At 58.7% G+C, this 57,671-nt stretch carries 52 protein-coding genes and 1 rRNA gene (2 of these 53 running past the window's edge); 25 read left to right on the top strand and 28 right to left on the bottom strand.

Annotated features, from left to right (window positions below):
* A 16S ribosomal RNA gene (locus QFW87_RS26610) occupies positions 1-586 on the bottom strand (it extends 953 nt beyond the left edge of the window).
* A gap of 552 nt (positions 587-1,138) precedes the next feature.
* The gene (gene tyrS / locus QFW87_RS26615; RefSeq protein ID WP_283189241.1) at positions 1,139-2,338 is read right to left on the bottom strand and encodes a tyrosine--tRNA ligase; all 1,200 of its coding nucleotides are present in this window, start codon (positions 2,336-2,338) and stop codon (positions 1,139-1,141) included.
* Between the two features lie 212 nt (positions 2,339-2,550).
* Between tyrS and QFW87_RS26620 the strand changes: the two genes are divergently transcribed.
* Together QFW87_RS26620 and QFW87_RS26625 are read left to right on the top strand one after the other, a co-directional pair.
* The gene (locus tag QFW87_RS26620) at positions 2,551-3,987 is read left to right on the top strand and encodes a peptidoglycan DD-metalloendopeptidase family protein (protein ID WP_283181879.1); all 1,437 of its coding nucleotides are present in this window, start codon (positions 2,551-2,553) and stop codon (positions 3,985-3,987) included.
* Positions 3,988-3,990: 3 nt separating this feature from the next.
* Positions 3,991-5,082, top strand: coding sequence for an anhydro-N-acetylmuramic acid kinase (locus QFW87_RS26625; protein WP_283181880.1), 1,092 nt, complete (start codon positions 3,991-3,993; stop codon positions 5,080-5,082).
* A gap of 80 nt (positions 5,083-5,162) precedes the next feature.
* Here the strand turns inward: QFW87_RS26625 and erpA are convergent, their stop codons facing one another.
* Both erpA and argC read right to left on the bottom strand, forming a co-directional pair.
* Positions 5,163-5,513 carry an iron-sulfur cluster insertion protein ErpA gene (gene erpA / locus QFW87_RS26630; protein WP_007947969.1) on the bottom strand — a complete coding sequence of 117 codons (351 nt, stop codon included), beginning with the start codon at positions 5,511-5,513 and terminating at the stop codon, positions 5,163-5,165.
* A 168-nt stretch (positions 5,514-5,681) separates the two neighbouring features.
* The gene (gene argC, locus QFW87_RS26635; RefSeq protein ID WP_007941665.1) at positions 5,682-6,716 is read right to left on the bottom strand and encodes an N-acetyl-gamma-glutamyl-phosphate reductase; all 1,035 of its coding nucleotides are present in this window, start codon (positions 6,714-6,716) and stop codon (positions 5,682-5,684) included.
* 135 nt (positions 6,717-6,851) lie between these two features.
* Here argC and hemJ point away from each other — a divergent pair, with 135 nt between their 5' ends.
* The 6 genes from hemJ (at position 6,852) to coq7 (ending at position 11,380) form a co-directional block, all read left to right on the top strand.
* Entirely contained in the window at positions 6,852-7,280 is a 429-nt protein-coding gene (hemJ, locus tag QFW87_RS26640; protein ID WP_046052338.1) for a protoporphyrinogen oxidase HemJ, read from the top strand.
* A 33-nt stretch (positions 7,281-7,313) separates the two neighbouring features.
* Positions 7,314-8,282, top strand: coding sequence for a nitronate monooxygenase family protein (locus tag QFW87_RS26645; RefSeq protein WP_283189242.1), 969 nt, complete (start codon positions 7,314-7,316; stop codon positions 8,280-8,282).
* Between the two features lie 86 nt (positions 8,283-8,368).
* Positions 8,369-9,334 (top strand): DUF805 domain-containing protein, encoded by a 966-nt coding sequence (locus QFW87_RS26650; protein WP_283189243.1) that lies wholly within the window; start codon positions 8,369-8,371, stop codon positions 9,332-9,334.
* Positions 9,335-9,396: 62 nt separating this feature from the next.
* Positions 9,397-10,185: an SDR family oxidoreductase gene (locus QFW87_RS26655; protein WP_283181883.1), complete on the top strand. Its 789-nt coding sequence runs from the start codon at positions 9,397-9,399 to the stop codon at positions 10,183-10,185.
* Between the two features lie 82 nt (positions 10,186-10,267).
* The gene (locus QFW87_RS26660) at positions 10,268-10,606 is read left to right on the top strand and encodes a histidine triad nucleotide-binding protein (protein ID WP_008147240.1); all 339 of its coding nucleotides are present in this window, start codon (positions 10,268-10,270) and stop codon (positions 10,604-10,606) included.
* A 126-nt stretch (positions 10,607-10,732) separates the two neighbouring features.
* Complete coding sequence (coq7, locus tag QFW87_RS26665; protein WP_008147238.1) at positions 10,733-11,380, top strand: 2-polyprenyl-3-methyl-6-methoxy-1,4-benzoquinone monooxygenase; 648 nt, start codon at positions 10,733-10,735, stop codon at positions 11,378-11,380.
* A gap of 85 nt (positions 11,381-11,465) precedes the next feature.
* Here coq7 and speD read toward each other — a convergent pair whose 3' ends face one another.
* A complete protein-coding gene (gene speD / locus QFW87_RS26670; RefSeq protein WP_283181884.1) occupies positions 11,466-12,260 on the bottom strand; it encodes an adenosylmethionine decarboxylase in 795 nt (264 codons plus the stop codon).
* Between the two features lie 162 nt (positions 12,261-12,422).
* On the bottom strand, positions 12,423-12,845 hold the full coding sequence (locus tag QFW87_RS26675; protein ID WP_007941657.1) for an OsmC family protein: 423 nt from the start codon (positions 12,843-12,845) through the stop codon (positions 12,423-12,425).
* A 231-nt stretch (positions 12,846-13,076) separates the two neighbouring features.
* Here QFW87_RS26675 and crp point away from each other — a divergent pair, with 231 nt between their 5' ends.
* Complete coding sequence (gene crp, locus QFW87_RS26680) at positions 13,077-13,721, top strand: cAMP-activated global transcriptional regulator CRP (protein WP_283181885.1); 645 nt, start codon at positions 13,077-13,079, stop codon at positions 13,719-13,721.
* Here crp and QFW87_RS26685 read toward each other — a convergent pair.
* The 4 genes from QFW87_RS26685 to QFW87_RS26700 form a co-directional block, all read right to left on the bottom strand.
* On the bottom strand, positions 13,718-14,419 hold the full coding sequence (locus QFW87_RS26685) for a lipoate--protein ligase family protein (RefSeq protein WP_283181886.1): 702 nt from the start codon (positions 14,417-14,419) through the stop codon (positions 13,718-13,720). The genes crp and QFW87_RS26685 overlap by 4 nt on opposite strands.
* Before the next feature lie 67 nt (positions 14,420-14,486).
* Positions 14,487-15,323 (bottom strand): indole-3-glycerol phosphate synthase TrpC, encoded by an 837-nt coding sequence (gene trpC, locus QFW87_RS26690; RefSeq protein ID WP_283189244.1) that lies wholly within the window; start codon positions 15,321-15,323, stop codon positions 14,487-14,489.
* Complete coding sequence (gene trpD / locus QFW87_RS26695) at positions 15,320-16,369, bottom strand: anthranilate phosphoribosyltransferase (protein WP_283181888.1); 1,050 nt, start codon at positions 16,367-16,369, stop codon at positions 15,320-15,322. The genes trpC and trpD overlap by 4 nt, the downstream gene beginning before the upstream one ends.
* 9 nt (positions 16,370-16,378) lie before the next feature.
* The gene (locus QFW87_RS26700) at positions 16,379-16,972 is read right to left on the bottom strand and encodes an aminodeoxychorismate/anthranilate synthase component II (RefSeq protein ID WP_033056198.1); all 594 of its coding nucleotides are present in this window, start codon (positions 16,970-16,972) and stop codon (positions 16,379-16,381) included.
* Positions 16,973-17,377: 405 nt separating this feature from the next.
* On the opposite strand from QFW87_RS26700, the gene estP reads away from it, so the two are divergent.
* Positions 17,378-19,285, top strand: coding sequence for an esterase EstP (gene estP, locus QFW87_RS26705; protein WP_283189245.1), 1,908 nt, complete (start codon positions 17,378-17,380; stop codon positions 19,283-19,285).
* 175 nt (positions 19,286-19,460) lie between these two features.
* Here the strand turns inward: estP and trpE are convergent, their stop codons facing one another.
* The 12 genes from trpE to QFW87_RS26765 all read right to left on the bottom strand — a co-directional run bounded on the left by trpE (position 19,461) and on the right by QFW87_RS26765 (position 35,124).
* Positions 19,461-20,942: an anthranilate synthase component I gene (gene trpE / locus QFW87_RS26710; RefSeq protein WP_283181890.1), complete on the bottom strand. Its 1,482-nt coding sequence runs from the start codon at positions 20,940-20,942 to the stop codon at positions 19,461-19,463.
* Between the two features lie 72 nt (positions 20,943-21,014).
* Positions 21,015-21,833, bottom strand: a complete 819-nt coding sequence (locus QFW87_RS26715; protein ID WP_149629954.1) for a phosphoglycolate phosphatase — start codon at positions 21,831-21,833, stop codon at positions 21,015-21,017.
* The gene (gene rpe / locus QFW87_RS26720) at positions 21,830-22,504 is read right to left on the bottom strand and encodes a ribulose-phosphate 3-epimerase (RefSeq protein WP_008035979.1); all 675 of its coding nucleotides are present in this window, start codon (positions 22,502-22,504) and stop codon (positions 21,830-21,832) included. Before rpe ends, QFW87_RS26715 begins: the two co-directional genes overlap by 4 nt.
* 79 nt (positions 22,505-22,583) lie before the next feature.
* Positions 22,584-23,732, bottom strand: a complete 1,149-nt coding sequence (locus tag QFW87_RS26725) for an iron-containing alcohol dehydrogenase (RefSeq protein WP_283181891.1) — start codon at positions 23,730-23,732, stop codon at positions 22,584-22,586.
* Between the two features lie 129 nt (positions 23,733-23,861).
* The gene (locus QFW87_RS26730) at positions 23,862-25,991 is read right to left on the bottom strand and encodes a phosphocholine-specific phospholipase C (protein WP_283189246.1); all 2,130 of its coding nucleotides are present in this window, start codon (positions 25,989-25,991) and stop codon (positions 23,862-23,864) included.
* Between the two features lie 30 nt (positions 25,992-26,021).
* Positions 26,022-27,125, bottom strand: a complete 1,104-nt coding sequence (locus QFW87_RS26735; protein ID WP_283189247.1) for a hypothetical protein — start codon at positions 27,123-27,125, stop codon at positions 26,022-26,024.
* A gap of 132 nt (positions 27,126-27,257) precedes the next feature.
* Complete coding sequence (locus QFW87_RS26740; RefSeq protein ID WP_283189248.1) at positions 27,258-28,082, bottom strand: ABC transporter permease; 825 nt, start codon at positions 28,080-28,082, stop codon at positions 27,258-27,260.
* 12 nt (positions 28,083-28,094) lie between these two features.
* The gene (locus QFW87_RS26745) at positions 28,095-29,342 is read right to left on the bottom strand and encodes an ABC transporter permease (protein WP_283181895.1); all 1,248 of its coding nucleotides are present in this window, start codon (positions 29,340-29,342) and stop codon (positions 28,095-28,097) included.
* A 207-nt stretch (positions 29,343-29,549) separates the two neighbouring features.
* Positions 29,550-30,593, bottom strand: a complete 1,044-nt coding sequence (locus QFW87_RS26750; protein ID WP_283181896.1) for an ABC transporter substrate-binding protein — start codon at positions 30,591-30,593, stop codon at positions 29,550-29,552.
* A 49-nt stretch (positions 30,594-30,642) separates the two neighbouring features.
* Positions 30,643-31,767 carry an ABC transporter ATP-binding protein gene (locus QFW87_RS26755; protein WP_283181897.1) on the bottom strand — a complete coding sequence of 375 codons (1,125 nt, stop codon included), beginning with the start codon at positions 31,765-31,767 and terminating at the stop codon, positions 30,643-30,645.
* Between the two features lie 327 nt (positions 31,768-32,094).
* Positions 32,095-32,724, bottom strand: coding sequence for a response regulator transcription factor (locus QFW87_RS26760; protein ID WP_003210977.1), 630 nt, complete (start codon positions 32,722-32,724; stop codon positions 32,095-32,097).
* Positions 32,725-35,124, bottom strand: a complete 2,400-nt coding sequence (locus QFW87_RS26765) for a transporter substrate-binding domain-containing protein (RefSeq protein ID WP_283189249.1) — start codon at positions 35,122-35,124, stop codon at positions 32,725-32,727.
* Positions 35,125-35,197: 73 nt separating this feature from the next.
* Here QFW87_RS26765 and QFW87_RS26770 point away from each other — a divergent pair, with 73 nt between their 5' ends.
* Positions 35,198-36,187, top strand: coding sequence for an alpha/beta hydrolase family protein (locus QFW87_RS26770; protein WP_283189250.1), 990 nt, complete (start codon positions 35,198-35,200; stop codon positions 36,185-36,187).
* A gap of 24 nt (positions 36,188-36,211) precedes the next feature.
* Here the strand turns inward: QFW87_RS26770 and QFW87_RS26775 are convergent, their stop codons facing one another.
* Genes QFW87_RS26775 through QFW87_RS26785 form a run of 3 tightly spaced genes read right to left on the bottom strand, consistent with a single transcriptional unit; the run spans position 36,212 to position 38,668 of the window.
* Positions 36,212-36,979 (bottom strand): TerB family tellurite resistance protein, encoded by a 768-nt coding sequence (locus QFW87_RS26775; protein ID WP_283181900.1) that lies wholly within the window; start codon positions 36,977-36,979, stop codon positions 36,212-36,214.
* A gap of 1 nt (position 36,980) precedes the next feature.
* Positions 36,981-37,652, bottom strand: a complete 672-nt coding sequence (gene murU / locus QFW87_RS26780) for an N-acetylmuramate alpha-1-phosphate uridylyltransferase MurU (protein ID WP_283189251.1) — start codon at positions 37,650-37,652, stop codon at positions 36,981-36,983.
* Positions 37,649-38,668 carry a phosphotransferase gene (locus QFW87_RS26785; RefSeq protein WP_283189252.1) on the bottom strand — a complete coding sequence of 340 codons (1,020 nt, stop codon included), beginning with the start codon at positions 38,666-38,668 and terminating at the stop codon, positions 37,649-37,651. The genes murU and QFW87_RS26785 overlap by 4 nt, the downstream gene beginning before the upstream one ends.
* Before the next feature lie 130 nt (positions 38,669-38,798).
* Here QFW87_RS26785 and QFW87_RS26790 point away from each other — a divergent pair, with 130 nt between their 5' ends.
* From QFW87_RS26790 to QFW87_RS26840, 11 genes are all read left to right on the top strand, one after another.
* Positions 38,799-41,600 carry an LPS-assembly protein LptD gene (locus QFW87_RS26790; protein WP_283189253.1) on the top strand — a complete coding sequence of 934 codons (2,802 nt, stop codon included), beginning with the start codon at positions 38,799-38,801 and terminating at the stop codon, positions 41,598-41,600.
* Positions 41,581-42,897, top strand: coding sequence for a peptidylprolyl isomerase SurA (gene surA, locus QFW87_RS26795; RefSeq protein ID WP_283189254.1), 1,317 nt, complete (start codon positions 41,581-41,583; stop codon positions 42,895-42,897). Before QFW87_RS26790 ends, surA begins: the two co-directional genes overlap by 20 nt.
* A complete protein-coding gene (gene pdxA / locus QFW87_RS26800) occupies positions 42,894-43,883 on the top strand; it encodes a 4-hydroxythreonine-4-phosphate dehydrogenase PdxA (protein WP_149629967.1) in 990 nt (329 codons plus the stop codon). Before surA ends, pdxA begins: the two co-directional genes overlap by 4 nt.
* On the top strand, positions 43,880-44,698 hold the full coding sequence (rsmA, locus tag QFW87_RS26805; RefSeq protein WP_283181905.1) for a 16S rRNA (adenine(1518)-N(6)/adenine(1519)-N(6))-dimethyltransferase RsmA: 819 nt from the start codon (positions 43,880-43,882) through the stop codon (positions 44,696-44,698). Before pdxA ends, rsmA begins: the two co-directional genes overlap by 4 nt.
* Before the next feature lie 121 nt (positions 44,699-44,819).
* Positions 44,820-45,200, top strand: a complete 381-nt coding sequence (gene apaG, locus QFW87_RS26810) for a Co2+/Mg2+ efflux protein ApaG (RefSeq protein WP_008147202.1) — start codon at positions 44,820-44,822, stop codon at positions 45,198-45,200.
* Positions 45,200-46,081, top strand: a complete 882-nt coding sequence (locus tag QFW87_RS26815; protein ID WP_283189255.1) for a symmetrical bis(5'-nucleosyl)-tetraphosphatase — start codon at positions 45,200-45,202, stop codon at positions 46,079-46,081. The genes apaG and QFW87_RS26815 overlap by 1 nt, the downstream gene beginning before the upstream one ends.
* Before the next feature lie 33 nt (positions 46,082-46,114).
* A complete protein-coding gene (gene glpE, locus QFW87_RS26820; RefSeq protein WP_046045372.1) occupies positions 46,115-46,444 on the top strand; it encodes a thiosulfate sulfurtransferase GlpE in 330 nt (109 codons plus the stop codon).
* A gap of 296 nt (positions 46,445-46,740) precedes the next feature.
* Entirely contained in the window at positions 46,741-48,663 is a 1,923-nt protein-coding gene (locus QFW87_RS26825) for a PrkA family serine protein kinase (protein ID WP_033056218.1), read from the top strand.
* Between the two features lie 201 nt (positions 48,664-48,864).
* Positions 48,865-50,136 (top strand): YeaH/YhbH family protein, encoded by a 1,272-nt coding sequence (locus QFW87_RS26830; protein ID WP_033056219.1) that lies wholly within the window; start codon positions 48,865-48,867, stop codon positions 50,134-50,136.
* Positions 50,133-51,695 carry a SpoVR family protein gene (locus tag QFW87_RS26835; RefSeq protein WP_283181908.1) on the top strand — a complete coding sequence of 521 codons (1,563 nt, stop codon included), beginning with the start codon at positions 50,133-50,135 and terminating at the stop codon, positions 51,693-51,695. Before QFW87_RS26830 ends, QFW87_RS26835 begins: the two co-directional genes overlap by 4 nt.
* A 63-nt stretch (positions 51,696-51,758) precedes the next feature.
* The gene (locus tag QFW87_RS26840; RefSeq protein ID WP_283181909.1) at positions 51,759-52,988 is read left to right on the top strand and encodes a multifunctional CCA addition/repair protein; all 1,230 of its coding nucleotides are present in this window, start codon (positions 51,759-51,761) and stop codon (positions 52,986-52,988) included.
* A 97-nt stretch (positions 52,989-53,085) separates the two neighbouring features.
* On the opposite strand, the gene folK is transcribed toward QFW87_RS26840, so the two are convergent.
* On the bottom strand, positions 53,086-53,604 hold the full coding sequence (gene folK, locus QFW87_RS26845; protein ID WP_283189256.1) for a 2-amino-4-hydroxy-6-hydroxymethyldihydropteridine diphosphokinase: 519 nt from the start codon (positions 53,602-53,604) through the stop codon (positions 53,086-53,088).
* Entirely contained in the window at positions 53,595-53,951 is a 357-nt protein-coding gene (gene folB, locus QFW87_RS26850; RefSeq protein ID WP_008008297.1) for a dihydroneopterin aldolase, read from the bottom strand. Before folB ends, folK begins: the two co-directional genes overlap by 10 nt.
* Positions 53,952-54,025: 74 nt before the next feature.
* Here folB and plsY point away from each other — a divergent pair, with 74 nt between their 5' ends.
* A complete protein-coding gene (plsY, locus tag QFW87_RS26855) occupies positions 54,026-54,595 on the top strand; it encodes a glycerol-3-phosphate 1-O-acyltransferase PlsY (protein WP_283189257.1) in 570 nt (189 codons plus the stop codon).
* 35 nt (positions 54,596-54,630) lie between these two features.
* Here the strand turns inward: plsY and tsaD are convergent, their stop codons facing one another.
* Positions 54,631-55,656, bottom strand: a complete 1,026-nt coding sequence (tsaD, locus tag QFW87_RS26860) for a tRNA (adenosine(37)-N6)-threonylcarbamoyltransferase complex transferase subunit TsaD (RefSeq protein ID WP_046045367.1) — start codon at positions 55,654-55,656, stop codon at positions 54,631-54,633.
* 199 nt (positions 55,657-55,855) lie between these two features.
* On the opposite strand from tsaD, the gene rpsU reads away from it, so the two are divergent.
* Both rpsU and dnaG read left to right on the top strand, forming a co-directional pair.
* Positions 55,856-56,071, top strand: a complete 216-nt coding sequence (rpsU, locus tag QFW87_RS26865) for a 30S ribosomal protein S21 (RefSeq protein WP_002551877.1) — start codon at positions 55,856-55,858, stop codon at positions 56,069-56,071.
* A 482-nt stretch (positions 56,072-56,553) separates the two neighbouring features.
* Positions 56,554-57,671, top strand: partial view of a DNA primase gene (dnaG, locus tag QFW87_RS26870; protein WP_283189258.1) — the 5' portion only. Its footprint extends 850 nt past the window's final position; the window shows 1,118 of its 1,968 coding nt (coding positions 1-1,118); the start codon lies at positions 56,554-56,556; the stop codon falls past the right edge of the window.

Raw genomic sequence — 57,671 nt, forward strand, 5'->3', positions numbered from 1 at the left:
AACCACCTACGCGCGCTTTACGCCCAGTAATTCCGATTAACGCTTGCACCCTCTGTATTACCGCGGCTGCTGGCACAGAGTTAGCCGGTGCTTATTCTGTCGGTAACGTCAAAACACTTACGTATTAGGTAAATGCCCTTCCTCCCAACTTAAAGTGCTTTACAATCCGAAGACCTTCTTCACACACGCGGCATGGCTGGATCAGGCTTTCGCCCATTGTCCAATATTCCCCACTGCTGCCTCCCGTAGGAGTCTGGACCGTGTCTCAGTTCCAGTGTGACTGATCATCCTCTCAGACCAGTTACGGATCGTCGCCTTGGTGAGCCATTACCTCACCAACTAGCTAATCCGACCTAGGCTCATCTGATAGCGCAAGGCCCGAAGGTCCCCTGCTTTCTCCCGTAGGACGTATGCGGTATTAGCGTCCGTTTCCGAGCGTTATCCCCCACTACCAGGCAGATTCCTAGGCATTACTCACCCGTCCGCCGCTCGCCACCAGGTACAAGTACCCGTGCTGCCGCTCGACTTGCATGTGTTAGGCCTGCCGCCAGCGTTCAATCTGAGCCATGATCAAACTCTTCAGTTCAAACATCTTTGGGTTTTTAAGAAACCCTAAACTTGGCTCAGCAATCGTTGGTTACATCTTTGATTTCTCGCGGAGTAACTTGTGATGCTGATAATCTTGTTGACTATCAGTCTGACTCCACAAGCACCCACACGAATTGCTTGATTCAGTTGTTAAAGAGCGGTTGGTTAAGATCTTTCGTCTCAACCGAGGCGCGCATTCTACAGCAGCCTCTGTTGCTGTCAAGCGGTTATTTTCCGAAATTTTCAAAGTTTCCTTTGCAACTTCAACCACTTGCGCTTGCGATCTCTCGTTAGCGGGAGGCGAATTCTACAGCGTTACTCGCTGCTGTCAACACCTCTTTTACACCGCTTTCGACCGAGAAGATCGAACCGTTAAAAGAGCCAAACAACACCACTCTTTCAACTCCTTCTGGGCTTCGATGACCTGAAGCAACTCGCTGTCGAAAACTGCGTAACTCATTGTTTACCAAGGAGTTTTCCGTTTCGACTGCGCCGGAAGTGGGGCGAATTATAGACTTCCAGAATCTGCCGTCAACCCCTAATTTGAGCGTTATTCGGATTTGAGCGTAATACGCGCAAATGCCTTCTTCCCAGCCTGGCAAACATGGGTCGCGCCCAGTACGTATATAAAGGTGCGATCGACAACCTCACCATCTATACGCACACCACCAGAACCTAGAAGGTCCCGCGCGACAGCCGAGTTCTTGACCAGACCTGCCTTATTAAGGACAGCAGCAATCGGCATGTCTTCAGTAGCAGTCAATTCGATCTCTGGCAGATCGTCCGGTAGCTCGCCTTCCTTCATACGGTTACCCGCCGCACGGTGAGCATTGGTCGCAGCCTCTTCACCATGGAAACGCGCAACGATCTCTTCGGCTAGCTTGATCTTGATATCACGCGGATTGGCACCCGCCTCGACATCAGCACGGAATGCATTGATCTCATCCATGGGGCGGAAACTGAGCAATTCGAAGTAGCGCCACATCAGCGCATCCGGAATGGAAACCAGCTTGCCGTACATCACACCCGGCGCTTCCTGAATACCCACGTAGTTGCCCAAGGACTTGGACATTTTCTTCACGCCATCCAGACCTTCGAGCAGCGGCATGGTCAGAATGCACTGAGCCTCTTGACCATATCCACGCTGCAGTTCACGCCCCATCAACAGGTTGAACTTCTGATCAGTACCACCCAGCTCGACGTCCGCGCGCAAGGCGACCGAGTCATAACCCTGAACCAGCGGATAGAGAAACTCGTGAATGGCAATTGGCTGATTGGTGGTGTAGCGCTTATCGAAGTCGTCGCGCTCGAGCATGCGAGCTACGGTGTACTGCGAAGTCAGGCGAATGAAATCGGCCGGCCCCATCTGATCCATCCAGGTGGAGTTGAACGCAACTTCGGTTTTCGCCGGATCAAGAATCTTGAAAACCTGGGTCTTGTAGGTCTCGGCATTCTCGAGAACCTGCTCGCGGGTAAGAGGAGGACGTGTCGCACTCTTGCCACTCGGATCGCCGATCATCCCGGTGAAGTCACCTATAAGGAAGATCACCTGATGCCCCAGCTCCTGGAACTGGCGCAGCTTATTAATCAGCACGGTATGACCCAGGTGCAAATCCGGCGCGGTCGGATCGAAGCCTGCCTTGATACGTAGCGGCTGGCCACGCTTGAGCTTTTCGATCAGCTCGGACTCGACCAACAGTTCTTCCGCACCACGTTTAATCAGCGCTAGCTGCTCTTCAACCGACTTCATAACAGACCCGCATGGCTCGAATTCAAAGGGAACCAACCATACAAGATCGCGCGTCAAATACAAGTTTTGCCCGGCGCACGGACGCCAATCCGCGACCACAGCGTTTGCGGACTTGCTTCAGAGATGATTTGGTTATATTTTATACAGTTATTTCATCTTCATCATGTCATTCATCTTTTCCAATTCATCTTTTTCAAAGTCAAAAATTACCTATGACCAAAGAATCGTCTAAAGCGCCGCCGCTTTACCCGAAGACCCACCTGCTCGCAGCAAGTGGCATCGCCGCCCTTCTGAGCCTGGCGCTTCTGGTATTTCCTTCCAGTGATGTTGAAGCCAAAAAGACGACCCTGAGTCTTGAACTGGAAAGCCCTGCTGAACAACTGACACAAGATCAAGACGCTGCCGAGGCCGTCCAGGCCACAAATGAGCCAGCAGCTTCCCCTTTCGCGCAGATCGAAAACAGCGCCGAAGAACCCCAGGAAACCGCTCAGGCCGCACCGGCGCCAGCATCCACGCCCGCCCCTGCGATCGAAGAAAAAAAATCTCCAAACCATAGGGAAGTGATCGTTTCTAAAGGCGATACGCTCTCCACACTGTTCGCGAAAGTCGGCCTTCCGGCAACTTCGGTGCATGAAGTACTGGCCAGCGACAAACAGGCCAAGCAGTTCAGCCAACTCAAACATGGCCAGAAACTTGAATTCGAACTGAGCCCCGATGGCCAGCTGACCAACTTGCACAGCAAGGTCAGCGACGTCGAAAGCATCACCCTGATCAAGAATGACAAGGGTTATGCATTCAACCGCATTACCGCCAAGCCTACCGTGCGCTCCGCCTACGTTCATGGCGTGATCAACAGTTCGCTGTCGCAATCCGCTGCACGTGCAGGCCTGTCCCACAGCCTGACCATGGACATGGCCAGCGTGTTTGGCTATGACGTCGACTTCGCCCAGGATATTCGCCAGGGTGACGAGTTCGATGTCATCTACGAACAGAAAGTCGTCAACGGCAAGGCCGTCGGCAATGGCCCGATCCTTTCCGCGCGCTTCACCAACCGCGGCAAGACCTACACCGCCGTGCGTTACATCAATAAACAAGGCAACAGCAGCTACTACACAGCTGACGGCAACAGCATGCGCAAGGCGTTTATCCGTACGCCGGTGGACTTCGCCCGCATCAGTTCGAAATTCTCCATGGGCCGCAAGCACCCAATCCTGAACAAGATCCGCGCCCACAAAGGCGTCGACTATGCAGCGCCGCGTGGCACCCCAATCAAGGCAGCCGGTGACGGCAAAGTGTTGCTGGCCGGACGCCGCGGTGGCTACGGCAACACCGTAATCATCCAGCACGGCAATACCTACCGCACGCTGTACGGCCACATGCAAGGCTTCGCCAAAGGCATCAAGACTGGCGGCAGCGTCAAGCAAGGCCAGGTGATCGGCTACATCGGCACCACCGGACTCTCCACCGGCCCGCACTTGCACTACGAGTTCCAGGTCAATGGCGTACACGTCGATCCATTGGGCCAGAAGGTAGCGATGGCCGATCCGATCTCCAAAGCTGAACGCGCACGTTTCCTCGCGCAGAGCCAACCGCTGATGGCGCGTATGGATCAAGAGAAATCCACGCAGCTGGCTTCGAGCAAGCGATAAGCCATGACGCTCTATATAGGTGTGATGTCCGGGACCAGCCTCGACGGCCTGGATATTGCGCTGGTTGAGCTAGCCCCGGCGATCAAGCTGGTCGCCACGCACTACATTCCCATGCCTGACTCCCTACGCACCGAGCTGCTTGGCTTGTGCAGTAGTGGCCCGGACGAGATTGCCCGCTCCGCCATTGCCCAGCAGAACTGGGTGAAGCTGGCAGCACAGGGCATTCACACCCTCCTTGATCAACAAAACCTGGAGCCCGAAGACATTCGTGCAATCGGCAGCCACGGTCAGACCATTCGCCACGAACCCGCGCGCGGCTTCACGGTGCAAATCGGCAACCCTGCCCTACTGACGGAGCTGACCGGCATCACCGTGGTCAGCGACTTCCGCAGCCGCGATGTGGCCGCCGGAGGGCAAGGCGCGCCACTGGTTCCAGCCTTCCACGAAGCGTTGTTCGAAGAACAGCCTGGCAATCGTGCGGTATTGAACGTCGGCGGTTTCAGCAACCTAAGCCTGATCGAGCCCGGTAAACCGGTAGCCGGTTTCGACTGTGGTCCAGGCAATGTTCTGCTGGATGCGTGGATTCACCAGCAACGCGGCGACAACTTTGATCGCGACGGCCAATGGGCTGCCACCGGTAAGGTCGAACCGATTCTTTTGAAAGAATTGCTCAGTGATCCGTTCTTCGTGACCAAAGGCCCGAAAAGTACCGGTCGCGAAGTATTCAACCTGCCATGGCTGACACAGCACCTGACACAGCTGCCGACCTTCGCCACCGAAGACGTGCAGGCAACGCTGCTTGAACTGACCGCCCTGACCATCGTCGAATCACTGCAAAGCGCCCAATCAGACACCCTGGAACTGCTTGTCTGCGGCGGCGGCGCGCACAACACCACGCTGATGAACCGCTTGGCCAGCTTGCTGCCGAACGCCAAGGTCACCAGCACCGCGGCTTACGGTGTAGACCCGGACTGGGTCGAAGCCATGGCTTTCGCCTGGCTGGCACATTGCTGCCTTGAAGGCATCGCGGCCAATCGCCCGAGCGTCACCGGCGCCCGGGGCCTGCGCGTACTCGGTGCCATTTACCCTGCCTGACTAGCCATACCGAATCCCGGACAGCAAAACGCCGCAGAGCCCTGAGGCCATGCGGCGCTTGGTGATGCGATGTATTGCGATCAGATCGAGAACGAAGAGCCGCAGCCACACGTGGTGCTGGCGTTCGGGTTCTTGATCACGAAGCGCGAACCTTCCAGACCTTCCTGATAATCCACCTCGGCACCTGCCAGGTATTGGAAACTCATCGGGTCGACCACCAGACTCACACCTTCGCGTTCGACGATGGTGTCGTCATCGGCCACTTCTTCATCGAAGGTGAAGCCGTACTGAAAACCTGAACAACCACCGCCCGTAACGAATACGCGCAGCTTCAAGCGATCATTCCCCTCTTCATCGACCAGGCTCTTCACCTTGTGCGCGGCACCGTGGGTGAATTGCAAAGCCGTGGGGGTGAAGGATTCGACGCTCATGCTAACTATCTCCCGGCGTTACGCCGCCATAATGCGTGATGACGCGCATTATCCGCTTCTCCTAGAAAATCGGTCAACTATTGTTACGGTATATCAATCAACACATTTGCCCGCCCGAAATGCAAAAAAGCCCGTCAGACGGGCTTTTTTGCTGAGCAGGATAAAGCCTTACGGCAGCATGCCTGCATGGGACAGACCCAAGCGCTCATCCAGACCAAACAGGATGTTCAGGTTCTGCACCGCCTGACCCGACGCACCTTTGACCAGGTTGTCGATCACCGACAACACCACCACCAGATCACCATCCTGCGGACGATGCACCGCAATACGGCAAACGTTGGCACCGCGCACACTGCGGGTTTCCGGATGGCTGCCAGCAGGCATGACATCGACGAACGGTTCGTTGGCATAACGCTTTTCAAACAACGCCTGCAGATCCACGGAGCGATCCACGACAGTCGCGTAGAGCGTCGAGTGGATGCCTCGAATCATTGGCGTCAGGTGCGGAACGAACGTCAGACCGACATCCTTGCCCGCGGCGCGACGCAGACCCTGGCGGATTTCCGGCAAATGACGGTGCCCTTTGACGGCGTAAGCCTTCATGCTTTCTGACGTCTCGGAGTACAGCGAACCTACAGAAGCGCCACGACCGGCACCACTGACACCGGATTTGCAGTCAGCGATCAAGCGAGTGGTATCGGCCAGACCTGCTTCCAGCAATGGCAGGAAACCCAATTGCGTAGCAGTTGGGTAGCAACCCGGCACGGCGATCAGACGGGCCTGCTTGATCTGCTCGCGATTGACTTCCGGCAAGCCGTAAACCGCCTCTTCCAGCAGTTCCGGCGCGCCGTGCGGCTGACCGTACCACTTGGCCCACTCATCGGCGTCTTGCAGACGGAAGTCCGCCGACAGGTCGATGACTTTGGTCCCGGCTGCCAACAGTTCGCCAGCCAGCGCATGGGCAACACCGTGAGGCGTGGCGAAGAACACCACATCGCAAGCGCCCAGCGTCTTGATGTCCGGAACGCTGAACGCCAGGCCATCGTAATGACCGCGCAGGTTCGGATACATATCAGCCACGGCCAGACCGGCCTCGGATCGGGAAGTGATGACGACCACTTCTGCTTGCGGATGCTGTGCCAACAGACGCAGCAGTTCGACACCGGTGTAACCCGTGCCGCCGACGATACCGACCTTGACCATAAACCTGCCCTCAACGAACCCACTGGAAAGCCATCGATAATAGGGGCCACGCGGCTCTGCGACAACCGTCAAGGTGACGTGCGGCGGCACAAGCCTCTACTATTCGGGCTACCGTGAACCTGGGAATAACTAAAAATGCTTTATCTGTGGCTCAAAGCGCTTCACATCATCAGCATGGTCTGCTGGTTTGCCGGCCTGTTCTATCTGCCGCGCCTGTTTGTCTATCATGCCCAAAGCGAGGACACCGTCAGCAAGGAACGCTTCAGCATCATGGAGCGCAAGCTGTACCGCGGCATCATGGGACCGGCGATGATCGCCACCTTGATTTTCGGCATTGCACTGATCGGCCTGAACCCAAGCATATTCAGTCAGGGTGCGTGGATTCACGCCAAGTTGACCCTGGTGGTGATCCTGATCGGCTACCACCACATGTGCGGCGCTCAGGTGAAACGTTTTGCCCGTGGCGAGAACACCCGCAGCCATGTCTTTTATCGCTGGTTCAATGAAGTGCCGGTTCTGATATTGCTGGCTATTGTAATTCTGGTCGTCGTTCGGCCGTTCTAACTCCAATAAGCACAACTCACCGGGGTACTTCCAATGTCGCTGCCCGCTCTGCTCGAACAACGTTTGCGCCTGCCTGTGGTGGCAGCGCCAATGTTCCTGATCTCCAACCCAAAACTGGTGCTCGCCTGCTGCCGTAATGGCGTGGTGGGCAGCTTTCCTGCGCTGAACCAGCGCGAGAGCAGCGGCTTCAAGGCCTGGCTGGAAGAGATCGAAGCAGGGTTGGCGACACTGGATAACCCCGCGCCTTACGCGGTGAACCTGATCGTCCACAACAGCAACCCGCGGCTGCAAGCGGACCTGGCGATCTGCATCGAGCACAAAGTGCCGATTGTGATCACCAGCCTCGGCGCCGTGAAAGAACTGGTCGATGCAGTGCACAGCTATGGCGGTCTGGTGTTCCATGACGTGACGACTCGTCGCCATGCAGAGAAAGCCGCCGAGGCCGGGGTCGACGGTTTGATCGCCGTGGCAGCAGGTGCCGGTGGACACGCCGGAACCTGGAGTCCGTTCTCACTGATTGCCGAGATCCGCCAATTCTTCGACAAGACCCTGCTGCTGGCCGGTTGCCTGAACCACGGTCACGAGATTCTTGCGGCACAATTGCTTGGTGCGGATCTGGCCTACTTCGGTACGCGATTTATCGGCACCACCGAAAGTCATGCGTCTGACGCCTATAAAGAGATGCTGCTGACTTCCAGAGCCGCGGACATCGTCCATACTCCAGCGGTGTCGGGAGTACCGGCGAGCTTTATGCGTCAGAGCCTTGAGGCAGCAGGTTTCGACATGGCAGCGCTGCAAGGCAAGGGCGAGGTGAACTTCGGCTCCAAACTCAAGCCCATAAGCGATGAAGCCAAAGCCTGGAAAACCGTCTGGTCCGCAGGCCAGGGTGTCGGCGAGATCGATGACCTGCCGAGTGTTGATCAATTGGTCGCTCGCCTCGATGCCGAGTACCGAAAAGCACTGGAGCTGGCGGCAGCGCTGCCCAAGCGCTGGCCACGCTGACAGGAAAACTTGGCCAGCCCATTCCGGCTGGCTTTACACTCCATCCGCAATACTCCCTAAAACATTCGCGACAAGGATGCCTCGCAATGAGCGAAAACCGTTTCAAGATCGTGTTCGACGGGGCTCTGCTGCCAGGTGTTGACGTCACCACCGCCAAGCTCAATCTCGCCGAGTTGTTCAAAAGCGATGTGGCCGCCATCGAGCGACTGTTCAGTGGCAAGCCGGTTGCGCTCAAACGCGATCTGTCACAGATCGATGCGCAGACCTATCTCCAGGCGCTGAGCAAAACCGGTATCGATGCCCGGATCGAATCCGAACCCTCGATCGAGCTGAACCTGTCTGACGTTCATAAACACGCCCCTGCCGTCGCGGCAGATCCCGAATCCCCTTACGCACCACCCCAGGCTACCGTTGGCGAAGCCTTGCCTGCGTTTTCCACACTCAAGCCGTTCAGCTTCGAGGGTCGGATCGGTCGCTTGCGTTATCTGGCCTGGACGATGTCGCTGACGCTGGTGACCCTTAGCGCTGGCTCTTTGATTGCTGTTTTTGCCTTGGCCCTCATCAACACGGACTCGACCATCGCCCTCATTCTCGGAGGCCTGCTGGCCTTGATCGGCTTCGTGGTGCTCGGCCTCGTCAGCATTCAGTTCAGTGTCCAGCGCCTGCATGATATCGGTTGGTCTGGCTGGCTCTGGCTACTGACGCTCGTGCCGTTCGTGGGCAGCATCTTTCCGTTCGTGATGGTGATTGTGCCGGGTAATAACACCGCCAATCGATACGGCGCGCCACCACCGCCCAACAGCACCGCCGTCAAGGTCCTGTCTTCACTGTGGCTGGTGTTTATCGCGATCCTGTTCATCGGCGGACTGACCGGTGGCCTTACGACCATTCAGAGCGAATATGAAAGCGCCACCCAGAGCCGCTATGAAAGTGACTCCGTGACCACCGAAGAGATCGAAGATCAAACCGCCGTGGAAGCAGAGCCAGCGCCAAATTCAGCCGACGATGCAGCCGAAGAAGCCCAGCCCCCTGTAGACTCTGCGAAAGAATGAACAGCGCTCCCCGTCCGTGACACCTGCGTCGCCGGCGCGGAGCTGTTGCGATGGAGAAATGCATGACCCGTTACGCTCTGATCACTGGCGCTTCCAGCGGCATCGGCCTGGCGATGGCCGAAGCGCTGGCCCGGCGCGGCCGCAGCCTGATCCTGGTGGCCCGTCAGCGTGATCAGCTGGAAAGTATTGCGATTGAACTGACTCAACGTTTTGGCGTGGAAGTGTTGTTCCGAGCCTGTGATCTCGGCGAGCCGCTACGGCTGTCCGGTTTTCTGCTGGAGCTGGAGGAAGGTGACCGACAGATCGATTTGCTGGTCAACTGCGCCGGCATCGGCACCTGCGGCCCTTTTCTGGCTCAGGACTGGATGACCGAACAGGACCTGATCGAAGTGAACATCCTCGCACTCACTCGCCTGTGTCACGCGATCGGCAACAGTATGGCGCTGCAGGGCGGCGGGCAAATTTTGAATGTCGCCTCGGTGGCGGCGTTCCATCCCGGCCCGTGGATGAGTACTTATTACGCCAGCAAGGCTTATGTGCTGCACTTTTCCGAAGGGTTGCGCGTCGAACTGAAAAAATGCGCGGTCAAGGTGTCGGTGCTCTGCCCCGGCCCTACCCGCACGGCGTTTTTCCGCACCGCGCAATTGGACGCTGGCAAACTGGTCGACAGCAAAATGCTGATGAGACCCGAGGAAGTCGCGCTCTACACCGTCCGGGCTCTGGAGAAAAACCGCGCCATCATTATTCCGGGCCGACGCAACCGCTGGCGCGCCTTCCTGCCGCGACTCGGCTCGCGCTGGCTGACCCGGACAATCGCCGGCATGGTCAACAAGGCTTACTGCCCGCGCTGATCGCACCCTCAAGGTAAAAGACTGGGCTCGGGCATAACCCATGGTTACACTCAGGCCAGCCCAAACAACGGAGAAAACAGCTGTGGATACTCTGTTCACCAAGATCATCAACCGGGAAATCCCGGCGAAGATCATTTACGAGGACGACCAGGTACTGGCCTTCCACGACATCGCCCCACAGGCACCGGTGCATTTCCTGGTGATCCCGAAAAAAGCGGTGCGCACGCTTAACGACCTGACCGAGGACGACAAGGCATTGGCTGGGCATATTCTGTTCACCGCCCAGCGTCTGGCCCTGGAACTGGGTTGCGAAGAGGGCTTCCGCGTGGTCATGAATTGCAATCCACTCGGTGGGCAGACCGTCTATCACATTCATATGCATGTATTGGGTCAGCGCCAGATGCATTGGCCGCCGGGCTGATTGCAGTAAGCCCTGTGGGGGCGGGCAATCCCGCTCCCACGAGCACCTGCGTCGCAATGACCCAGCGCAAACCTTCCCCGGCCGATTGGGTTAAACTGGCCGCCGAGATTCTTCCCGGAGGTCAGCATGACTACCCAACGTCACTACTCGCCGATTGACCGCCTTCTGCTGCAAGCCGATGCCGCGATGCGTACCTTGTTGCCCTTCAGTGGTCAGCCGTACCGTCCTTCGCCCGCTATCGTTCAGCCGGATGCGCAAATGAGCGACGAAGACACCCGGCACGTCGCCGGTCTGATGCGCATCAACCATACCGGCGAAGTCTGTGCCCAGGCGCTGTATCAGGGTCAGGCCCTGACCGCCAAGCTGCCGCAAGTGCGCGCCGCCATGGAGCATGCCGCCGAAGAAGAAATCGACCACCTGGTCTGGTGCGAACAACGCATAAAACAGTTGGGCAGCCACACCAGCATTCTCAATCCACTGTTCTACGGCATGTCGTTCGGGATTGGCGCGGTGGCCGGATTGATCAGCGATAAAGTCAGCCTGGGGTTCGTTGCCGCGACCGAGCATCAGGTGTGCAAACACCTCAACGAACACCTTGAGCAACTGCCAGCCGAGGACGAAAAGTCCCGGGCGATCCTCGAGCAGATGCGCATTGATGAAGAACACCACGCCGAAAGCGCGCTGGAGGCAGGGGGTTTCCGCTTCCCGGCACCGGTGAAGTTCGGCATGAGCCTGATGGCCAAGGTCATGACCAAGAGTACTTACCGGATCTGAACTCAGGGCCTTGCTCCTACAAGGGACACTCGCAGTAAAAAAGGCGACTGCCGTGAGGGAGTCGCCTTTTTTGTGTTCAGCAATTTTAGTTCGGCATGTTGCGCGCGTAGAAGATTTCCAGCATTTCGTGTTTCACACGCTCGGTCACCTGAGCACGCTGCTCAGACGACAGGTTGTTGGTAGCGTCGCCGAACAGGTAGTTATCCAGCTCGAAGTTCTTCAGCAGCATTTTGGTGTGGAACAGGTTTTCCTGGTACACGTTCACGTCGGTCATCTGGTATGCGTCGCGAGTGTCTTCGGAAAGGTAGTTCTGAATCGAATTGATCTCGTGGTCGATGAAGTGCTTTTTGCCTTCCACGTCACGGGTGAAACCGCGCACACGATAATCCACGGTCACGATGTCCGAATCGAACTGGTGGATCAGGAAGTTGAGCGCCTTGAGCGGTGAAATGACGCCACAGGTCGACACATCAATGTCCACACGGAATGTCGCGATGCCATCGTCCGGATGGATTTCCGGGTAGGTGTGCACCGTGATGTGGCTCTTGTCGAGGTGGGCCAGGATGATTTCAGGCAGCGGGCCCGGGGACTCTTCGATCTGACTGTCGGTCGGGGTCACCGGCTCTTCAGAGATCAGAATCGTGACACTGGCGCCCTGGGGTTCATAGTCCTGACTGGCAATGTTCAGGATGTTGGCACCAATGATATCGACAACTTCTGTGAGGATCTGCGTCAGGCGCTTGGCGTTGTACTCTTTATTGATGTACTCGACGTAAGCCTGTTGGTCTTGCGGGGTTTCCGCGTAGCAGATGTCATAGATGTTGAAGCTCAAGGTCTTTGTCAGGTTATTGAACCCGTGGAGCTTGAGTTTGCTTTTCACCGTTAAAACTCTCTATGCAGTGCGGCCCGGCCGCGTAATCAAGCATGCCAGCGCCACTTTTTCCGGGGTAATGGCCCCTCAACCGACAGGCCACACACCCGAGCAGACGCCAGCTTTAGATCGCCACAGTCTGCACTGCCTTTATGATAGTTGAATGTCGATTCAACCGAGCTCGATGATCTCGTAGTCATGAGTAATTGCCACGCCAGCCGCTCCAAGCATGATCGACGCCGAGCAATACTTCTCGGCAGACAGCTCGATGGCGCGTTTGACCTGGGCTTCTTTCAAGCCGCGGCCCTTGACCACGAAATGCATGTGGATCTTGGTGAAAACCTTCGGATCTTCGGTGGCGCGCTCGGCTTCGAGGAAGGCTTCGCAGCTTTCAACAGCCTGACGGGACTTCTTGAGGATGCTGACCACGTCGAAATTGCTGCAACCGCCAACACCCAGCAGGAGCATTTCCATCGGCCGGACACCCAGGTTGCGACCGCCGGCATCGGGCGGACCGTCCATGACCACGACATGACCGCTGCCGGATTCGCCGAGGAACATGGCTTCGCCAGCCCATTGGATGCGTGCCTTCATCGCCAAGACTCCACTGTATAAAAAAGGGTCGCCAGCTTAGCACAGGGGCCTTGATGGACGGCGTCTCGCCTTCCTACGACGCAAGCCGCTGCGCTGTAGGTAAATTCTCGAATATTGCAGGAAGTGTCTGTTAAGCTGGCGCCAATTCACTGGCGCATAGCCAGCTTTGTAGCAACCTCAGCGACTCATAAGAAAACCAAACACACCGTGAAGTCTTTTCGGGATACAACCATGGTTGCTATTACCCCAACACCCAAAATCAAGAACCTCGACAAGCTGCTGATGCACTGCCAGCGCCGTCGTTATGCGGCCAAAAGCAACATCATTTGTGCCGGCGATCGCTCGGACACGCTGTTCTTCATCATCAAGGGTTCGGTCACCATCTTGATCGAGGATGACGATGGCCGCGAAATGATCATCGCCTACCTGAACACCGGAGACTTTTTCGGCGAGTTGGGCCTGTTCGAACAGGCTGGCCTGGAACAGGAACGCAGCGCCTGGGTGCGCGCCAAGATCGAATGCGAAGTCGCGGAGATCAGCTACGCGAAATTCCGCGAGCTGTCCCAACAGGATCCAGACATCCTTTACGTGCTCAGCGGACAAATCGCACAGCGCCTGCGCAACACCACCCGCAAAGTGGGTGACCTTGCATTCTTCGACGTTACCGGCCGCGTCGCACGCTGCCTCTTGGAGCTGTGCAAGCAGCCAGATGCAATGACCCATCCCGATGGCATGCAGATCAAGGTGACCCGTCAGGAGATCGGGCGGATTGTCGGTTGTTCACGAGAGATGGTCGGTCGCGTACTCAAGGACCTGGAAGAACGCAATCTGGTGGACGTCAAAGGCAAGACCATGGTGGTCTTTGGTACGCGCTAAGCCCTGAACATGTCTGCCAGCAACTGGTGGTACAACGTGTCGAGTCGCCCCAACGCATCAGGTGCTGCATATTTTTCATGAAGAGCAATGTGGCTCTCGGCGCGAACTCGCTGCTCCAGGCCACAGGCTTCATTGAAACGGTTAACCGCCGCAACCATTGACTCACGCTCGTTATCGAGCAACAAAGCACCGTGCACCAACCCTACCGGACGCGTACCGCCCTTGCTCTGGCGCCAGCGTTGAGCCGTGCCGACCATCTTGCGCCCATCAAGGTTGACGTTGAAACGCCCATCACAGAACGCACCCTCTATTTCGCCCAAAGACGAAACGCCGCCCAGTTCATCGAGTAGCTGACAAATCGGATCGCAAAGCCGGCGATAACCGGTTTCGATACGGTTCTGGTCACCCTCACTACGCGGTGGCGCGTAGACCAGTGCGATGTTGATCGTTGAGGCCGATTGCGGCACCGGTTCACCGCCGGTTTCACGCAACAATACCGGCCAACCTGCCGCCGCCGACACTTCGCACGCGGCCTCGAACCCAGGCAGACGATTCAATCGTCGCGGCATGACCAGCGCCTTATCACTGGGTTGCCAGAACAACAGACCAAACTCCGAATCGCCGGTGCACACATGGGCCAACAGATCCTGTTCGGCGAGCAGGCCGGCTTCGACGGTCAAGGCGATGGGCTGGGTCATGGCAGTAGACATCCTTTGTTTGGGGTATAAAAAAGCCGGCATCGCCGGCTTCTTCATTAAGTCACGTTCAGTCGAGTGTAGAACCGCTTACTGCGATACCACGCTCAGGAAAGAACAGACGCTGCAGTTCGGAGCCCGGGCTTTCGGCGCGCATGAACGCTTCGCCAACCAGGAATGCGAACACATCGCTGATTTCCATCAGCTCGACATCGGCCCGGTTGAGAATGCCACTTTCGGTGATCACCAAGCGATCACGCGGGATACGCGGCAACAGATCGAGGGTGGTTTCCAGATTGACTTCGAAGGTGTGCAGGTTGCGGTTGTTGATACCGACCAACGGAGTGTCGAGGATTTTCAAGGCCCGCTCCAGCTCGTCGCCATCGTGAACTTCCACCAGCACATCGAGGCCGACACTTTTGGCGACGGCAGCCAACTCGGCCATTTTCACGTCATCCAGTGCGGAGACGATCAACAGCACGCAGTCGGCGCCCAACGCTCGGGCTTCAATGATCTGGTACGGATCGATCATGAAGTCCTTGCGGATCACCGGCAGTTTGCACGCCGCCCGCGCCTGTTGCAGATACGCATCGGCGCCCTGGAAGTAATCGATATCGGTGAGCACCGACAGACAGGTCGCGCCGCCCTTCTCGTAACTCTTGGCGATGTCGGCGGGAACGAAGTTCTCGCGGATAACGCCTTTGCTCGGTGAAGCTTTCTTGATTTCTGCAATGACCGCTGGCTGCTTGAGCTTGGCCTGAGCCAACAATGCCTTGGCAAAACCACGGGGTGCATCGGCCGCCTTGGCCAGACTTTCCAGCTCGGCCAGGCTTACGCGAGCGCTACGCTCGGCGACCTCCTGGACTTTGCGGGCCAGAATGTTTTCCAGAACCGTCGGTACACTCATCCCTCATTCTCCACTCTGAATACCGCGGTAAATGCACCCAACTCCTCCAGTTTTTCCCGAGCGAGGCCTGTGTGCAGCGCATCGTGCGCCAGGGCAACGCCTTCTTTCAAACTGCGGGCATGGTCGGCGGCGTACAGCGCGGCACCAGCATTGAGCATAATCATTTCCGCGGCTTTCTGACCATTCTCGGTCTTGCGCTTGCCCAGGGCATCGCGGATCAGCTCCAGCGAGGCCGCCGGGCTATCCACTGCCAGACCGTGCAGGCTCTGGCTCTTCATCCCCAAGTCTTCTGGCTCGACCCAATACTCGGTGATCTGGTCATCCTTCAATTCCGCCACAAAGGTCGGCGCCGCCAGACTGAACTCGTCCAGGCCATCCTTCGAGTGCACTACCAGCACGTGCTTGCTGCCCATACGCTGCAAGACTTCGGCCAGCGGCCGGCACAACGCCTGATTGAACACGCCCACCACCTGATGCTTCACGCCGGCCGGATTCGTAAGCGGGCCGAGCATGTTGAACAGCGTACGCAAGCCCAGCTCCCGGCGCGGGCCGGCGGCGTGCTTCATGGCGCTGTGATGGGTCTGGGCGAACATGAAACCGATGCCGACGTTGTCGATGCAGCGTGCTACCTGAACCGGCGTCAGGTTCAAGTAGATACCCGCCGCCTCCAGCAAATCGGCGCTGCCGCTTTTGCCCGAGACCGCACGGTTGCCGTGCTTGGCCACAGTGCAACCGGCCGCTGCGACCACAAATGAGGAAGCAGTCGATACGTTGAAGATGTTCGCACCGTCACCGCCGGTACCCACCACATCGACGACGCCATCGAGGGTCTTGAGTTCGACTTTGTCCGCCAGCTCGCGCATGACCGACACGGCACCGACGATCTCGTCGATGCTTTCACTCTTCATACGCATGGCCATCATGAACGCGCCGATCTGCGCATCCGTGCATTGACCGGTCATGATTTCGCGCATGACATCGCGCATCTCATCGGTGCTGAGGTCGAGCTGTTCGACGATACGGCTCAGGGCTGTCTTGATATTCATGAAAAGTCCTTAGCGCGTGCCGCCGGTTTGTTTGAGGAAGTTAGCGAACAGCTCGTGACCCTGTTCGGTGAGGATCGACTCAGGGTGAAACTGGACGCCCTCGATGTTCAGTGTTTTGTGGCGCAGGCCCATGATCTCGTCGACCGAACCGTCTTCAAGCTGGGTCCAGGCGGTCAGCTCCAGGCAATCGGGCAGGGTTTCGCGTTTGACGATCAGTGAATGATAGCGGGTGACCGTCAGCGGATGGTTCAGGCCTTCAAATACGCCTTTATCCTCGTGGAACACCGGGCTGGTTTTGCCGTGCATGACCTGACGGGCGCGCACTACATCGCCACCAAAGGCCTGGCCGATGGACTGATGCCCCAGGCAGACGCCCAGAATCGGCAATTTACCGCCAAAATGTTTGATCACATCAATCGACACGCCGGCTTCGTTCGGCGTGCAAGGGCCTGGTGAAACGACGATCCGCTCAGGATTGAGGGCTTCGATTTCGGCAATGGTGAGCTCATCGTTGCGCACGACTTTGACCTGGGAGCCGAGCTCACCGAGGTATTGCACAACGTTGTAAGTAAAAGAGTCGTAGTTATCGATCATCAGCAACATGGCGTTAAGAACCTCTTGAATTCACTGACTTTAATACAGCCTTCGAATGATTTACCCGCAGTGTCCTGCACTTTGTCAGTCGCTGGAGTCGCGCTGCAAAGCGGTTTGTCTTGCGGGTAAAGAAGGCAAAGCGGTAAAGATCCGGCCGGGCCGGCAGAAGGATTCAGGCGCGCCAACGCCAACGGGCGTGTGCCTTGATGACTTGATCCAGAAGTTTGCTGACGATCAACACGGGGAAGGTCTCATTTATACGTCTTGGCACAGTAACTTAGCTGGGCAGAGCGTGCAATATGGGGCGATCGAAGCTCTTGAAACAATTGACGGGTTCGCGCCGAACGGCAACAGGCTCTATAGTTTTTGGCACTGTCGCTTTGCTCACTACAACAATAACAAACGGACTTGCTCATGATCAGACAGACGTTGGCTGTACCGCTTGCCGGCTGCTTGCTCGCCATGGCCTGCACCCAGGCGATCGCGGCGCCCAACCCTTATTCGAATTTCATCGTCTTCGGCGATAGCCTCAACGATGCCGGGCAGTTTACCGACACGGGCGGCCCTCCCGGCTCAACCGTGCGCTTCACCAACCGGACCGGACCGATTTACCAGAACGGCAGCGGCGAAGTCTATTCCGCCAACTCGACGCAATTGCTGGGTGGAAGGCTTGGGTTTTCACCGGACCAGACGGCCGCTTCAACCTCGGCGGCGCGTGCGAACCAGGGTCTGCCGGACGGTAATAACTGGGCCGTTGGCGGATATCGCACCGACCAGATCCTCACCTCGATCACCACCGCATCCGCCACGGGCGAACGCACACGCCCGGGCTATCTGCCGACAAATAACTTCAGCGCCGATCCGAATGCGCTGTATTACATTTCCGGGGGTGGTAACGATTTTCTTCAGGGACGTGTACAAAGTGGCGCTCAGGCGAATGCCGCTGCGGATCGACTGGCCAACAGCGTCCAGGTTCTGCAAACCGCCGGCGCCCGGTACATCGTGGTATGGCTGCTGCCCGACCTGGGTTTGACGCCCGCCATCAATGGCACGCCCCAGCAGACACCCACCTCACTACTGAGCTCTGCCTTCAACCGGCAACTGGTCACTCGACTGGCGGGGATCGATGCCGAAATCATCCCGCTGAACATTCCGCTGCTGTTGCAGGAAACCTTCGCCGATCCGGCTCGATTCGGTTTTGCTACCGGCCAGAACCTGACGGCGACTTGCTTCAGCGGTAACAGCTGCACCGAAAACCCTACGTATGGTATCAACAGTGCAACCCCGGACCCCAGCAAGCTGATTTATAACGACGGGGTTCATCCGACCGAAGCCGGGCAGAAACTGATTTCCGACTACGCCTACTCCCTACTGGCTGCGCCGTGGGAGCTGACGTTGTTGCCAGAAATGGCCCACGCCACCTTGCGTGCGCACCAGGATGAACTGCGCAGCCAATGGCAATCGGACTGGGAGAACTGGCAGGCGGTCGGCCAATGGCGCGCGATTGTCGCCGGTGGCGGACAGCATCTGGATGTCGATAGCCAAAGCAGCGGAGCCAGTGCCGACGGCGACGGGTACAACCTGAACATCGGCGGCAGCTATCGTCTCAACGACGCTTGGCGCGTCGGTGTGGCGGCGGGCTTCTATCGTCAGAACCTGGAAGCAGGCAATAACGATTCGGACTACAAACTCAACAGCTACCTGGCCACCGCCTTCGCCCAGTTCCAGCAGAATCGCTGGTGGGCCGATGCCGCGTTGACCGGCGGCAAGCTGGATTACGACAACCTCAAACGCAAATTCGACCTGGGTGCCAGCGAAGGTGCGGAGAAAGGCGATACCGATGGCGATCTCTGGGCCTTCAGCACCCGCCTTGGTTACGACATTGCGCAACCGGGTAGCGAGTGGCACCTGTCGCCGTTCATCAGCGCCGATTATGCAAAAGTGGAAGTCGACGGCTACTCGGAAAACAGCACTCGTTCCACAGCGCTGACCTTTGATGATCAGACTCGCGATTCAAAACGTCTGGGCGCCGGTCTGCAGGGTAAGTATCAGATCACCACGCAGACTCAAGTGTTCGGCGAATACGCGTATGAGCATGAATACGAGGATGACACTCAGAAAGTAAACATCGCGCTCAACAGCCTGCCGTCCCTGGACTTCAAACTGGACGGCTATACACCGCAAAGCCACTTGAATCGCGTGAGCCTGGGGGTCAGCCACAAGTTGACGGCCGATCTGGCGCTGCGTGGCGGATACACGTTCCGCAAGGATGATGACTTTACCCAGCAAGGGCTTACCGTTGGGGTTGCGCTGGACTTCTGATCCGGCAAACAGCAGGCACAAAAAACGCGGCGCCCTCACAGGTGCCGCGTTTTTTTATGCTGGGAGGCCCTTGTGGGAGCGAGCCTGCTCGCGAAAGCGGTGGGTCAGACAACATCAATGTTGGCTGTGCTGGCCTCTTCGCGAGCAGGCTCGCTCCCACAGGTTTTGCGTGAGCTCAGGCGTCCGGGGTTTGCTCGGCCAGGGCCACGGCACGGAACATTGCGCGGCGCTTGTTCAGGGTTTCTTCCCATTCCAGCGCCGGTACCGAGTCGGCAACGATGCCGCCGCCGGCCTGCACGTGCAGTTCGCCGTTCTTGATTACCGCGGTGCGGATCGCGATCGCGGTGTCCATGTTGCCGTTCCAGGCGAAATAGCCAACGGCGCCGCCGTAGACACCACGCTTGACCGGTTCCAGTTCGTCGATGATCTCCATCGCGCGGATCTTCGGTGCGCCAGACAAGGTACCCGCCGGCAGAATCGCGCGCAGTGCGTCCATCGCCGTCAGCCCTGCCTTCAGTTGACCGGTGACGTTGGACACGATGTGCATCACATTGGAATAACGCTCGATCACCATTTTTTCGGTGAGTTTCACCGAACCGATTTCCGAGACCCGACCGGTGTCGTTACGACCCAAGTCGATCAGCATCAAGTGCTCGGCAATTTCCTTGTCGTCGGACAGCAGGTCTTTTTCCAGCGCCAGGTCAGCCTCTTCATTGGCGCCCCGAGGACGGGTGCCGGCGATCGGGCGCACGGTGATCAGGTTGTCCTCGACCCGCACCAGCACTTCCGGCGAACTGCCGACGACGTGGAAGTCGCCGAAGTTGAAGAAGTACATATAAGGCGTCGGGTTGAAGCAACGCAGCGCCCGGTAAAGATCGATCGGCGCAGCCTTGAAGTCGATCGACATGCGCTGGGACGGCACGACCTGCATGCAGTCACCGGCCAGGATGTATTCCTTGATGGTGTCGACGGCTTTTTCGTAATCGTCCTGGGTGAAGCTCGAACGAAACACCGGATCAGCAGACTGTTGCTTGCTGAAATCCAGGCCACGGCGCGGCGTGATCGGCTGACGGAGTTTTTCCAGCAGCTCTTCCAGACGCGCCTGACCTTGTTCGAAAGCATCGTCCTGCGAGGGATCGGCCAGGACAATCGCGTGCATCTTGCCGGCGAGGTTGTCGAATACCACTACCGCGTCAGAAACCATCAGCAGAATGTCCGGCACGCCCAACGGATCCGGGTTCGGGCACTTGCCCAGACGCTTCTCCACATACCGCACACAGTCGTAACCGAAGTAACCCACCAGGCCGCCGTTGAAGCGCGGCAGGCCAGGGATGGTCGGCACGTTGTAGCGAGCTTTGAATGCTTCGACGAAGGCCAGTGGATCTTCGGCTTCGTGGCTTTCGATCTCGATGCCGTCATGGGTCACGCTGATGTGATGGTCATGAACCCGCAGCACGGTGCGGCACGGCAGACCGATGATCGAGTAACGCCCCCACTTCTCCCCGCCCTGCACCGATTCCAGCAGGTAGGAGTTGGGCTCGTCGGCCAGCTTCAGGTAGATCGACAGCGGCGTGTCGAAGTCGGCGAGGGTTTCGCAGGCAAGCGGGATGCGGTTATAGCCGGCAGCGGCCAAACGCAGGAATTCTTCGCGGATCATGGGGGTAGCCTCGTGGCTTGAGGGTCTAACAGTCAGGTATGCAAACGCGCCGGTATGTCGGCCAGGAACAAGTCAGGCGCGCCAACGCCAGCGGGCCAGGGCCTTGATGACTTTCATCCAGAGTTTGCGAGTGACCACCACGATGGCGTTTCCAGAAGGGGGTTGAACAGCGTCGGGCAACGTTATCTCAGCGGCCGGATCCAGGCAACCGGGAATTAACTTGCGCAGATCGTCGATCACCAGCGCCGGCGACTCTTCGGCAATCGGCCGGCCATGGTTATAGCCGTAACTGAGCGCCACGCATTTGACCCCGGCCGCTTTTGCCGCCAACACATCACTGCGCGAATCGCCGACGAACAAGGATTGCGACGCCGGGATGTTGGTCATTTTCATCACGAAAAACAGCGCGGCCGGGTCCGGCTTTTTCTGTGGCAGGGTATCGCCGCCGATGATCAAGCGGAAATAACGGCCGATTTTCATCTGATCCAGCAGCGGCGCGACGAAGCGCTCCGGCTTGTTAGTGATCAGCGCCATCTCGACACCCTGCTTGTGCAGCCATTTCAGGGTGTCGCGCACGCCGGGGTAAACCACCGTCAGCTCGTGACCGTCCTCGTAAAAACCGTTGAACAGCTCCAGGGCATGCTCGGCCTCGACCTCATCGACACCCTCGGCGTCGATGTGGTTGGCCAAGGCCCGGCGTACCAGCGTGTGCACGCCGTTGCCCACCCACTCACGCACCGATTCGATGCCGGCCGGTTGACGCCCGAGTTTGAGCAGCATGTTATCCACAGCCGCTGCGAGGTCGGGGACCGAATCGATCAGCGTGCCATCCAGATCGAACATCACCAGCCGCGGCAGAGACCCCGGGAACAGCTGCTCAAAGCCACTCATGGACGGGCCAGCGCCAGTTCGGAACGCATCTTTTCAATCACCTCTTGGTAGTTCGGTGCATTGAAGATCGCCGAGCCGGCGACGAAGGTGTCGGCGCCAGCAGCGGCGATTTCACGAATGTTGTTCACGTTCACGCCGCCGTCGATTTCCAGGCGGATGTCACGCCCGGAAGCATCGATCAGCGCCCGCGCTTCACGCAGCTTGTCGAGGGTGCCGGGGATGAACTTCTGCCCGCCAAAGCCCGGGTTGACACTCATCAGCAGGATCATGTCGACCTTGTCCATCACGTACTTGAGCACGTCCAGCGGGGTCGCCGGGTTGAACACCAGGCCCGACTTGCAGCCACCTTCGCGGATCAGTTGCAGGGAGCGGTCGACGTGCTGCGTGGCTTCCGGGTGAAAAGTGATGTAGGTCGCGCCGGCTTCGATGAAGTCCCCGACGATACGGTCCACCGGGCTGACCATCAGGTGAGCGTCGATCGGCGCGGTCACGCCGTACTTGCGCAACGCGGCACACACCATCGGGCCGATGGTCAGATTCGGCACGTAGTGGTTGTCCATGACATCGAAGTGCACGAAGTCGGCGCCAGCGGCCAGGACGTTGTCCACTTCTTCACCCAGGCGGGCGAAGTCGGCGGAGAGAATCGACGGAGCAATTACGAAGGGCTGCATGACGCACCTTTTTTGAGCAGAATCACGATGGCGCGCATTGTATACCTCATGCTTTGAAGCGCGCACCGTGACGCGATAATCAGTAGGCCGCTCGGTAAATCTTCTCGATATCGACGGCACTCAATTTGCGCGGATTGTTGCGCATCAGACGCTCAATTCCCGCCGCTTCCACGGCCATGGCCGGGATGGCGTCTTCGGGTACGCCGAAGCTGCGCAGGCCCGGCGGGATTTCCACCGCCGCGCATAAATCGGTCATCGCCTCTACAGCCTTGTCCGCCGCGTCGTTGGCGCTCAGATGAGCGGTCTTCACTCCCATGGCCTCGGCGATATCTTGCATGCGCTCCACGCAGGCCATTTTGTTCCAGGTCATGACATACGGCAGCAGCAAGGCATTACTGACCCCATGGGCAATGTTGAAACGGCCGCCCAGCGGATACGCCAGCGCGTGCACCGCGCCGACCCCCGCATTACCAAACGCCATACCGGCCATCAGGCTGGCGGTGGCCATGTCTTCGCGGGCCTGGAGATTGGACGGATTGGCGTAAGCCTTCGGCAGCGCCTTGGCGATGAGCTTGATGGCGCCGATGGCCAGCGCATCGGTAATCGGTGAGGCGTTGAGCGACAGATAGGATTCGATGGCGTGCACCAGCGCATCGACGCCACTGGCGGCAGTGACACTGCGCGGACAGGTCAGGGTCATTTGCGGGCTGACCAGCGCTACATCCGGTAATAGATAGTCGCTGACGATGCCTTTCTTCAGTTGCGCGACCTTGTCGGAGAGAATCGCCACGTTAGTGACTTCCGAGCCGGTGCCGGCGGTGGTCGGGATGGCGATCAGCGGCGGGCCTTTGCGCGGCACCTGATCGATGCCGAACAGATCCTCCAGCGCCCCGTGATAACCGGCGTAGGCCGCGACACTTTTAGCGATGTCGATGGCACTGCCGCCGCCCAGGCCGATCAGTCCGTCATGCCCACCCTCGCGGTAGACCCGCATGCAGTCTTCGACGATGGCGATTTCCGGGTCTGGCAACACACGGTCGAAAATTTCGTAGGGGCGGTCGCCCAGCTGCGCCAGCGCCAGCTCGACCGTGCCGGACTTGACCAGTGCGGCATCGGTGACGATCAGCGGGTTGTCGATGTCCAGGCGTGTCAGTTCAGCCGCCAGTTGCTCGATGGCACCGGCGCCGGTGATCAGTTTGTGAGCGATTTTGAAAGAGCAAAGACTCATGTGCGCAGCCTCTTATAGATAGGGGAGCTGGGCACAAGCGTAGCTGGGGATTTGCGGTTGTCTGCCATTCAGGGCGCGAATGACATCTTGCGCCGCCCAAGGCAAGACGGCTCCTCCTGCAAAATGATTTCAGGCGCCCATCGCCGGATCACTGATAGAGGACCTGCCTGTCTCGATGCGCCCCGAAAAACGCCGTGAAAAAGCGCTGTCCGTATCACTGCTAACGCTGAAGTCGTACCAGCGGCCACTCTCATCAAGCGACCATACCCGCTCGGCACTCTGACCGCTCTCGAGCCGAACCGCCCAAGGGCTGTCATTTCGATAGGCTTCAGGGCGCAGGGTTACCGTGCATGGCTGCGATCCCGTATTGAGCAAACGTACGTGCAAGCGATCCGCCACGTAATAAACACGAACTTCCGGATGAGCGCCACTTTCCGCAAGCCGTGTGGCATTACCCGTGAAATGCCGATGAAAACCATTGGGCCCCAGCACCCACAAGTCGTACAAAGCCGGGTTGCCCGACACGTCCCAATCATCTTCCAGTGTTTCGCCAACACCAACCATGTATCGGCGGGGTAGCCGATCAAGATGAAGCCTGTCGTAGACATGCAGGACGGCACCTGTCTCGCCATGGTTAACAAAATACAGCTGCATGCCCTTCTCGCCAGGCTTGAGTTCAGCACTGACGTAAAGCTCATAGGGCAGAGCGCACGAAGGCCGGGTACCTGCTGGCCGGGGTGGCATGACAGGCGTCTGAGGTACTGGCGTATAGTCCAGTTTTTCCTGAACCGAACGCAACTGGTCGGCTTGCGCCCGGGATTTGCAACCGTCCAACGTCGGGATCTCATCGTTGGGCGCTGCAAAATCGAAGACGCTCGTCAGATCCCCACAAACGGCACGTCGGTATGGGCTGATATTGGGTTCGTCGACACCGAATCGCGCCTCCAGAAATCGTAGTATCGATGTATGGTCGAATACTTGTGAGTTGACACGTCCGCCGCGACTCCAGGGCGAGATGACAAAACAAGGCACCCGCATCCCCGGCCCAAAGACTTTCCCGTCCGGTTGAGGCTGCCCCTGAGAGCCTGGGGGCTTGGGCTGACGAAAGTACTCGAAAGCCATCTGTTCATCCGTCAGGGTGGTTTTACCGGCGAACGATTTGCCGTCGGCTCGCGGTGAGGGGGCTGACGGCGAAGGGATATGATCGAAGAATCCGTCGTTTTCATCGTACGTGACGATCAACACCGTTTTACTCCAGACCTGCGGGAATGACGTCAAAGCGTCCAGTAAGGCCTGGATATACCACCCTCCTTGCACCGGACTTGATGAGCCGGGATGTTCGCAATAGGTTTTCGGTGCCGAAACCCAAGAGACTTGCGGCAACCTGCCCTCCTTTACATCTAGTTTGAACGACGCTAGATACTCATCAGGATTGCGGCCCGGCATGGTATTGGCGATCCCCTTGTATAACGGATTGCCAGGATTATCCTTGAGCGGGTCATATCCACGAAAAGACCTGTCGATGTTATTGGCAACCGGATTGCTGGAGGCTTCGTTCGCCCGTCGATATTGTTTGAACGCGCAATGCAGGTTGTCGCCCCATTCGTCGGGCATGTTCTGATAGGAAATCCAACTGACGCCAGCCTGTTCAAGGCGCTCGGCGTAGGTCTTCCATTCGTATCCGAGTATCGAATCGCGCAGCACGTCCCACTCGTTCTTGACGAAAGCAACATTGGCGCCCGTGGGCCCGTTGGTTCCCGTAAAGAAGAACGAACGGTTGCCATTGGTGCCCGCATGCATCGCGCAGTGATAGGCGTCACACAGCGTAAAAGCTTGTGCGAGAGCGAAATGGAAAGGAATCTCTGCCTGCTGGTAATACCCCATGGAGTCTGCTCTTTTGTACCTCGGCCATTCGTGCAGTCGCCCATCGCCCCAAGCGCTCTGACCATCGACCCAGTCATGCGGTGTGCTGATCGCCCGCTGGGCGTTATACATCTGCCCATCAAGGTGATAAGGCGTCAGATGGCTGCCCGACGCCGTTGTTTGTTGCCAGACACTGCTCCCTCGAGGCACCGGAATGGTGAAGCGATCAGCAAAACCACGAACGCCGGTCAGTGTTCCAAAGTAGTGATCAAAGGAACGGTTCTCCTGCATGAGGATCACCACATGTTCGACATCCATCAGCGTGCCGGTTCTGTTATTGGCCGGGATCGAGTAAGCCCGCTGAATGCTGTCAGAAACGCTTTTTTCAGAGTCCATACTTGCACCTCACCAAGATTCCATGCCGGGTCAAATTCGATAGAACGTATGAATACTGCCGGGGTGGGACTTCACGCCGTTGAGTGTCTGGGTCACTCGCACCTTGTTTTCCCTCAGCCAGGAATCGACGGGGGTGAAAATCCACTCATCGCCGTGAATCTCGAAAGTCCCTTTGACAGGCACACCGCAGACATCCTGTACCGTGTAGACAGCCCCTGGGGCGCCTTTGCCCTTGATGGCCTGCACGGGGTGTGCACTGCCTTGATCGGCCGGATCGGTGATCACGGGAACGGGCGGGCGCACGCTGAATGCACGCAACTCGCTTTGCGGTGCATTGAGAGCGCTCCCCCGCTTGAGCCTGATCTGATGCAAACCTGGCTCCCAAAACCTGGCAGGCCTGAAAGTCCAACGGCCGGTCTCCTTTGAAAACTCTCCGGCGATCGGTGTACCGACTTCATCCAACAGCTGCAGGTTTATAGCGCTCTGGTCGGAGCCAGTGATGAGTTGATCCTGAGCTGTGAACGAATAGGGAAGCGGCCGCAAAATCAGCGGAGGTGGTACGAACGGGGAAAGAGCCACCGTGAAGTTCAAAGGTTCACTATACGGCGAGGTAACGCCTGCAAGACTCTGCTGCACCTTGATGGCCTTTTCCCCATCGCCCCAGACTGTGGGCGAGGTGTAAGACCATTGTTTACCGGTGACTTCGACATACGCCCACCAGCTTTCTCCAGGCAGGGCACTTTTCACCCAGACGCTGGCACCTTCGGCGCACGTGCCGCTGATCGTCGGGTTGTTGCCCGTCACTGCACCAGGTGCTGGAGAACGGATGACTGGTACTGCAAAAACCCTGAACGCGCGCGACTCACTGTAGGGCGAGGTATCGCCTCCAAGACTCTGCTGCGCCTTGATGGCCTTTTCCCCATCGCCCCAGGCTTTGAACGAGGTGTAACTCCATTGTTTACCGGTGACTTCGGCATACTCCCACCAGCTTTCTCCAGGCAGGGCACTTTTCACCCAGACGCTGGCACCTTCGGCGCACGTGCCGCTGATCGTGGGATTGGAATCCGTCGTTTCATTTCGCTGAGGCGCTTCAACAATCGGCGCGAGAATTTCAGTAACCTGTTGGTCTGACATGTCGTTCAATCGCCATGAGAGTGCTCATGGAGAGATTACGACTGGAAAAGCACGCACCGCACCTGACAGTTCTGACAGTGCCGACGAACGGTAAAATGGGCAGTGCCCCCCCCTTCTGAGGGGCACAAACCGTCAGACCTGCGCCGTACGCAGTTTCTCGCTGCGGCCGCGCAGCCACTCGAGGGTCAGCAGCAGGATCACCGAGAAGGCAATCAGCAACGTCGCCGCCGCCGCGATGGTCGGGCTGAGGTTTTCGCGGATGCCGCTGAACATCTGCCGAGGCAAGGTCGCTTGTTCGGGACCGGCGAGGAACAGCGTCACCACCACTTCATCGAACGAAGTGGCGAACGCGAACAACGCACCGGAAATCACACCGGGCGCAATCAGCGGCAACGTCACCCGACGGAACGCCGTCAGCGGCGAAGCACCGAGGCTCGCAGCAGCACGCACCAGGTTTTGGTTAAACCCCTGCAACGTCGCCGATACCGTGATGATCACAAACGGCACGCCCAACACCGCATGCACCACGATCAGCGAGAAGAAGCTGTTACCCAGACCCAGTGGCGCGAAGAACAGATAGCTGGCCACACCGATGATCACCACCGGTACCACCATCGGCGAAATCACCAGCGCCATCACCAGCGCCTTGCCGCGGAAGTCGCCCCGCGTCAGGCCGATGGCCGCCAGCGTACCGAAGATCATCGCCAACACCGTCGCCGCCGGAGCAACGATGATGCTGTTCTTCAGCGCACGCATCCACTCGGCCGAAGCGAAGAAGTCCTGATACCAGTGCAGCGAGAAGCCTTGCAGCGGATAGACCAGGAAACTGCCCGAGTTGAACGACAGCGGAATGATCACCAGCACCGGCAGAATCAGGAACAACAAAATCAAGCCGCAGAGAATCCGCAAGCTGTAGAACCACACCCGTTCAATGGGCGACATATAAGGACTCAGCATTTCGTTCTCCCCTTAGCTCAGGCGCAGGCGACTGGCGCCCACCAGCCAGCTGTAAATCAGATAAAGCACCACGGTCGCCAACAGCAGCAGCCCACCGAGTGCGGTCGCCATGCCCCAGTTGATGCTGGTGTTGGTGTAGAAGGCGACGAAGTAACTGACCATCTGATCGTTCGGGCTGCCCAGCAACGCCGGGGTGATGTAGTAGCCGATGGCGAGGATGAACACCAACAGGCAACCGGCGCCGACACCGGCATAGGTCTGCGGGAAGTACACCCGCCAGAAACTGGCGAATGGATGGCAACCCAGGGAAATCGCGGCGCGCATGTAGGTGGGCGAAATGCCTTTCATCACGCTGTAGATCGGCAGAATCATGAACGGCAGCAGGATGTGCACCATGGAGATGTAAACCCCGGTGCGGTTGAACACCAGCTCCAGCGGTTTATCGATGATGCCCATCGCCATCAGGCCGCTGTTGATCAAGCCACCCGACTGCAGCAACACGATCCACGCGGCGACCCGCACCAGGATCGAGGTCCAGAACGGCAGCAGCACCAGAATCATCAGCAAGTTGCTTTGCCGTGACGGCAGGTTCGCCAGCAGGTAGGCCAACGGATACGCCAGCACCAGGCAGATCACGGTGATGATCAGCCCCATCCAGAAGGTGCGGGCGAAGATGTCGAGGTAGATCGCTTGGTCCGGGGTGGCCGGGGCCACTTCACCGAGGTCGTCGATACGGTGGTCGACCGCCGCCAGCAGGTAGTACGGGGTAATGCTGCTGGTGTTGCGGCGCACGGCTTGCCAGTAGGCCGGGTCACCCCAGCGCTCGTCGAGACCTTCCAGCGCTTCTTTATAAGAGGCCGGTTCGGTGGCGAACGGTAAGGCACGTGCAGTTTTGGTCAGCAGGCTGCGGTAGCCGGCCAACTCCATGTTCAAGCGCTTGGACAGGTCGCCCAGGGTCTGATTCTTGCGGGCTTCAGCGAGGTCTTCGCTGGCCGCCTTGTAAACCGGTTCAGCGGGCAAGCCTCGGCCATCCCAACTGGCGATAGCCACCACGGTGCGCGGCATGCCGCCGACCACTTCCGGGTTACCGACACTTTTGTAGAGCAGCGCCACGATGGGCACCAGGAACACCAGCAACAGAAACAGCACCAACGGCGCGATCAAGGCTTGTGCTTTCCAGCGGTTGATCCGCTCGGCGTGCTTGAGCCGCTGCTTCAAGGTGGGGTCGGTGCCCGCGTTCAGGGGAATGGCGGTGGCCATGGCGTACTCCGGAAATCTTTGATCGTTACAGAGGCAGGCACTCCCTGTAAGGGAGGCCACCTCTGTTCTTGTTAGCTACACATCGCCCCTGTTGGAGCATGGCTTGCCCGCGAAAGCGTCGGCACATTCAACATTAATGTTGACTGACACACCGTCATCGCGGGCAAGCCTTGCTCCTACAGGAGTGGATAAGCCCACGGGGTGGTCTTATTTTGCAGCCCAGGAATTGAAGCGCTGTTCCAGTTGCTCACCGTTGTCAGCCCAGAAGCTGACGTCGATCTGCACCTGGTTGGCGATGTTTTCCGGGGTGGTCGGCATGTCTTTCAGGACATCCTTGGCCAGCAACGGTACGGCTTGAATGTTGGCCGGGCCGTAGGCAATGTTTTCCGAGTAGGTCTTTTGCTGCTGCGGAGCTACCGAGAACGCGATGAATTTCTTCGCCGCTTCGGCGCGCTTGGCGTCCAGACCTTTCGGAATAGCCCAAGCGTCGAAGTCGTAGATACCGCCGTTCCACACGACTTTCAGGTTGCTTTCTTTCTGCACGGCAGCGATCCGGCCGTTGTAGGCCGAGCTCATGACCACGTCGCCGGAAGCGAGGTACTGCGGCGGTTGCGCGCCGGCTTCCCACCACTGGATGCTTGGCTTGAGTTCATCGAGTTTCTTGAACGCGCGGTCCTGACCATCCTTGCCGGCCAGTACTTTGTAGACGTCTTTCGGCGCAACGCCGTCGGCCATCAGAGCGAATTCCAGGGTGTACTTGGCGCCTTTACGCAGGCCACGCTTGCCCGGGAATTTCTTGGTGTCCCAGAAATCCACCCAGCCGGTCGGTGCGGAAGCCAGTTTGTCGGCGTTGTAGGCCAGCACGGTCGACCACACGAAGAAGCCCACGCCGCATGGCTGGATAGCGCCTTTGACGTAGTCTTCAGACTTGCCGAACAACGCCGGATCAAGTTGCTCGAACATGTCCTCGTCGCAACCACGGGACAGTTCTGGCGATTCAACTTCTACCAGGTCCCAGGACACGCTCTTGGTGTCGACCATGGCTTTGACCTTGGCCATCTCACCGTTGTACTCGCCCGCCACGATCTTGCCGTTACCTGCCGCTTCCCACGGTGCGTAGAAGGCTTTGACCTGCGCTGCCTTGTTCGCCCCGCCAAAGGACACCACGGTCAGGTCCGGGCCCGCCGCCATTGCGTGTGCCGCACCGATCATGCCCATGACCAAAGCGGTGAATTTCAGGGATCTCAACATTTATTGTTCTCTCCACGTGCAGGGTTGGTGTTGTTGAAGCAGGGGGCGATCAATGCGCCTCTAGAAGTGGGTCGAGCGCGCGAACGTGTTCGACCTGCCAGCCAAGCGGTACCACGTCGCCGACGGCCAGCGCGGGATCGAGCTCGGCAATCGGTTGTTTCACAAAGAAATCGGTCTTGCCGCAGACTTCCAGGCGAACACGGACGTGGTCGCCCAGGTAGATGAATTCCGCCACCCTCCCCGAGAAGCGGTTGACGCAGGACTCGCTGGAGCCGTTGAGGCTCACGCGTTCCGGGCGAATCGACAGCGTGACGGGTTCGCCGGTCTTGCCGACGTTAACGGCCAGGGCTTCAACCTTTTCACCGCGCCCTAACTCAACCACGCAGCGGTCGCCGGTGTGACTGTGCAAGCGGCCATTGAGGCGGTTGTTCTCGCCGATGAAGTTGGCGACGAAGGTGTTTTTCGGCTCTTCGTAGAGGGTGCGCGGCGGTGCGATCTGCTGGATCTCGCCCTGGTGGAACACGGCAACGCGGTCGGACATGGTCAGGGCTTCGCCCTGGTCGTGGGTCACGTAGACCACGGTCACGCCGAGGCGCTGGTGCAGGTGCTTGATTTCCATCTGCATGTGTTCGCGCAATTGTTTGTCCAGTGCGCCGAGGGGTTCGTCCATCAACACCAGTTGCGGTTCGAACACCAAGGCGCGGGCCAGGGCCACCCGCTGCTGCTGACCGCCGGACAGTTGCGCCGGGTAGCGCTGGGCGAAGGTGTCGAGCTGGACCATGCTCAGGACTTTTTTGACCTTGTCGCTAACATCGCTCTTGTTCAAGCCGCGCACGGTCAACGGGAACGCCAGGTTCTCGGCGACCGTCATGTGCGGAAACAATGCGTAGTTCTGGAACACCATGCCGATGTCGCGCTTGTGCGGCGGCACGTTGTTGATGGAACGCCCGGCCAGCTGGATTTCGCCTGCGGTCGGTGTTTCGAAACCGGCGAGCATCATCAGGCTGGTGGTCTTGCCGGAGCCGGACGGCCCGAGCAAGGTGAGGAATTCGCCTTTGCGAATCTCCAGGTTGAGGTCTTTGACGATCAGGTTCTCGCCGTCGTAGCTTTTTTGTACTCCACGAAAGCTGACCAGAATATCGCTGGCCCCTGCGCTTGAATCGACCTGGCTCATACCCACACCTTTGTTGTTGATGACTGCTATGGACTAAGCCTAGTGGACGATGCCGACCACGCAAATCGGGGCGCAGGAGAGAATGGCCTCAGCCGGATGGAAGGTTGGGGGTAGGGATTGCCCTACAAGGATGGCGCGTTTTGACCAACACAGCGTCAAACGGTCAGCTGCAAGCCACAAGTAAAGGCAAAAGCGATTCGGAGGGATGTCGCAAATGGATATGCGCCGCACATCCCTGTAGGAGCGAGGCTTGCCCGCGAAGCTTTTGGCGTCAGTGAAATCGCCTTCGCGGGCAAGCCTCGCTCCTACAGGGAATGCATGCGGTTTTTATAGGAGTTTGTGCTCCATCGCGTACTTCACCAGTTCCGCCAGGGAGGTGATGTTGAGTTTCTGCATCAGCCGCGCCTTGTGGGTGCTGATGGTTTTGCTGCTCAGGGCCAGCTGCTGGGCGATGTCGTTGACGTTGGCGCCTTGGGCCAGGCGTTCGAACACCGAGAATTCGCGCTCGGACAGCAACGAGTGCAACGGCCGCGAATCGGTCAGGCCGACTTCGAAGACCATGCGGTCGGCAAGGTCCGGGTCGATGTAACGCCCGCCCGCCGCGACCTTGCGGATCGCCGTCAGCAACAGTGCCGGATCGCTGTCCTTGGTCGCATAACCCGCGGCGCCGACCTTCAACGCACGGGCGGCCATTTGCGCTTCGTCGTGCATCGACAACACCAGAATCGCCGGCGGATTGTTCAGTGCACGAATACGCGGAATCGCCTCCAGCCCATTAACCCCAGGCATGGAGATGTCCAGCAAGACCACTTCGCAGGGAACATGGCGCAAGGTCTCGAGCAACTGCTCGCCATTGCTCGCCTCCCCTACCACCAGCAAATCCTTGGCCAGGCCGATCAATTGCTTGATGCCTTCGCGGACGATGGTGTGGTCTTCGGCTACCAGTACACGGATCACTTACTTCTCCTCATCCAGCGGCACTCGCACGCTCAGGGTCGTGCCTTCACCCGGTTCACTCTCAAGCGACAACTGTCCGCCCATGATCAACACCCGTTCGCGCATGCCGACTACCCCAAAGGATGTCGACCTACCGGTGGCAGGGACAAATCCTACGCCATCATCACTGACGGTCAGACACAACTCGTCGCCTTCCAGCGCCAATGTCAGTTCGACAGTATGCGCCTGGGCATGGCGCATGACATTGGTCAGCGCTTCCTGAAGGATCCGGAACAGGCCAATCGCCTTGGCATCACTGAGCACCGGCAGATTCTCCGGCACCTGCACCAGACACGGAATCTGCGTGCGCGCCTCGAATCGGCGAGCCTGCCACTCGATGGCCGAGGTAATCCCGGCGTCGAGAATCGGTGGCCGCAGTGCCGTAGCTACATCGCGAACCAGTTGGAACAACTGAGCGATCAGTCGCTTCATGCTGTTCAAGCGTTCGTTCAGACCGGGGTCGAGCTGGGCGTAGGCCAGTTCACACATCGACGTTTCCAGTTTGAGCACGGTCAACATCTGACCCAGTTCGTCGTGAACTTCCCGGGCGATGCGGGCCTTTTCCTCTTCCCGCACGCTCTCCAGGTGCGCGGACAACTCACGCAGCTGTTCGCGAGAGCTGGCCAGTTCCAATTCGATGCGTTTGCTCTCGCTGATGTCCCAGACGATCCCGTCCCAGACATAGGCGCCGTCTTCGAGTCGGCGGGTGATGGCCTTGATCTCGGCCCAGCGCTGTTCGCCCGAACGGGTGAGAATCCGTCCCTGCCACGACCAGTCACTGTCGGTATCCAGCGCATGGTCCTGGGTTTGGTGATAACTGCCCTTGTCGGCCGGGTGCACCAGGCTGCGCAAGCCTTTGTCGCGATGGGCCAGGGTGGCCGGTGAGTAACCCACCAGGCTCTCGCTGCCTTCACTGATGTAGGCAAAGTCGATCTGCCCCGTCACCGGTGCCCGCTCCAGACGAAAGACCAGTCCTGGAACGTTGGCGGCGATCCCTTGCAGACGCGCTTCGCTTTCCTGCAACGCGGCCAATGCACGGCGGCGCTCGGTGACGTCGTTGAGGTAAACCACCAGGTATTCGCCGTCGCGAAACCGCAAAAAGCTCAGCGAAACATCCACCGGCAGATTGCTGCCATCCGCCCGCACACAGTTGGTTTCGAAACTTTGTGGGCCTTCCTCGCTGGCCCGGGCGCGTTTCCACAGGTTCAGCCAGCGGTCCATGTGCAAGCCGGGCTCGAAGTCGATCAACGGCCGATCAATGATCCCGCCCGCCGGATAACCCAGCATGGTTTCGGCCGCGCGATTGGCGTAGCGCACATGGCTGTCCCAGTTGACCCAAAGGATACCGACGGTGCTCTGGTCGATGGAAAACTGCGTGAGGCTCAAGGCTTCTTCGCTGGCGGCACGCAGCGCAATGTCTTCGCGCGCGGCCCGCAAACGTTGCTCAAGACTGTGCTGCTGCCGACGCTGCCAGAACACGATGGCCATGCTGCTGAGCATCAACACCACCAACAGCAGGCAGAGGTTTTGCCAGAAACCCGGGGACTCGGTCAGCCTCGGGTATTTGGGTTGCAGCCATTGGTTGTGCAGTTGCTCCAGGTCCTTGGCCGGGATCGCCCGCAACGCGCTTTCGACGATGCCGGCCAGTTCCGGCCAGTCCCGGCGCGTGGCCACCCGCAACAGTTGCGGCAAGCCGATATCACCGACCACCACCAGCCCGGCGAACTCAGGTTCGGCGGACAAACGCCCCAGCTGCGCTTCGTCGACCACGGCGTAACTGGCCTGCTGACTCAATAACAGTTGCAGTGCCTGGCGCTCGATCGGTACGCCTTGAAGGTTCAGGTGCGGGTAATTGCTGCGCAGGTAATCGGCGGTGGCGCCGGGCATGCGCACGGCGACGCGGGTCTGGCTGTCGAGTTTTTCCAGCTCGACCACGCCGGTGCTTTTCTGGTCGCTGACCACCAGTTGCGGCACCCGCATATACGGGTCGGAAAACTGCCAGAGCCGCAGGCCACCGGGTGTTTGGGTCAGCCCCGGAGCGATGTCGATTTCACCCTTGCGCGCGGCGTCTTCCAGGTGCGCCAGGTCGGGAAAGTTGCGCCAGCTCAGCTCGACGTTGAGCGCCTTGGCCAGCCACTTCATCAGCTCGACATTGACCCCGGACAAACGCTGCAAGCGGCGATCGTATTGGGCGTAGGGCACTTGCAACACCAGCCCCACGCGCAATTCGCCATGTTGCGCCAGCCATTGCTGCTGGCCCGCGGACAATTGCGCGACGTGCACCGGTGGCGCGGGAGCCGCCCAGCCCATCAAGGGAAACCACAAACAGCCGATAACCCACAGGCAGCGAAAACGCATCATCGAAGTCTCACACACTGACAAATACTGACCAACCCATTAGGCTGCCGGAATAACTTCTGGCCTGGAATATCCGATGCCCCCTGTCTACCGCCTGGCACTGCCAGCATTGTGCCTGTCGCTGATCCTGCCTTGTGCCTTTTCCGTCGAGGCCGCCGACCCGGCGCCTACCACTACGGGAACACCCGCCGAAGAAAAACCGGTCGAGCGCCAGCCGCTGCTTGAGCGTAGTCAGGAAGAAGCGTCTGCACTTGAGCGACAGATCCCGGCTCAGGAACAGCAGCAACTGCAAGCGGGCAGCGACACGTTTCTGGCCTTGTGGAAACCGGCCAATACCGGCGAACCCAAAGGCGCGGTGATTATCATCCCGGGCGCCGGCGAAACCGTTGACTGGCCGCAAGCAATAGGTCCACTGCGACGTAAATTGCCGGACGCCGAGTGGAGCAGCCTGAGTATCACCTTGCCGGACCTGCAAAGCGATGCCATTGCGCCGCGTATCGTAGAAGTGGCCCTCACACCAAAAGCCCCTGACGCCGGCAGCAAAGACTCGACCACCGCCGCGCCCATCGAACAAGCGGCGGGCGGTGAAGCGGAGGTGGCGGACAAGGCGATCGCCGAAACCACCGAGGAACAGGCCAAAGCCGACGTCGAACGAATCTTCGCCCGCATCGACGCCGCGATTGCCTACGCCGAACAGCAAAGCGCTCGCCGCATTGTCGTACTGGGGCATGGCACTGGCGCTTACTGGGCCGCGCGCTACCTGAGCGAGAAGCAGCCCTCGCAAGTGGAGAAGTTTGTGATGGTCGCCGCTCAGATGCCGGCGAAAGCCAAACCAGAGCTGGTCGAACTGACACCGACCCTGAAGCTGCCCACCGCAGACATCTTCTATATGGACAAGCCGCTGGATCGCAACCTGGCGCTGGAACGCTTGCAGGCCAGCAAACGGTTGAAGACTTCGGGGTTCAGTCAGGTATCGCTCAAGGCTTTGCCGGGTAATTCCAAGGCTGAGCAAGAGCAGCTGTTCCGTCGGGTGCGGGGCTGGTTGAACCCACAGAACGCGAATTAAGCAAACGCAAAATCTCCCGAACCATTAACGAAAATCCCGCCGCTCGCGAATCAATGTGTAGGCGCTATGCAGTTCGCGAGTCTTGTCAGTGGCTTCGCGAACTTGCAGCGCCGTCGCACCGCTGCCGGCGATCTTGTCCGGGTGATGGCGACTCAGCAGGCGTCGATAAGCACGCTTGATCTGCGCCGGCTCGCTGGTCGCCGAAACGCCCAAAAGCCGCAGAGCATCTTGATAAGTCAGCGCGCTGCTGGCCTGTGCAAACTTGTGCCGCTCGTAATCGGCCGACAGCGCCAGCACCTGCCGCGACGTCCAGCCCAGCCATTTACCCCACTGTCTGATCAGCTCTCGCTCAGCGCTACCGGCGCGGCCATCAGCCCAAATCATCCGCCAACAGGCGCGCAAGACGCCTTCGGCCGCATGGGGCTGAGCGCCCAAGCGGCGCAAATAACCGCGCAACCGGTCATCTCCCGACTTGCCGCGATTGAACGCGGCAATGGCCCGACGCTGGGCCGACTCGGTCATGTCCAGCGAACGCATTTCCTGACGGGCCTGCTGGATGTGGCCTTCCACCACCCGTCCATCGCACTTGGCCAGCCGCCCCAACAACACAAACAGCAGTTCATCGTTGCGCAGCACCGGGCGGCCACCGAGCTTTTCTCGCAAGTGCGCCCAGCTCTGCAAGTGCAAGTGCCGATCCAGCACCTGCCCCAACAAGGCGCCAAGCATGGCCCCCGGAATGCTGGCGATGTAAAAGCCCGCTCCGGCTCCAATCAGAGTCCCTGGCCACAACATGTCAGCGTCTCGCTTCTAACAGGGTTTCGACTTCAGCCAGACGTTCGTGAGTGCCAACATCCACCCAATGTCCATTCAAGTGCTCGCCGGTGACTTGTCCATCGGCCATGGCCTTGCGCAGCAGCGGTGCAAGCTTGAAGGCGCCGGCGGAGCAACCGTCGAACAGCTGCGGGTGCAGGACCGCGATGCCGCTGTAGGTCAGGGTTGCAGTGTCCGGTTGACCGTCGCGTACTTGCCCGTCGATCAGACTGAAATCGCCGGTCGGGTGATGGGTCGGGTTGTCCGCCAACACCAAATGCGCCAGCCCGGTGATGGGTTGGTGCAACACGCTGAAGTCGTAGTCGGTCCAGATGTCACCGTTGACCACCATAAAGGCCTCGTCACCCAGCAACGGCAGCGCGCGGAAAATCCCGCCTCCGGTTTCCAGTGGCTCACCTTCCGGCGAGTACTGAATACGTACGCCGTATTGCGAGCCATCACCCAGGTAGTTTTCGATCAGTTGGCCGAGCCAGGCATGGTTGATCACCACCTCGGTAAACCCCGCCACCGCCAAGGCTTTCAAGTGATACTCGATCAACGGTATACCGCCAGCGCGAACCAGCGGTTTCGGCGTGGTCAGGGTCAGCGGGCGCATGCGCTCGCCTTTGCCTGCTGCCAGAATCATCGCCTTCATGCATTCGCTCCAGCACGCAGACTCAGCAGCAACACATCCAGCTCGGCCAGTTCAGGACGGCGGGCGATCACGGCGTCTATATAAGCAAAGAAGCGCGGTACATCGCCGAGATAGCGCGGCTTGCCGTCGCGGTGGCAGATGCGGGCAAAGATGCCGATCACTTTCAGGTGCCGCTGCACGCCCATCAGGTCACTGGCACGCAGGAAATCATCAAAGTCGGGCTGAACCGGGATCCCGAGATCGCCCGCTTGCTGCCAGTAAGCTTCCAACCAGCCGCGCACACGCTCCTCGGGCCAGCTGAGGAACGCATCCTTGAACAGACAGGTCACGTCGTAGGTCACGGGACCATAGACGGCGTCCTGGAAATCCAGCACGCCGGGATTTGGCTCGCTGAGCATCAAGTTGCGTGGCATGTAGTCGCGGTGCACCAGCACTTTAGGCTGGGCCAGTGCGCTGTCGATCAATAGCTCAGTCACGTTCTGCCAGAGCATTTGCTGCGCCGAGTCGAACTCGATGCCCAACTCGCGCTTCACGTACCACTCAGGGAACAATTCCAGCTCTCGGCGCAGCAGCGCCACGTCATAACTTGGCAGCGGTGCAACCATCGGCAACTGCTGAAAAGCCAGCAGCGCTTGCAGGGCATCCGTGAACAAATCGTCGGCATTTTCGCTGTCGATCACGTCCAGGTAAGTCTTGTTGCCCAGGTCATTGAGCAAAAGAAAACCACGTTCGAGGTCTTCGGCATAAATTTTCGGAACATTTATTCCGGATTTCGCCAGCAAAAAAGCGATATCCACGAAGGGTTTACAGTTTTCCTGGGGCGGTGGCGCGTCCATCACGACGAAGCTTCTGCCCTCGCCTTCCCAGCGAAAATAACGTCGAAAACTCGCATCGCTACTGGCCGCAGTCAACGTGGCCGGGGGTACGACGCCCCAGTCCTGTTCTGCAAAGAGGGCAGCCAATTGCTCATCGAGCCAAACTTTCAGGTGTTGCAAACGTACATCTTGGTCAGGCATTGCAAGGGTCTCCGACGGCGCTAGCCGTCAAGCGGGTCATGCTTTATTATCCAGCATCTTTTTCAGACCATCGAGAGGCGTGCGGCCCACACCGCGGGCAGATGGCACGCAGGAAGCCCGGACTAATAAGATGGCATTGAAATCCCCCGCGTTTCGTAAAAAATTTCCGTTGTTGGTTACCGGCAGTCTGCTGGCCCTGCAACCTCTAGCCACTTCGTTCGTGGTCGCCGCGGAACAGTATGACTGCTCAGTCTCTGCTTCGGGTGCCTGGAACTGTGCGCCAAAATCTCCAGCAGCTGCGCTGCCACCTCGCCCCGTCCATGACGGCAGTGCGGCGGTAAGCACGAGCGGCGAGACTCCGGCTGACAGCGGGTTTAGTCAAGACACCGGCGCCAAGCCTGTGCTGGTGACCGAATCCAAGGGCCGCGGCCTGAAGTCGCGTAGCGAAGACTACAGTCACCTCGACTGGGTTCCGCGCGAGAAGCTCACTGCAGCGCAATTGGCCGAAACCGGTCCTTACTGCGCTGGTTCCTATATCGAACCGATTCGTCCTGGCATGAATGACAAGACGAATAAAAGTGACGCTCCGACCTTCCTCGGCGCCAAAGCCTCTCGCTATAAGCAGGATGAGCAAGTCGCGACCCTGGCGGGTGACGTGGTCATGCGTCAGGGCAGCATGCAGGTCGAAGCCGACGAAGCGAACCTCTACCAGGCCGAGAGCCGTGGTGAACTGAGCGGCAACGTCCGTGTTCGCGACAACGGCGCACTGATCGTTGGCGACCACGCCGACGTGCAACTCGACACTGGTGAAGCCAAGGTCGACAACGCCGAATACGTGATGCACAAATCCCGTATCCGCGGTAATGCGCTGTACGCCAAACGTGCCGAGAACGCGATCATCCGCCTCAAGGATGGTACGTACACCACGTGCGAACCGGACAGCAACGCCTGGCAGCTCAAGGGCAACAACATCACCTTGAACCCGGCCACCGGTTTCGGTACCGCGACCAACGTGACGCTGCGGGTCAAAGACATTCCGGTTCTGTACACGCCGTACATCTATTTCCCGATCGACGACCGTCGCCAGTCCGGTTTCCTGCCGCCGACCATCGGCACCGGCACCGATACCGGCTTCATGCTGGTCACTCCGTATTACTTCAACCTGGCACCGAACTACGATGCCACGTTGTACCCGCGCTACATGAGCAAGCACGGGCTGTTGATGGAAGGCGAATTCCGTTATCTGACCCCGTCCAGCGAAGGTCAGTTCGGCGCCGCGTACCTCAACGACGAGAACGACGATCGCAAGCTGCAGACTGACTACGAAAAAACCCGCTACATGTACAACTGGCAGCACAAGGGTGGCCTCGATTCGCGCGTCTTCACGCAAGTCGACTACACCAAGATCAGCGATCCGTATTACTTCCAGGACCTGCAAACCGACCAGATCGGGATTAAAAGCTCCGATTATGTGAACCAGCAGGGTTCTGTCACTTACCGTGGCGATAGCTACACCGCTCGCGTGAACGCACAGGCTTATCAGCTCGCGAGCGTTTCGAACATCACACCGTATGACCGCTTGCCGCAGATCACTTTCAATGGTCAGTTGCCGACTCACCCTGGCGGCCTGAATTTCGACTATGAGACAGAAGTCGTACGGTTTGACCGTGACTTGAAGGACGGTAACTTCGTAAACGAAGATGGCACCGTCGAACCGCGTCTTGATAACAACGTTCAAGGCCTGGCACGTGCCAACGGCGACCGTTTGAATCTAAAACCGGGTGTCAGCCTGCCGTTGGACTGGACTTATGGCTTCGTGAAGCCATCGCTCAAGTACCAATACACCCAGTACCAACTGGACCTGGACGGTACCGGAAAAAGCCAGATTGACGCGCAAACCGCGGAGCAGCAAAAGCTCAACGGTACCTTCAGCAGCAGCCAGAACCGTGGCGTGCCGATCGCAAGCATCGACAGCGGCCTGTACTTCGATCGCAACACCCAATGGTTCGGCAAGAATTATCGCCAGACCCTTGAGCCGCGTCTGTTTTACCTCTACGTACCGGAAACGGACCAGGAGGACATTCCGATCTTCGATACCAGCGAGTACACCTTCAATTACTCGTCGCTGTTCCGTGACAACCGCTTCTCCGGTTCCGACCGCGTCGGCGACGAGAACAAACTGTCCCTGGGCGTAACCAACCGCTGGATCGAAGAAAACGGCTTCGAGCGTCAACGCATCAGCATCGGCCAGGCCCTCTACTTCAAGGATCGCAAGGTTCAGTTGCCAGGCATCGATGCCAGGACCCGTAAAGACTCACAGGCGGACGTTTCGCCCTACGCGCTGGAATACGAATACCGCTGGAACCGCGATTGGCGCACCACTGCCGATTACAACTGGGACCCGGACAGCCGCAGCCCTCGCTCGGGCAGCGCAATGTTCCACTACCAGCCCGAAGACAACCCGAACAAGGTCATCAACGCCGGCTATCGCTATCGCAATGACCAGATCCGTTACGACCAGAACACCGGTCAATGGTCCGTGGGCGGCGGTGACTACGGCACCCCGGGCCAACCTGGCTACGTGAAGGACTACTACAAGATCCAGCAGCACGACTTCTCGGTAATGTGGCCGATCGTGCCGCAATGGAACCTGATCAGCCGCTGGCAGTATGACTACAACCGCAACCGTACCCTGGAAGCCTTCGGTGGTTTCGAGTACGACAACTGCTGCTGGAAATTGCGCCTGATCAACCGTTACTGGGTCGCCTATGACGAAACCAGTCAAGACGCGCCGGAAAACGAAAAAGGCGACCATGGCATCTTCCTACAAATTGTTCTGAAGGGACTCGGCGGCCTCACCGGCTCCAAAGTAGAGAGCTTCCTCGACAAAGGCATCCAAGGTTATCGTGAACGTGAAGACCAAGCTTTCTGATTGTCTGCGCCCGCTGATGCTGGGCGCGCTGTTCCTGGGTACCGCGGCGAACGCCGCGGTGCAGTCCATCGATAAAGTGGTGGCCATTGTCGACAACGACGTGGTCATGCAGAGCCAACTGGACCAACGCGTCCATGAAGTTCAGCAAACCATCGCCAAGCGCGGTTCAGCCGTGCCGCCGGCCGGCGTGCTGGACCAGCAGGTGCTTGAGCGCCTGATCGTCGAAAACCTGCAACTGCAGATCGGCGAACGTTCCGGCATCCGCATTACCGATGAAGAACTGAACCAGGCTGTCGGCACCATTGCCCAGCGCAATAACATGTCGATTGAACAATTCCGCGCCGCTCTGACTCGCGACGGTCTGTCTTATGACGACGCCCGCGACCAGATTCGCCGCGAGATGGTCATCAGCCGTGTGCGTCAGCGTCGTGTGGCCGAGCGTATCCAGGTGTCCGAACAGGAAGTGAAGAACTTCCTCGCTTCCGACCTTGGCAAAATGCAGCTGTCCGAAGAATTCCGCCTGGCAAACATCCTGATTCCTACGCCGGAAAGCGCCAACTCCGACGCGATTCAGAATGCAGCCAAACAGGCAGACGCGGTTTACCAGCAGCTCAAGCAAGGCGCTGACTTCGGTCAGTTGGCAATCGCCAAATCCGCCAGCGAAACCGCACTGGAAGGTGGCGACATGGGCTGGCGTAAAGCCGGTCAACTGCCACCTCCGTTCGATCGCATGCTGAGCACCATGGCTGTCGGCGACATTACCCAGCCAATGCGCACACCGGGCGGCTTCATCATCCTGAAAATCCTCGACAAGCGTGGCGGTGAGACCCAGGTGCGTGACGAAGTGCACGTGCGTCATATCCTGGTCAAACCGAGCCCGATCCGCGACGAGGCTAAAACCAAGGCTTTGGCTGAGTCGCTCTATACCCGAATCGAAGCGGGCGAAGATTTCGGCGAACTGGCGAAAAGCTTCTCGGAAGATCCGGGTTCCGCCCTCAACGGCGGCGACCTGAACTGGATCGACCCAAATGCTCTGGTTCCCGAGTTCCGCGAAGTGATGGCCAAGACCCCACAAGGTCAGCTGTCCAGGCCGTTCCAGACCCAATATGGCTGGCACGTTCTGGAAGTCCTTGGTCGTCGTGCCACTGACAGCACCACCCAGGCCCGCGAGCAGCAAGCAATGACCGTATTGCGTAACCGCAAATATGACGAAGAGCTGCAAACCTGGCTGCGTCAGATCCGTGACGAAGCGTACGTAGAGATCAAACTCCCTGGTGCAGACCAGGCAGCGCAGTGAAACCCAAACGTTTCGCGCTGACACCCGGCGAACCGGCCGGCATAGGTCCTGACCTGTGCCTGCTGCTCGCCTCGCAAGCCCAGCCACACCCCCTGATTGCCATTACCAGCCGCGACCTGCTCCTTGAACGGGCCGTGCAGCTGGGTGTGGTTGTCGATTTGCTGCCGGTCACCCCGGACAACTGGCCGGACGTGCCCGCGCCAGCCAACAGCCTGTATGTCTGGGATACACCACTCAACGCCAAGGTCACCGCCGGGCAACTGGACAAGGCCAACGCGGCTTTTGTTCTGGAAACCCTGACCCGAGCTGGCCAAGGCTGCCTGGACGGGCATTTTGCCGGCATGATCACGGCCCCTGTGCACAAGGGCGTGATCAATGAATCCGGGATCGCCTTTTCCGGGCACACAGAATTTCTCGCCGACCTGACCCATACCGCACAAGTGGTGATGATGCTCGCCACTCGCGGATTGCGCGTGGCGCTGGTCACCACTCACCTGCCTCTTCGCGAGATTGCCGATGCGATCACGCCGGAGCGTCTGGAGCGAGTCACGCGAATTCTGCACGCCGATCTACAAGAAAAATTCGGCATTGCCCGGCCACGCATCCTCGTGTGTGGGCTCAACCCCCATGCCGGCGAAGGCGGACACCTGGGCCATGAAGAAATCGACATTATCGAACCTACATTAGAGCGCCTGCGTGGCGAAGGAATGGACCTTCGCGGCCCCCTGCCCGCCGACACTCTGTTTACCCCCAAATATCTGGAGCACTGCGATGCGGTGCTGGCGATGTACCACGACCAGGGCCTGCCTGTGCTGAAGTACAAAGGCTTCGGCGCGGCAGTCAACGTGACCCTCGGCTTGCCGATCATCCGTACATCGGTCGACCACGGCACTGCCCTGGACCTGGCCGGCAGCGGCAAAATCGATACCGGCAGCCTGCAAGTCGCCCTGGAAACCGCCTACCAGATGGCCGAGACCCGTTTATGACCGAGCATTACCAACACAAGGCGCGCAAACGCTTTGGCCAGAACTTTCTGCACGATGCCGGCGTTATCGACCGCATCCTGCGCGCCATCCGCGCCAAGCCCGAAGACCGACTGCTGGAAATCGGCCCTGGCCAGGGAGCGCTGACTGAGGGCCTGCTTAACAGCGGTGCCCAGCTGGACGTGGTGGAACTGGACAAGGATCTGATCCCGATCCTTAACCAGCAGTTCGCCGGCAAGAGCAATTTCAATCTGCATCAGGGCGACGCGCTGAAGTTCGACTTCACCAGCCTGAACGCCGCGCCGAACAGCCTGCGGGTGGTCGGCAACCTGCCGTACAACATCTCTACGCCGCTGATTTTTCACCTGTTGCATAACGCCAGCCTGATTCGCGACATGCACTTCATGCTGCAAAAAGAAGTGGTCGAGCGCCTGGCAGCAGGCCCCGGTGGTGGTGACTGGGGTCGCTTGTCGATCATGGTTCAGTATCACTGCCGGGTTGAGCATCTGTTCAACGTTGGCCCCGGCGCGTTCAATCCGCCGCCCAAAGTCGATTCGGCTATCGTGCGCCTGGTACCCCACGCAGTGCTGCCGCACCCGGCCAAGGATCACAAGTTGCTGGAGCGTGTCGTGCGCGAAGCCTTTAACCAGCGCCGCAAGACCCTGCGCAACACCCTCAAGCTGCTGCTGAGCAATGCTGAAATCGAAGCCGCTGGCGTTGATGGCAGCCTGCGTCCCGAACAACTCGATCTGGCCGCCTTCGTGCGCCTGGCCGACAAGCTCAGCGAACAAGTCCTACAGACGCCCGCCGCCGACTGACAGGCTATGAGCGTTATCGGGTAGGACACCAGCCTTCATGTCTGGTTTACTACCCGATACTTGGCCTAGACTGATCTCCATCAGCTACGCCCCGCGTTCCGCTTCGTTTAAGGCCTCTTGCATGTCCGATCCTCGTTACCAGGTCGACGTCAGCGTCGTCACCCGCTATCTGGCAGAACAATCGCAACCCGAGCAAAACCGCTTTGCCTTCGCCTATACCATCACCGTGCACAACAATGGCGAGCTACCGGCCAAACTGTTGTCGCGGCACTGGGTGATCACCGACGGTGACGGGCATGTCGAAGAGGTTCGCGGTGCGGGCGTTGTTGGCCAGCAACCGTTGATCGAGGTGGGCGAGAGTCACACCTACAGCAGCGGCACCGTCATGACCTCCAAGGTCGGCACGATGCAGGGCACTTATGAAATGGTTGCTGACGATGGCAAACACTTCGACGCCATCATCGCCCCATTCCGTCTGGCGGTGCCCGGAGCCCTGCACTGATGGCAACGTACGCCGTCGGCGATCTGCAAGGCTGCCTTCAAGCATTGCAATGTCTGCTCAAGCAAGTCGCCTTCGACCCGACACGGGATCGTCTGTGGCTGGTCGGCGATCTGGTCAACCGTGGCCCGCAGTCCCTGGACACCTTGCGCTTCCTCTATAGCATCCGCGAATCTTTGGTGTGCGTGCTCGGCAACCATGACCTGCACTTACTGGCGGCCGGGAAAAACATCGAACGCTTGAAGAAGTCCGACACCCTGCTCGAGATTCTCGCAGCGCCCGATTGCGCGGAACTGCTGGAGTGGCTGCGGCAGCAAAAGCTCATGCATTACGACGAACAACGCGATGTCGCCCTGGTACATGCTGGCATTCCGCCCCAGTGGTCACTGCGCAAGGCCTTGAAGTATGCCGCCGAAGTCGAGACTGCATTGCGCGATGACAACCTGTTGCCGCCCTACCTCGATGGCATGTACGGCAACGATCCGGCGAAATGGGACAACGACCTCAAAGGCGTGACACGCCTGCGGGTGATCACCAACTATTTCACCCGAATGCGGTTCTGCACCGCCGAGGGCAAGCTTGACCTCAAAAGCAAGGAAGGCCTCGACAATGCGCCACCGGGCTACAAACCCTGGTTTCAGCACAAAGAGCGCAAGACCAAGGGCCTGAAGATCATCTTCGGCCACTGGGCCGCTCTGGAAGGCCGATGCAATGAGCCGGGCATCTCGGCCCTCGACACCGGTTGTGTCTGGGGCGGCGCCCTGACCCTCATGAATGTCGACAGCGGTGAACGCCTGTCTTGCAAATGCGACGAGCATGGCCTTGCCCTGCCGCCAGGCGCCGCACTTATCCCCGAACCATCGTCAGCCAGCGCCCCGCGCTAGACTGCGCTTTCAGCCGAGCCACAGGAGCCCGCCATGAGCGAATTCAAACGTATCCCCCCGGAACAGGCCCAGGCCCTGCGCGAACAAGGCGCAGTGGTGGTCGATGTTCGCGACCCAGCGACCTTTGCCGCACTGCACATTGCCGGATCCAAGCATCTGGACAACGTTTCCATCTCGGACTTCATCCGTGCCGCCGACCTTGATGCACCGACGGTAGTGGTCTGCTATCACGGCAATTCCAGCCAGAGCGCTGCGGCGTACTTGATCAGCCAGGGCTTCTCCGACGTCTACAGCATGGATGGCGGTTTTGAGCTGTGGCGTACGACTTACCCTTCGGAAACGGCGCAAGGCACTTCCGAATAATTTTTTTGTAACGCGCAAGCCCCGGTCCCCGCGGGCTCGCGCGGTGGCAGACGAACGGTCTGCCACAACTAATTACGTATCTCGCCTTTACCTCCCGAATTCCCAACTATCCTTAAGCGCAGGCCATCCAAAACAGGGGAGAGCCGGTACACCGGCGCGCGGGTCATCGGGAGTAGCTTTCGGGGTAGTCAGCTTCGAAAGAGTTCTGGGGGGTAAACAGCGACTGCATATTCGGTCGCTGCCAGCATCGACTGAATGATCCGGCGTCGGCTCCACGTATCGAGCGAGGTGACGTCATGAGTATCTTTAGCCACTTCCAACAACGCTTCGAGTCCACACGCCAGGAAGAACTCTCGCTGCAAGAGTATCTTGAGCTGTGCAAAAGCGACCGCAGCGCCTACGCCTCCGCCGCCGAGCGTCTGTTGCTGGCCATCGGTGAGCCGGAGCTGCTCGACACCTCGGCCAACTCGAGGCTGTCGCGAATTTTTTCCAATAAGGTGATCCGCCGCTATCCGGCCTTTGAAGACTTCCACGGGATGGAAGAATGCATCGACCAGATCGTGTCGTATTTCCGCCATGCCGCTCAGGGCCTGGAAGAGAAGAAGCAGATTCTCTATTTGCTCGGCCCTGTGGGTGGCGGTAAATCGTCCCTGGCCGAGAAGCTGAAACAGCTGATCGAAAAAGTGCCCTTCTACGCGATCAAGGGCTCGCCGGTATTCGAGTCACCTCTGGGTCTGTTCAACGCCACCGAAGATGGCGCGATCCTCGAGGAAGACTTCGGCATTCCACGGCGCTACCTCAATACCATCATGTCGCCATGGGCTACCAAACGCCTCGCCGAATTCGGCGGCGATATCAGCCAGTTCCGTGTGGTGAAGCTGTATCCGTCGATCCTCAACCAGATCGCCGTGGCCAAAACCGAGCCGGGAGATGAAAACAACCAGGACATCTCGGCGCTGGTGGGCAAGGTCGATATCCGCAAACTCGAAGAATTCCCGCAGAACGACGCCGACGCCTATAGCTACTCGGGCGCACTGTGCCGGGCCAACCAGGGCCTGATGGAATTCGTCGAAATGTTCAAGGCACCAATCAAGGTGCTGCACCCACTGCTGACCGCCACTCAGGAAGGCAACTACAACAGTACCGAAGGTCTGGGGGCGATTCCGTTTACCGGGATCCTGCTGGCCCACTCCAACGAATCGGAATGGCACACCTTCCGCAACAACAAGAACAACGAAGCCTTCATCGACCGGATCTATATCGTCAAAGTGCCGTACTGCCTGCGGGTCAGCGACGAAGTGAAGATCTACGACAAGCTCTTGTTCAACAGCTCCCTGGCCAAGGCTCACTGCGCGCCAGACACCCTGAAAATGCTTGCCCAGTTCACCGTACTCTCGCGCCTCAAGGAGCCGGAAAACTCCAATATCTACTCCAAGATGCGCGTTTATGACGGCGAAAACCTCAAGGACACCGATCCGAAGGCCAAGTCGATCCAGGAATACCGCGACAACGCGGGTGTCGACGAAGGCATGAACGGCCTGTCGACCCGCTTCGCGTTCAAGATCCTGTCGAAAGTGTTCAACTTCGATCCGCACGAAATCGCTGCCAACCCGGTGCACTTGCTTTACGTGCTGGAACAACAGATCGAACAGGAACAATTCCAGGCCGAAACCCGCGAACGCTATCTGCGCTTCCTCAAGGAGTACCTGGCACCGCGTTATATCGAGTTCATCGGCAAGGAAATCCAGACCGCCTACCTCGAGTCTTACAGCGAGTATGGCCAGAACATCTTCGATCGCTATGTGCTGTACGCCGACTTCTGGATCCAGGACCAGGAATACCGCGACCCGGAAACCGGCGAGATCCTCAACCGCGTAGCGCTGAACGAAGAACTGGAGAAAATCGAAAAACCGGCCGGCATCAGCAATCCGAAGGATTTCCGCAATGAAATCGTCAACTTCGTACTGCGCGCCCGGGCCAATAACAACGGCAAGAACCCGACCTGGCTCAGCTACGAAAAACTGCGGGTGGTCATCGAGAAAAAAATGTTCTCCAACACCGAGGACCTCCTGCCAGTTATCAGCTTCAACGCCAAGGCCAGCAAAGAGGACCAGCAGAAGCACAACGACTTCGTCACACGGATGGTCGAGCGGGGCTACACCGACAAACAGGTACGACTGCTGTCCGAGTGGTACCTGCGGGTCAGAAAATCACAATAACCCGCTGCCGGTCAGACCGGTTGTCGTCAGCCAGAGGCCTGTGCACGCATTTTCTGTTACACAGACCTCTGGAAGGTGTTCGAAAGTCGGTAGCGAGGTTCAGGCAGCGTCCAAAAGCGCTTGGGGGAGCGTGACATCCCTTGGCTCGGCCGATGCTGCATAACCGCTCGCCCCTTTCAGGACAGCTTCTAAGGAGCAGTCATGAGCTATGTGATCGACCGACGTCTCAATGGCAAGAACAAGAGCACGGTGAACCGTCAGCGGTTTCTGCGGCGTTACCGTGATCACATCAAAAAGGCTGTCGAAGAGGCGGTCAGCCGGCGCTCCATTACCGATATGGAGCACGGCGAACAGATCAGCATCCCCGGTCGCGACATTGACGAGCCGGTGCTTCACCACGGTCGCGGTGGCAAGCAGACCGTCGTGCACCCGGGCAACAAGGAGTTCACCAGCGGCGAGCACATTGCCCGTCCGCCCGGAGGTGGCGGTGGCAGAGGCCCCGGCAAGGCCGGCAACTCAGGCGAAGGGATGGACGAATTCGTCTTCCAGATCACCCAGGAGGAATTCCTCGAATTCATGTTCGAGGACCTTGAGCTGCCGAACCTGGTCAAGCGCAACCTGACCGGCACCGACACCTTCAAGACCGTTCGTGCCGGGATCAGTAACGAGGGCAATCCGTCGCGGATCAACATCATCCGCACCTTGCGCTCGGCCCATGCACGGCGAATCGCCCTGTCTGGCAGCAGCCGGGCAAAATTACGCGAAGCCAAAGAAGAACTGCTGCGACTCAAGCGTGATGAGCCAGACAACTTCGGTGATATTCAGGAAGTCGAAGCAGAAATCGAAAAACTCAGTGCGCGCATTCATCGCGTACCGTTCCTCGATACCTTCGACCTCAAGTACAACCTGCTCATCAAGCAACCCAACCCCAGTTCCAAAGCGGTGATGTTCTGCTTGATGGACGTGTCCGGCTCCATGACCCAAGCGACCAAGGACATCGCCAAGCGTTTCTTTATCCTGCTGTACCTGTTTCTCAAGCGTAACTACGACAAGATCGACGTCGTGTTCATCCGCCACCACACCAGTGCCAGGGAAGTGGATGAAGAGGAGTTTTTCTATTCTCGCGAAACCGGCGGCACCATCGTTTCCAGCGCCTTGAAACTGATGCAGGAGATCATGGCCGAACGCTACCCGAGCAATGAGTGGAACATCTATGCCGCCCAGGCCTCCGACGGCGATAACTGGAACGACGACTCGCCAATCTGCCGCGACATTCTGATCAACCAGATCATGCCGTTCGTGCAGTACTACACTTACGTTGAGATCACCCCGCGCGAACATCAGGCCTTGTGGTTCGAGTACGAACGCATCGCCGAAGCCTTCTCTGACACTTTTGCCCAGCAACAACTGGTCTCGGCCGGGGATATCTATCCGGTCTTCCGTGAACTCTTCCAGCGCAGGTTAGTGACATGACCGCCAAAGAGCAGAAGCGCCAACCCATTTCCACCGGCTCCGAATGGACGTTCGAGCTGATTCAGGCCTACGACAAAGAAATCAGTCGTCTGGCGGCTCGCTACGCGCTCGATACTTACCCTAACCAGATCGAAGTGATCACCGCCGAGCAGATGATGGACGCCTACGCCTCCGTCGGCATGCCGCTGGGTTATCACCATTGGTCCTACGGCAAACATTTCCTCAGCACCGAGAAATCCTACACTCGCGGCCAGATGGGGCTAGCGTACGAAATCGTGATCAACTCGGACCCGTGCATCGCCTATTTGATGGAAGAAAACACCATCTGCATGCAGGCTTTAGTCGTCGCCCATGCCTGCTACGGGCATAACAGCTTTTTCAAAGGCAACTACCTGTTCCGCACCTGGACTGACGCCAGTTCGATCATCGATTACCTGGTCTTCGCCAAGCAATACATCATGCAGTGCGAAGAGCGCCACGGTATCGACGCGGTCGAGGACCTGCTGGATTCCTGCCACGCCCTGATGAACTATGGGGTCGATCGCTACAAACGCCCATATCCGATTTCCGCCGAAGAAGAACGTCGCCGGCAAAAGGATCGGGAAGAGCATTTGCAGAAACAAATCAACGATCTGTGGCGGACCATTCCAAAAGGTGCGGACAAGTACAGCGACAAGGACAACGCGCGCTTCCCCGCAGAACCTCAGGAAAATATCCTCTACTTCATCGAAAAACACGCACCACTGCTGGAGCCATGGCAGCGGGAAATCGTGCGGATCGTGCGCAAGATCGCTCAGTATTTCTACCCGCAACGTCAGACTCAGGTGATGAACGAGGGGTGGGCCACGTTCTGGCATTACACCCTGATGAACGACCTGTATGACGAAGGCCTGGTGACCGACGGCTTCATGATGGAGTTTTTGACGTCCCACACCAGCGTGGTCTATCAACCCGGCTTCGACAGCCCCTACTACAACGGCATCAACCCCTACACCCTGGGTTTTGCCATGTACCGGGACATTCGCCGCATGTGTGAACACCCGACCGAAGAGGACTACCGCTGGTTCCCTGAGATTGCCGGCACCGACTGGCTGTCGAGCATCAAGTTCGCCATGAGCAGCTTCAAGGATGAAAGTTTCATCCTGCAGTACCTGTCACCCCAGGTGATCCGTGACCTGAAGTTGTTCAGCATTCTTGATGACGACCAGAAGGACGATCTGCTGGTCCCGGCCATTCATGACGAAGGTGGCTACCGCATCATCCGTGAAACCCTGGCGGCGCAGTACAACCTCGGCAATCGTGAACCCAACGTGCAGATCTACAGCATCGACCGGCGTGGTGACCGCTCGCTGACCTTGCGTCACCAGCAACACGACCGCAAACCGCTGGGCGAGTCCACCGAGGAAGTGCTCAAACACCTGCACCGCCTCTGGGGCTTCGACATTCACCTGGAAACCCTGCAAGGGGACCAAGTGATGAAAGTCCATCACGTTCCACCCAGAAGTGAACACGCCGAGGGGGATTACGGCCGGTTGGACCTGGCTGTCATCCATCTTTGATCCTGTTTCTGCCTCCGGAGGTTCGACGCAAAGGTTATTCTGTCGAGCTAACGGAGGTTTTTTATGCAGATTTATAAAGTCGGCGGTGCGGTACGCGATCGCCTGCTGGGCAAGCCTGTCACCGACATCGACTGGGTTGTGGTTGGCGCCACCAGTGAAGAAATGCTCGCCAAGGGCTTTCGCCCGGTGGGTGCGGATTTCCCGGTTTTTCTTCACCCCAAAAACGGTGAGGAATACGCCCTCGCCCGGACCGAGCGCAAAAGCGGACGCGGTTACGGCGGCTTTACCTTTCACGCCAGCCCCGAAGTCACCCTCGAAGAAGACCTGATCCGTCGTGACCTGACCATCAATGCCATGGCTGAAGACGATCAACAGAACCTGACCGATCCTTACCACGGCCAGCGCGATCTCGAGGCGCGCTTGCTTCGTCACGTCTCCCCCGCGTTCGCCGAAGATCCGCTCCGGGTTCTGCGCGTTGCCCGCTTCGCAGCTCGTTATGCGGGGCTCGGTTTCACCGTGGCGCCGGAGACACTGGAACTGATGCGCCAACTCAGTGAATCAGGTGAACTGGAAGCTTTGACCGCCGAACGCAGCTGGAAGGAAATTTCCCGCGCCCTGATGGAAGATCAGCCACAGGTGTTCATCGAAGTGCTGCGCGAGTGTGGCGCTCTCAAGGTATTGATGCCGGAAGTCGATGCCCTGTTCGGCATACCGCAACCGGAAGCCCACCACCCGGAAATCGACACAGGCGTGCACACTTTGAGCGTGCTGGAGCAAGCGGCGCGGCACAAACAACTACTCACCGTGCGCTGGGCCTGCCTGCTGCACGACCTCGGCAAGGGACTGACGCCCGAGGAGGAGTGGCCGCGACACATTGCTCATGAGCACAAGGGCTTGAAGCTGATTAAAGCGGTCAACGAACGCTTCAAGGCGCCGAAGGACTGTCAGGAGCTGGCACTACTGGTGGGCAAATATCACACCCACGGCCATCGCGCCCTGGAGCTGAAGCCGTCGACTTTGCTGGAGTTGCTGCAAAGTTTTGACGTTTACCGTCGGCCGCAGCGGTTCGAGGAATTTATCGCGGCGTGCGAGATGGACGCGCGTGGACGTAAAGGGCTGGAGCAGCGAAGTTACCCACAGGCTGATTATTTGCGGGGGGCGGCGAATGCTGCTCGGACCGTAGCGGTTCAGCCGTTGCTGGAAAAAGGATTCAAAGGGCCGGAGTTGGGTGAGGCGATCAAGCGAGAGCGGCTCAAGGCACTGAAGGCCTACAAAGAGGCGGCGTCTGCCTGAAAAGCTTCGCGGGCAAGTCGGATCGCCGCACCGCTCGCTCCTACAGGTAATATGGCCCATGTAGGAGCGAGGCTTGCCCGCGAAGGCGTCATCCGCCTCACAACAAATTCGATGGGGTCAACTGCTCACCGCGCCACTCAAACGCCACCGGCGCCAACACCTGATCAATCTGTGCCTCGTCCCATAACGTCGCAAAGCTCTTGCCTACACCCGGATGCACGCGATCCGGCGCAATCAGCGACAACGGCCACAGCACGAAGGCATTTTTCAGAATTTCTGCCCGCGGCAGGATCAAGCCATCGAAGTTGCCCACCAGATCGCCGAACAGCAGCACGTCGATATCCAGCGGCAAACCCTTGCGGTCCGGCGCATAACGGCCATTGTCCGCCTCGATGATTTTCAGCCGGCGATCCAGCTCCATCAGCGGCAAATCGGTGAAAGCCGACACCACAAAATTGAAGAATGGCCCGCTCTTGATCCCCACCGACTGGCTTTCGAACACCGCAGAGCAGCGTATATCCACCAGGAAGCCTGCCAGGGCTTCAAGGCCAGCCTGCAAATGGGATTCGCGCTCGATATTGCTACCAAGCCCGAGAAACACCTGAGTCAGCGACATCCGCGCTCGATCTCCACGCCCACACCACCCGTGGCAGCCGGGATGGCGCCTGGCTTGGTCAGTTTGAGGCGCATCCAGGTGATGTTGAATTCGCTCATCAGCACTTCAGCCAGACGCTCGGCGAAGGTCTCGACCAGCTGGAACTGCGCCTGCTCGGCAAAAGCCTGGATGCGCGACGACACACTGGCGTAATCGAGCGCCAGCGTCAGGTCGTCACCGGCGGCGGCCGGGCGATTATCCCAGGCGAAACTCAGATCAAGACGCAAGCACTGTCGGATGCCTCGCTCCCAGTCGTAGGCACCAATCACGGTGTCGACTTCCAGGCCCTCGATAAACACTCTGTCCAAGCACTTTTCTCCGCTGCACGACAAGGGCGCAATGCGCCGTTAGAATCAGGGCGTCCTCGCCCGGAATAGTTAGCATGTTTTGGTTACTGGCGACCCTCGCCTACCTGCTCGGCTCTCTGTCCTTCGCCATTTTGCTCAGCCGCCTGACCGGTAACCCCGATCCGCGAATGAGTGGCTCGGGCAATGCCGGTGCCACCAACATGTTGCGCCTGGCCGGCAAAAAACTCGCCGTCCTGACCTTGATCGGGGACCTCTTCAAAGGCCTGCTACCCGTACTGATCGCCGGCGCTGCGGGCCTTTCGCTTCAAGAACAGGCCTGGATCGGCGTCTGTGCCGTCATCGGTCACCTGTTCCCGTTGTACTTTCGCTTTCGCGGTGGCAAGGGTGTCGCCACCTCTGCCGGCATGCTGTTGGGGCTTTACCCGCCCGCCGCACTGCTGGCGGTCTGCGCCTGGCTGCTGACGTTCTACCTGACTCGCACCAGCTCACTGGCGGCCTTGATCGCCACACCGCTGACCCTGCCGCTGCTGGCCTGGCAAGAACCGGCGGCACTGCTGCCCATGAGCGCACTCACGGGACTGATCGTCTGGCGCCATCGGGGCAATCTACGCGACCTGTTTGCCGGGCGCGAACGGCATTTTTAATTACCGGGCAAGAGCGCGACTCATCCCGCACATCATCACAGCGCCGACAATTGCTCCATCGGCCAACGCGCCTGCACGCTGATCGCCAGGCTTTCATGCTGACCGGCCTGCAAACGCTGGCAGCCGGCAAAGGCAATCATCGCGCCGTTGTCGGTGCAGAACTCCGGACGGGCATAAAAAACATCGCCCTTCATGTCGCCGAGCATCTTCTCCAGTGAAGTACGCAGTGCCTTGTTGGCGCTGACGCCGCCAGCGATCACCAGACGCTTCATACCGGCCTGTTTCAGGGCACGCTTGCACTTGATGGTCAAAGTCTCTACCACGGCCTGTTGGAACGCCAGCGAGATGTCGCAACGGGCTTGCTCGCTGTCGTCCCCGGCGCTGACGCTCTGCTGCCAGGTGTTCAGGGCGAAGGTTTTCAAGCCACTGAAACTGAAAGCCAGGCCCGGACGGTCGCACATCGGACGCGGGAAAGTGAAACGTCCTGCAACCCCTTGCTCCGCCAGCCGAGCGATTTCCGGACCACCCGGATAATTGAGGCCCATCATCTTCGCGGTCTTGTCAAAAGCCTCACCGGCGGCATCGTCGAGGGTCTCGCCCAAGAGCGTGTATTGACCGATCCCGTCGACCTGAACCAGCTGCGTATGACCGCCAGACACCAACAAAGCGACGAACGGGAATTCCGGTGGTTGCGACTCCAGCATCGGCGCCAGCAGGTGACCTTCCATGTGGTGCACACCCAGCGCCGGAATACCCCAGGCGAAGGCCAGCGCCTGAGCGCAAGAGGCGCCCACCAGCAAGGCACCGACCAGGCCAGGACCCGCGGTATAAGCGATGGCGTCGATCTCGGTCGGCACACAGTCAGCTTCGGCCAACACCTGACGAATCAAGGGCAGCATGCGTTTGACATGGTCACGCGAGGCCAGCTCCGGCACGACCCCGCCATAGGCGCGGTGCAGGTCGATCTGGCTGAACAGCGCGTCGGCCAGCAGGCCGCGTTCACTGTCATATAATGCGACACCGGTTTCGTCGCAGGAGGTTTCTAATCCCAGTACTAGCATGGGTTTGCGCCTTGTTTAGGCTGAATTCGAAGGCGCGCATAATAGTCGCCATGGGATGCCCCGACTAGCGGTTTTCGATCAGAGGCTTTGCATTCCGAGCGATGAGGAGTTAACATCCGCAACCCTTAAAAACCGACGTCTTCAAGTGCTCTTTTGCCACGAGGATGTTGACCCCGGTAATGAATGAAGGTAGCTCTGGATGCCAGCCGTCAAAGTAAAAGAGAACGAACCCTTCGACGTAGCTCTGCGTCGTTTCAAGCGCTCCTGCGAAAAAGCCGGTGTACTGGCTGAAGTTCGTAGCCGCGAATTCTACGAGAAGCCTACTTCTGAGCGTAAGCGCAAAGCAGCAGCCGCTGTTAAGCGTCACGCCAAGAAAGTTCAGCGCGAACAGCGCCGCGCAGTTCGTCTGTACTAATACACAGACGTTCGTAGCAAGCTTCTGCCAAGCCCGGCCCTCAGCCGGGCTAATGGCATTTGCGGACAACGCTTGATGTTTCACCGTCAAAGCCGCAGACGCGACCGAGACAAATCTGCTTCACAGCGTCAGACCTGGCTCTTTTGCCAGCGGTGCACGTCTTTTCTGACGAGCCTTCCAAGGCTACTGACGAGCACACCCACTGATTCCTCTCACGACGATCAGCCCAAGGCACCTTCTTGCGTGCCAGCTTATGAGCTATCCGAGGCCATCGACAGGCCGCAGCGGATTTCAGCGCAACACTTTCAAATAGTCGAATACTGATTGGTACTAACGTCAGTGGATTTTCGGCAGATACACTTCCCGACAGCGATTACGCAGACGACACTGGTCGAGCCGCACATTTTGCGCGCCTCAAACAACGACCCGCGCTCAGCCGCTCTTCGTTTCGGATCCATTGCAGCGCAGATGACGAGAACGCCATGGCCGGGCTAATTCCCCAGAGCTTCATTGACGACCTTCTGAACCGCACCGACATCGTCGATGTGGTCAGCTCGCGCCTGCAAATGAAAAAGGCTGGCAAGAATTACACCGCCTGCTGCCCGTTTCACAAAGAGAAAACCCCCTCCTTCAGCGTCAGCCCCGACAAGCAGTTCTATTATTGCTTTGGCTGCGGCGCTGGCGGCAACGCCCTCGGCTTCATGATGGACCACGACAATCTGGATTTCGTCCAGGCTGTCGAAGAACTGGCCAAAGCCGCCGGCATGGAAATCCCCCGCGAAGAAAGCGGACGGCCGCACAAACCGCGGCAGCCGACCGATTCGCCGCTCTACCCGCTACTCACCGCCGCCGCCGACTTTTACCGCCAGGCACTGAAAAGCCATCCATCGCGAAAAGCAGCCGTGGATTACTTGAAAGGTCGCGGACTGACCGGCGAAATCGCCCGAGACTTCGGCCTCGGCTTTGCCCCGCCTGGCTGGGACAATCTGTTCAAGCACTTGAGCAGCGACACCCTGCAACAGAAAGCCATGATCGATGCCGGCCTGCTGATCGAGAACGCCGAAACCGGCAAACGCTATGACCGCTTTCGCGATCGCGTGATGTTCCCGATCCGCGACAGCCGCGGGCGAATCATCGCCTTCGGCGGCCGGGTATTGGGCGACGACAAGCCGAAATACCTGAACTCACCGGAAACCCCGGTATTCCATAAGGGCCAGGAACTCTACGGCCTTTATGAAGCACGCAAGAACAACCGCAACCTCGACGAAATCATCGTCGTCGAAGGCTACATGGATGTTATCGCCCTCGCCCAACAAGGCCTGCGCAATGCTGTCGCGACTCTGGGCACCGCCACCAGCGAAGAGCACTTGAAGCGCCTGTTTCGCGTCGTGCCCAACGTGCTGTTCTGTTTCGACGGAGATCAGGCAGGTCGAAATGCCGCCTGGCGGGCATTGGAGGCAGCGCTGCCGAGTCTGCAGGACGGGCGGCGCGCACGCTTTCTGTTCCTCCCCGAAGGCGAAGACCCGGACACGCTGGTCCGCTCCGAAGGCACCGATGCCTTCCGCGCACGGATCAACCAGCATGCCCAACCATTGGCGGA

Origin of the sequence: Pseudomonas sp. PMCC200344 (genome assembly GCF_030053095.1) — a bacterium.
GTDB classification, from domain to species: domain Bacteria; phylum Pseudomonadota; class Gammaproteobacteria; order Pseudomonadales; family Pseudomonadaceae; genus Aquipseudomonas; species Aquipseudomonas svalbardensis.

Coding starts and splice junctions, on each gene's coding strand:
- tyrS (WP_283189241.1), bottom strand. CDS start 2,338: ATGAAGTCGGTTGAAGAGCAGCTAGCGCTGATTAAACGTGGTGCGGAA.
- QFW87_RS26620 (WP_283181879.1), top strand. CDS start 2,551: ATGACCAAAGAATCGTCTAAAGCGCCGCCGCTTTACCCGAAGACCCAC.
- QFW87_RS26625 (WP_283181880.1), top strand. CDS start 3,991: ATGACGCTCTATATAGGTGTGATGTCCGGGACCAGCCTCGACGGCCTG.
- erpA (WP_007947969.1), bottom strand. CDS start 5,513: ATGAGCGTCGAATCCTTCACCCCCACGGCTTTGCAATTCACCCACGGT.
- argC (WP_007941665.1), bottom strand. CDS start 6,716: ATGGTCAAGGTCGGTATCGTCGGCGGCACGGGTTACACCGGTGTCGAA.
- hemJ (WP_046052338.1), top strand. CDS start 6,852: ATGCTTTATCTGTGGCTCAAAGCGCTTCACATCATCAGCATGGTCTGC.
- QFW87_RS26645 (WP_283189242.1), top strand. CDS start 7,314: ATGTCGCTGCCCGCTCTGCTCGAACAACGTTTGCGCCTGCCTGTGGTG.
- QFW87_RS26650 (WP_283189243.1), top strand. CDS start 8,369: ATGAGCGAAAACCGTTTCAAGATCGTGTTCGACGGGGCTCTGCTGCCA.
- QFW87_RS26655 (WP_283181883.1), top strand. CDS start 9,397: ATGACCCGTTACGCTCTGATCACTGGCGCTTCCAGCGGCATCGGCCTG.
- coq7 (WP_008147238.1), top strand. CDS start 10,733: ATGACTACCCAACGTCACTACTCGCCGATTGACCGCCTTCTGCTGCAA.
- QFW87_RS26675 (WP_007941657.1), bottom strand. CDS start 12,845: ATGAAGGCACGCATCCAATGGGCTGGCGAAGCCATGTTCCTCGGCGAA.
- crp (WP_283181885.1), top strand. CDS start 13,077: ATGGTTGCTATTACCCCAACACCCAAAATCAAGAACCTCGACAAGCTG.
- QFW87_RS26685 (WP_283181886.1), bottom strand. CDS start 14,419: ATGACCCAGCCCATCGCCTTGACCGTCGAAGCCGGCCTGCTCGCCGAA.
- trpC (WP_283189244.1), bottom strand. CDS start 15,323: ATGAGTGTACCGACGGTTCTGGAAAACATTCTGGCCCGCAAAGTCCAG.
- trpD (WP_283181888.1), bottom strand. CDS start 16,369: ATGAATATCAAGACAGCCCTGAGCCGTATCGTCGAACAGCTCGACCTC.
- QFW87_RS26700 (WP_033056198.1), bottom strand. CDS start 16,972: ATGTTGCTGATGATCGATAACTACGACTCTTTTACTTACAACGTTGTG.
- estP (WP_283189245.1), top strand. CDS start 17,378: ATGATCAGACAGACGTTGGCTGTACCGCTTGCCGGCTGCTTGCTCGCC.
- trpE (WP_283181890.1), bottom strand. CDS start 20,942: ATGATCCGCGAAGAATTCCTGCGTTTGGCCGCTGCCGGCTATAACCGC.
- QFW87_RS26715 (WP_149629954.1), bottom strand. CDS start 21,833: ATGAGTGGCTTTGAGCAGCTGTTCCCGGGGTCTCTGCCGCGGCTGGTG.
- rpe (WP_008035979.1), bottom strand. CDS start 22,504: ATGCAGCCCTTCGTAATTGCTCCGTCGATTCTCTCCGCCGACTTCGCC.
- QFW87_RS26725 (WP_283181891.1), bottom strand. CDS start 23,732: ATGAGTCTTTGCTCTTTCAAAATCGCTCACAAACTGATCACCGGCGCC.
- QFW87_RS26730 (WP_283189246.1), bottom strand. CDS start 25,991: ATGGACTCTGAAAAAAGCGTTTCTGACAGCATTCAGCGGGCTTACTCG.
- QFW87_RS26735 (WP_283189247.1), bottom strand. CDS start 27,125: ATGTCAGACCAACAGGTTACTGAAATTCTCGCGCCGATTGTTGAAGCG.
- QFW87_RS26740 (WP_283189248.1), bottom strand. CDS start 28,082: ATGCTGAGTCCTTATATGTCGCCCATTGAACGGGTGTGGTTCTACAGC.
- QFW87_RS26745 (WP_283181895.1), bottom strand. CDS start 29,342: ATGGCCACCGCCATTCCCCTGAACGCGGGCACCGACCCCACCTTGAAG.
- QFW87_RS26750 (WP_283181896.1), bottom strand. CDS start 30,593: ATGTTGAGATCCCTGAAATTCACCGCTTTGGTCATGGGCATGATCGGT.
- QFW87_RS26755 (WP_283181897.1), bottom strand. CDS start 31,767: ATGAGCCAGGTCGATTCAAGCGCAGGGGCCAGCGATATTCTGGTCAGC.
- QFW87_RS26765 (WP_283189249.1), bottom strand. CDS start 35,124: ATGATGCGTTTTCGCTGCCTGTGGGTTATCGGCTGTTTGTGGTTTCCC.
- QFW87_RS26770 (WP_283189250.1), top strand. CDS start 35,198: ATGCCCCCTGTCTACCGCCTGGCACTGCCAGCATTGTGCCTGTCGCTG.
- QFW87_RS26775 (WP_283181900.1), bottom strand. CDS start 36,979: ATGTTGTGGCCAGGGACTCTGATTGGAGCCGGAGCGGGCTTTTACATC.
- murU (WP_283189251.1), bottom strand. CDS start 37,652: ATGAAGGCGATGATTCTGGCAGCAGGCAAAGGCGAGCGCATGCGCCCG.
- QFW87_RS26785 (WP_283189252.1), bottom strand. CDS start 38,668: ATGCCTGACCAAGATGTACGTTTGCAACACCTGAAAGTTTGGCTCGAT.
- QFW87_RS26790 (WP_283189253.1), top strand. CDS start 38,799: ATGGCATTGAAATCCCCCGCGTTTCGTAAAAAATTTCCGTTGTTGGTT.
- rsmA (WP_283181905.1), top strand. CDS start 43,880: ATGACCGAGCATTACCAACACAAGGCGCGCAAACGCTTTGGCCAGAAC.
- apaG (WP_008147202.1), top strand. CDS start 44,820: ATGTCCGATCCTCGTTACCAGGTCGACGTCAGCGTCGTCACCCGCTAT.
- QFW87_RS26815 (WP_283189255.1), top strand. CDS start 45,200: ATGGCAACGTACGCCGTCGGCGATCTGCAAGGCTGCCTTCAAGCATTG.
- glpE (WP_046045372.1), top strand. CDS start 46,115: ATGAGCGAATTCAAACGTATCCCCCCGGAACAGGCCCAGGCCCTGCGC.
- QFW87_RS26825 (WP_033056218.1), top strand. CDS start 46,741: ATGAGTATCTTTAGCCACTTCCAACAACGCTTCGAGTCCACACGCCAG.
- QFW87_RS26830 (WP_033056219.1), top strand. CDS start 48,865: ATGAGCTATGTGATCGACCGACGTCTCAATGGCAAGAACAAGAGCACG.
- QFW87_RS26835 (WP_283181908.1), top strand. CDS start 50,133: ATGACCGCCAAAGAGCAGAAGCGCCAACCCATTTCCACCGGCTCCGAA.
- QFW87_RS26840 (WP_283181909.1), top strand. CDS start 51,759: ATGCAGATTTATAAAGTCGGCGGTGCGGTACGCGATCGCCTGCTGGGC.
- folK (WP_283189256.1), bottom strand. CDS start 53,604: ATGTCGCTGACTCAGGTGTTTCTCGGGCTTGGTAGCAATATCGAGCGC.
- plsY (WP_283189257.1), top strand. CDS start 54,026: ATGTTTTGGTTACTGGCGACCCTCGCCTACCTGCTCGGCTCTCTGTCC.
- tsaD (WP_046045367.1), bottom strand. CDS start 55,656: ATGCTAGTACTGGGATTAGAAACCTCCTGCGACGAAACCGGTGTCGCA.
- rpsU (WP_002551877.1), top strand. CDS start 55,856: ATGCCAGCCGTCAAAGTAAAAGAGAACGAACCCTTCGACGTAGCTCTG.